This window comes from Caulobacter segnis, from assembly GCF_003243465.1.
GTDB classification, from domain to species: domain Bacteria; phylum Pseudomonadota; class Alphaproteobacteria; order Caulobacterales; family Caulobacteraceae; genus Caulobacter; species Caulobacter segnis_A.
In genome coordinates, this window is record NZ_QFQZ01000006.1 from 1 (window position 1) to 51,360 (window position 51,360).

Annotated in this window: 74 protein-coding genes, 1 tRNA gene and 2 pseudogenes (1 of these 77 only partly in view); 44 read left to right on the forward strand and 33 right to left on the reverse strand. The window is 66.7% G+C overall.

The window, feature by feature from the left end:
• Positions 1-47: 47 nt before the first annotated feature.
• From DI526_RS03180 to DI526_RS03290, 23 genes are all read right to left on the reverse strand, one after another.
• The gene (locus tag DI526_RS03180; protein ID WP_304273952.1) at positions 48-272 is read right to left on the reverse strand and encodes a hypothetical protein; all 225 of its coding nucleotides are present in this window, start codon (positions 270-272) and stop codon (positions 48-50) included.
• Positions 265-684: an ead/Ea22-like family protein gene (locus DI526_RS03185; protein ID WP_304273954.1), complete on the reverse strand. Its 420-nt coding sequence runs from the start codon at positions 682-684 to the stop codon at positions 265-267. The genes DI526_RS03180 and DI526_RS03185 overlap by 8 nt, the downstream gene beginning before the upstream one ends.
• Positions 681-824 carry a hypothetical protein gene (locus DI526_RS03190; RefSeq protein ID WP_304273956.1) on the reverse strand — a complete coding sequence of 48 codons (144 nt, stop codon included), beginning with the start codon at positions 822-824 and terminating at the stop codon, positions 681-683. The genes DI526_RS03185 and DI526_RS03190 overlap by 4 nt, the downstream gene beginning before the upstream one ends.
• On the reverse strand, positions 821-3,220 hold the full coding sequence (locus tag DI526_RS03195; protein WP_304273958.1) for a DNA cytosine methyltransferase: 2,400 nt from the start codon (positions 3,218-3,220) through the stop codon (positions 821-823). Before DI526_RS03195 ends, DI526_RS03190 begins: the two co-directional genes overlap by 4 nt.
• The gene (locus DI526_RS03200) at positions 3,217-3,486 is read right to left on the reverse strand and encodes a hypothetical protein (protein ID WP_304273959.1); all 270 of its coding nucleotides are present in this window, start codon (positions 3,484-3,486) and stop codon (positions 3,217-3,219) included. The genes DI526_RS03195 and DI526_RS03200 overlap by 4 nt, the downstream gene beginning before the upstream one ends.
• Complete coding sequence (locus DI526_RS03205) at positions 3,486-4,061, reverse strand: hypothetical protein (RefSeq protein ID WP_304273961.1); 576 nt, start codon at positions 4,059-4,061, stop codon at positions 3,486-3,488. Before DI526_RS03205 ends, DI526_RS03200 begins: the two co-directional genes overlap by 1 nt.
• Positions 4,061-4,492 (reverse strand): HNH endonuclease signature motif containing protein, encoded by a 432-nt coding sequence (locus DI526_RS03210; protein WP_304273963.1) that lies wholly within the window; start codon positions 4,490-4,492, stop codon positions 4,061-4,063. The genes DI526_RS03205 and DI526_RS03210 overlap by 1 nt, the downstream gene beginning before the upstream one ends.
• The gene (locus tag DI526_RS03215; protein WP_304273964.1) at positions 4,482-5,087 is read right to left on the reverse strand and encodes a hypothetical protein; all 606 of its coding nucleotides are present in this window, start codon (positions 5,085-5,087) and stop codon (positions 4,482-4,484) included. The genes DI526_RS03210 and DI526_RS03215 overlap by 11 nt, the downstream gene beginning before the upstream one ends.
• On the reverse strand, positions 5,084-5,593 hold the full coding sequence (locus DI526_RS03220) for a hypothetical protein (protein ID WP_304273965.1): 510 nt from the start codon (positions 5,591-5,593) through the stop codon (positions 5,084-5,086). The genes DI526_RS03215 and DI526_RS03220 overlap by 4 nt, the downstream gene beginning before the upstream one ends.
• On the reverse strand, positions 5,590-5,865 hold the full coding sequence (locus tag DI526_RS03225) for a hypothetical protein (RefSeq protein ID WP_304273967.1): 276 nt from the start codon (positions 5,863-5,865) through the stop codon (positions 5,590-5,592). Before DI526_RS03225 ends, DI526_RS03220 begins: the two co-directional genes overlap by 4 nt.
• Positions 5,865-6,512 (reverse strand): lambda exonuclease family protein, encoded by a 648-nt coding sequence (locus DI526_RS03230; protein ID WP_304273969.1) that lies wholly within the window; start codon positions 6,510-6,512, stop codon positions 5,865-5,867. The genes DI526_RS03225 and DI526_RS03230 overlap by 1 nt, the downstream gene beginning before the upstream one ends.
• A gap of 2 nt (positions 6,513-6,514) precedes the next feature.
• Positions 6,515-7,336, reverse strand: a complete 822-nt coding sequence (locus DI526_RS03235) for an ERF family protein (RefSeq protein ID WP_304273970.1) — start codon at positions 7,334-7,336, stop codon at positions 6,515-6,517.
• A complete protein-coding gene (locus DI526_RS03240) occupies positions 7,326-8,234 on the reverse strand; it encodes a hypothetical protein (RefSeq protein ID WP_304273972.1) in 909 nt (302 codons plus the stop codon). Before DI526_RS03240 ends, DI526_RS03235 begins: the two co-directional genes overlap by 11 nt.
• Before the next feature lie 2 nt (positions 8,235-8,236).
• Positions 8,237-8,497, reverse strand: a complete 261-nt coding sequence (locus tag DI526_RS03245; RefSeq protein WP_304273974.1) for a phosphopantetheine-binding protein — start codon at positions 8,495-8,497, stop codon at positions 8,237-8,239.
• Positions 8,494-8,730 (reverse strand): hypothetical protein, encoded by a 237-nt coding sequence (locus tag DI526_RS03250; RefSeq protein ID WP_304273976.1) that lies wholly within the window; start codon positions 8,728-8,730, stop codon positions 8,494-8,496. Before DI526_RS03250 ends, DI526_RS03245 begins: the two co-directional genes overlap by 4 nt.
• Before the next feature lie 18 nt (positions 8,731-8,748).
• Positions 8,749-9,042 (reverse strand): hypothetical protein, encoded by a 294-nt coding sequence (locus DI526_RS03255; RefSeq protein ID WP_304273977.1) that lies wholly within the window; start codon positions 9,040-9,042, stop codon positions 8,749-8,751.
• Entirely contained in the window at positions 9,042-9,284 is a 243-nt protein-coding gene (locus tag DI526_RS03260) for a hypothetical protein (protein ID WP_304273979.1), read from the reverse strand. Before DI526_RS03260 ends, DI526_RS03255 begins: the two co-directional genes overlap by 1 nt.
• A gap of 2 nt (positions 9,285-9,286) precedes the next feature.
• Entirely contained in the window at positions 9,287-9,490 is a 204-nt protein-coding gene (locus tag DI526_RS03265) for a hypothetical protein (protein WP_304273981.1), read from the reverse strand.
• Positions 9,487-9,720, reverse strand: a complete 234-nt coding sequence (locus DI526_RS03270; RefSeq protein WP_304273983.1) for a hypothetical protein — start codon at positions 9,718-9,720, stop codon at positions 9,487-9,489. The genes DI526_RS03265 and DI526_RS03270 overlap by 4 nt, the downstream gene beginning before the upstream one ends.
• 3 nt (positions 9,721-9,723) lie before the next feature.
• Positions 9,724-9,924 carry a hypothetical protein gene (locus tag DI526_RS03275; RefSeq protein WP_304273985.1) on the reverse strand — a complete coding sequence of 67 codons (201 nt, stop codon included), beginning with the start codon at positions 9,922-9,924 and terminating at the stop codon, positions 9,724-9,726.
• A gap of 5 nt (positions 9,925-9,929) precedes the next feature.
• Positions 9,930-10,208 (reverse strand): hypothetical protein, encoded by a 279-nt coding sequence (locus tag DI526_RS03280; RefSeq protein ID WP_304273994.1) that lies wholly within the window; start codon positions 10,206-10,208, stop codon positions 9,930-9,932.
• Positions 10,209-10,344: 136 nt separating this feature from the next.
• Positions 10,345-10,668, reverse strand: coding sequence for a hypothetical protein (locus DI526_RS03285; RefSeq protein WP_304273996.1), 324 nt, complete (start codon positions 10,666-10,668; stop codon positions 10,345-10,347).
• Between the two features lie 30 nt (positions 10,669-10,698).
• Positions 10,699-11,388: a LexA family transcriptional regulator gene (locus tag DI526_RS03290; RefSeq protein WP_304273999.1), complete on the reverse strand. Its 690-nt coding sequence runs from the start codon at positions 11,386-11,388 to the stop codon at positions 10,699-10,701.
• Between the two features lie 111 nt (positions 11,389-11,499).
• Between DI526_RS03290 and DI526_RS03295 the strand changes: the two genes are divergently transcribed.
• The 29 genes and pseudogenes from DI526_RS03295 (at position 11,500) to DI526_RS03435 (ending at position 30,597) form a co-directional block, all read left to right on the forward strand.
• Entirely contained in the window at positions 11,500-11,724 is a 225-nt protein-coding gene (locus DI526_RS03295; protein WP_304274001.1) for a carph-isopro domain-containing protein, read from the forward strand.
• A complete protein-coding gene (locus DI526_RS03300; RefSeq protein ID WP_304274003.1) occupies positions 11,724-11,939 on the forward strand; it encodes a hypothetical protein in 216 nt (71 codons plus the stop codon). The genes DI526_RS03295 and DI526_RS03300 overlap by 1 nt, the downstream gene beginning before the upstream one ends.
• The gene (locus tag DI526_RS03305; protein WP_304274004.1) at positions 11,932-12,258 is read left to right on the forward strand and encodes a hypothetical protein; all 327 of its coding nucleotides are present in this window, start codon (positions 11,932-11,934) and stop codon (positions 12,256-12,258) included. Before DI526_RS03300 ends, DI526_RS03305 begins: the two co-directional genes overlap by 8 nt.
• A gap of 445 nt (positions 12,259-12,703) precedes the next feature.
• Positions 12,704-13,138 carry a hypothetical protein gene (locus tag DI526_RS03310; RefSeq protein WP_304274006.1) on the forward strand — a complete coding sequence of 145 codons (435 nt, stop codon included), beginning with the start codon at positions 12,704-12,706 and terminating at the stop codon, positions 13,136-13,138.
• Between the two features lie 157 nt (positions 13,139-13,295).
• Positions 13,296-13,562, forward strand: a pseudogene (locus DI526_RS03315) (DUF2312 domain-containing protein); the annotation flags it as partial.
• 147 nt (positions 13,563-13,709) lie between these two features.
• Positions 13,710-13,898, forward strand: a pseudogene (locus DI526_RS03320) (DNA translocase FtsK); the annotation flags it as partial.
• A 2-nt stretch (positions 13,899-13,900) separates the two neighbouring features.
• Positions 13,901-14,377 carry a hypothetical protein gene (locus tag DI526_RS03325; RefSeq protein ID WP_304274008.1) on the forward strand — a complete coding sequence of 159 codons (477 nt, stop codon included), beginning with the start codon at positions 13,901-13,903 and terminating at the stop codon, positions 14,375-14,377.
• A gap of 580 nt (positions 14,378-14,957) precedes the next feature.
• Complete coding sequence (locus tag DI526_RS03330; RefSeq protein ID WP_304274010.1) at positions 14,958-15,338, forward strand: hypothetical protein; 381 nt, start codon at positions 14,958-14,960, stop codon at positions 15,336-15,338.
• The gene (locus DI526_RS03335; RefSeq protein WP_304274012.1) at positions 15,335-15,766 is read left to right on the forward strand and encodes a hypothetical protein; all 432 of its coding nucleotides are present in this window, start codon (positions 15,335-15,337) and stop codon (positions 15,764-15,766) included. Before DI526_RS03330 ends, DI526_RS03335 begins: the two co-directional genes overlap by 4 nt.
• On the forward strand, positions 15,763-17,172 hold the full coding sequence (locus DI526_RS03340) for a DEAD/DEAH box helicase (RefSeq protein ID WP_304274013.1): 1,410 nt from the start codon (positions 15,763-15,765) through the stop codon (positions 17,170-17,172). The genes DI526_RS03335 and DI526_RS03340 overlap by 4 nt, the downstream gene beginning before the upstream one ends.
• On the forward strand, positions 17,172-18,110 hold the full coding sequence (locus DI526_RS03345) for a site-specific DNA-methyltransferase (RefSeq protein ID WP_304274014.1): 939 nt from the start codon (positions 17,172-17,174) through the stop codon (positions 18,108-18,110). Before DI526_RS03340 ends, DI526_RS03345 begins: the two co-directional genes overlap by 1 nt.
• Complete coding sequence (locus DI526_RS03350) at positions 18,107-18,823, forward strand: DUF1376 domain-containing protein (protein ID WP_304274016.1); 717 nt, start codon at positions 18,107-18,109, stop codon at positions 18,821-18,823. The genes DI526_RS03345 and DI526_RS03350 overlap by 4 nt, the downstream gene beginning before the upstream one ends.
• Positions 18,820-19,122, forward strand: coding sequence for a hypothetical protein (locus tag DI526_RS03355; RefSeq protein WP_304274018.1), 303 nt, complete (start codon positions 18,820-18,822; stop codon positions 19,120-19,122). Before DI526_RS03350 ends, DI526_RS03355 begins: the two co-directional genes overlap by 4 nt.
• Entirely contained in the window at positions 19,119-19,691 is a 573-nt protein-coding gene (locus tag DI526_RS03360; protein ID WP_304274019.1) for a transcription termination/antitermination protein NusG, read from the forward strand. Before DI526_RS03355 ends, DI526_RS03360 begins: the two co-directional genes overlap by 4 nt.
• Complete coding sequence (locus DI526_RS03365) at positions 19,688-19,975, forward strand: hypothetical protein (protein ID WP_304274021.1); 288 nt, start codon at positions 19,688-19,690, stop codon at positions 19,973-19,975. Before DI526_RS03360 ends, DI526_RS03365 begins: the two co-directional genes overlap by 4 nt.
• 453 nt (positions 19,976-20,428) lie before the next feature.
• Positions 20,429-20,851 carry a hypothetical protein gene (locus DI526_RS03370; protein WP_304274023.1) on the forward strand — a complete coding sequence of 141 codons (423 nt, stop codon included), beginning with the start codon at positions 20,429-20,431 and terminating at the stop codon, positions 20,849-20,851.
• The gene (locus tag DI526_RS03375) at positions 20,851-22,107 is read left to right on the forward strand and encodes a phage terminase large subunit (protein ID WP_304274025.1); all 1,257 of its coding nucleotides are present in this window, start codon (positions 20,851-20,853) and stop codon (positions 22,105-22,107) included. Before DI526_RS03370 ends, DI526_RS03375 begins: the two co-directional genes overlap by 1 nt.
• Positions 22,108-22,116: 9 nt before the next feature.
• A complete protein-coding gene (locus tag DI526_RS03380; protein ID WP_304274027.1) occupies positions 22,117-23,520 on the forward strand; it encodes an anti-CBASS protein Acb1 family protein in 1,404 nt (467 codons plus the stop codon).
• A 14-nt stretch (positions 23,521-23,534) separates the two neighbouring features.
• Positions 23,535-24,671: a hypothetical protein gene (locus DI526_RS03385; RefSeq protein ID WP_304274029.1), complete on the forward strand. Its 1,137-nt coding sequence runs from the start codon at positions 23,535-23,537 to the stop codon at positions 24,669-24,671.
• A gap of 3 nt (positions 24,672-24,674) precedes the next feature.
• Positions 24,675-25,124 (forward strand): hypothetical protein, encoded by a 450-nt coding sequence (locus DI526_RS03390; protein ID WP_304274031.1) that lies wholly within the window; start codon positions 24,675-24,677, stop codon positions 25,122-25,124.
• A 12-nt stretch (positions 25,125-25,136) separates the two neighbouring features.
• On the forward strand, positions 25,137-26,201 hold the full coding sequence (locus DI526_RS03395) for a major capsid protein (RefSeq protein ID WP_304274033.1): 1,065 nt from the start codon (positions 25,137-25,139) through the stop codon (positions 26,199-26,201).
• Positions 26,202-26,252: 51 nt separating this feature from the next.
• Positions 26,253-26,585: a hypothetical protein gene (locus DI526_RS03400; RefSeq protein ID WP_304274035.1), complete on the forward strand. Its 333-nt coding sequence runs from the start codon at positions 26,253-26,255 to the stop codon at positions 26,583-26,585.
• Between the two features lie 4 nt (positions 26,586-26,589).
• Positions 26,590-27,081, forward strand: coding sequence for a DnaT-like ssDNA-binding protein (locus tag DI526_RS03405; RefSeq protein ID WP_304274037.1), 492 nt, complete (start codon positions 26,590-26,592; stop codon positions 27,079-27,081).
• Entirely contained in the window at positions 27,078-27,494 is a 417-nt protein-coding gene (locus DI526_RS03410) for a hypothetical protein (RefSeq protein WP_304274039.1), read from the forward strand. Before DI526_RS03405 ends, DI526_RS03410 begins: the two co-directional genes overlap by 4 nt.
• A gap of 74 nt (positions 27,495-27,568) precedes the next feature.
• Complete coding sequence (locus DI526_RS03415) at positions 27,569-27,955, forward strand: hypothetical protein (protein WP_304274041.1); 387 nt, start codon at positions 27,569-27,571, stop codon at positions 27,953-27,955.
• Positions 27,955-28,362 (forward strand): phage tail terminator-like protein, encoded by a 408-nt coding sequence (locus tag DI526_RS03420; RefSeq protein WP_304274043.1) that lies wholly within the window; start codon positions 27,955-27,957, stop codon positions 28,360-28,362. Before DI526_RS03415 ends, DI526_RS03420 begins: the two co-directional genes overlap by 1 nt.
• Before the next feature lie 79 nt (positions 28,363-28,441).
• Positions 28,442-29,650: a phage tail tube protein gene (locus DI526_RS03425; protein ID WP_304274045.1), complete on the forward strand. Its 1,209-nt coding sequence runs from the start codon at positions 28,442-28,444 to the stop codon at positions 29,648-29,650.
• 120 nt (positions 29,651-29,770) lie between these two features.
• On the forward strand, positions 29,771-30,196 hold the full coding sequence (locus DI526_RS03430; protein WP_304274048.1) for a hypothetical protein: 426 nt from the start codon (positions 29,771-29,773) through the stop codon (positions 30,194-30,196).
• A 26-nt stretch (positions 30,197-30,222) separates the two neighbouring features.
• Positions 30,223-30,597, forward strand: coding sequence for a hypothetical protein (locus tag DI526_RS03435; protein WP_304274050.1), 375 nt, complete (start codon positions 30,223-30,225; stop codon positions 30,595-30,597).
• Here DI526_RS03435 and DI526_RS03440 read toward each other — a convergent pair.
• The gene (locus tag DI526_RS03440) at positions 30,594-30,803 is read right to left on the reverse strand and encodes a hypothetical protein (protein ID WP_304274052.1); all 210 of its coding nucleotides are present in this window, start codon (positions 30,801-30,803) and stop codon (positions 30,594-30,596) included. The two genes, DI526_RS03435 and DI526_RS03440, sit on opposite strands and share 4 nt — an antisense overlap.
• A gap of 45 nt (positions 30,804-30,848) precedes the next feature.
• On the opposite strand from DI526_RS03440, the gene DI526_RS03445 reads away from it, so the two are divergent.
• Positions 30,849-31,232 (forward strand): hypothetical protein, encoded by a 384-nt coding sequence (locus DI526_RS03445; RefSeq protein ID WP_304274054.1) that lies wholly within the window; start codon positions 30,849-30,851, stop codon positions 31,230-31,232.
• Here DI526_RS03445 and DI526_RS03450 read toward each other — a convergent pair.
• Positions 31,229-31,456, reverse strand: coding sequence for a hypothetical protein (locus tag DI526_RS03450; RefSeq protein ID WP_304274056.1), 228 nt, complete (start codon positions 31,454-31,456; stop codon positions 31,229-31,231). The two genes, DI526_RS03445 and DI526_RS03450, sit on opposite strands and share 4 nt — an antisense overlap.
• Before the next feature lie 80 nt (positions 31,457-31,536).
• Between DI526_RS03450 and DI526_RS03455 the strand changes: the two genes are divergently transcribed.
• The 14 genes from DI526_RS03455 to DI526_RS03520 all read left to right on the forward strand — a co-directional run bounded on the left by DI526_RS03455 (position 31,537) and on the right by DI526_RS03520 (position 44,412).
• The gene (locus tag DI526_RS03455; protein WP_304274057.1) at positions 31,537-32,220 is read left to right on the forward strand and encodes a hypothetical protein; all 684 of its coding nucleotides are present in this window, start codon (positions 31,537-31,539) and stop codon (positions 32,218-32,220) included.
• Positions 32,221-32,496: 276 nt separating this feature from the next.
• Positions 32,497-33,339: a hypothetical protein gene (locus tag DI526_RS03460; protein WP_304274058.1), complete on the forward strand. Its 843-nt coding sequence runs from the start codon at positions 32,497-32,499 to the stop codon at positions 33,337-33,339.
• A 310-nt stretch (positions 33,340-33,649) separates the two neighbouring features.
• Entirely contained in the window at positions 33,650-36,733 is a 3,084-nt protein-coding gene (locus DI526_RS03465) for a phage tail length tape measure family protein (RefSeq protein WP_304274059.1), read from the forward strand.
• Between the two features lie 2 nt (positions 36,734-36,735).
• The gene (locus DI526_RS03470; RefSeq protein ID WP_304274061.1) at positions 36,736-37,899 is read left to right on the forward strand and encodes a hypothetical protein; all 1,164 of its coding nucleotides are present in this window, start codon (positions 36,736-36,738) and stop codon (positions 37,897-37,899) included.
• A gap of 3 nt (positions 37,900-37,902) precedes the next feature.
• Positions 37,903-38,835, forward strand: a complete 933-nt coding sequence (locus DI526_RS03475) for a hypothetical protein (RefSeq protein ID WP_304274062.1) — start codon at positions 37,903-37,905, stop codon at positions 38,833-38,835.
• A 9-nt stretch (positions 38,836-38,844) separates the two neighbouring features.
• Positions 38,845-39,156 (forward strand): hypothetical protein, encoded by a 312-nt coding sequence (locus DI526_RS03480; protein ID WP_304274064.1) that lies wholly within the window; start codon positions 38,845-38,847, stop codon positions 39,154-39,156.
• Positions 39,157-39,205: 49 nt separating this feature from the next.
• A complete protein-coding gene (locus DI526_RS03485) occupies positions 39,206-39,631 on the forward strand; it encodes a hypothetical protein (RefSeq protein WP_304274065.1) in 426 nt (141 codons plus the stop codon).
• 15 nt (positions 39,632-39,646) lie between these two features.
• The gene (locus DI526_RS03490) at positions 39,647-41,893 is read left to right on the forward strand and encodes an SGNH/GDSL hydrolase family protein (protein ID WP_304274067.1); all 2,247 of its coding nucleotides are present in this window, start codon (positions 39,647-39,649) and stop codon (positions 41,891-41,893) included.
• 75 nt (positions 41,894-41,968) lie between these two features.
• The gene (locus DI526_RS03495) at positions 41,969-42,337 is read left to right on the forward strand and encodes a hypothetical protein (RefSeq protein ID WP_304274069.1); all 369 of its coding nucleotides are present in this window, start codon (positions 41,969-41,971) and stop codon (positions 42,335-42,337) included.
• The gene (locus tag DI526_RS03500; protein ID WP_304274070.1) at positions 42,334-42,645 is read left to right on the forward strand and encodes a hypothetical protein; all 312 of its coding nucleotides are present in this window, start codon (positions 42,334-42,336) and stop codon (positions 42,643-42,645) included. The genes DI526_RS03495 and DI526_RS03500 overlap by 4 nt, the downstream gene beginning before the upstream one ends.
• Before the next feature lie 49 nt (positions 42,646-42,694).
• Positions 42,695-43,123, forward strand: coding sequence for an N-acetylmuramoyl-L-alanine amidase (locus DI526_RS03505; RefSeq protein ID WP_304274072.1), 429 nt, complete (start codon positions 42,695-42,697; stop codon positions 43,121-43,123).
• Between the two features lie 170 nt (positions 43,124-43,293).
• Positions 43,294-43,818, forward strand: coding sequence for a hypothetical protein (locus tag DI526_RS03510; RefSeq protein ID WP_304274073.1), 525 nt, complete (start codon positions 43,294-43,296; stop codon positions 43,816-43,818).
• A 127-nt stretch (positions 43,819-43,945) separates the two neighbouring features.
• The gene (locus tag DI526_RS03515; protein ID WP_304274076.1) at positions 43,946-44,182 is read left to right on the forward strand and encodes a hypothetical protein; all 237 of its coding nucleotides are present in this window, start codon (positions 43,946-43,948) and stop codon (positions 44,180-44,182) included.
• Between the two features lie 8 nt (positions 44,183-44,190).
• Positions 44,191-44,412 carry a hypothetical protein gene (locus DI526_RS03520; protein ID WP_304274078.1) on the forward strand — a complete coding sequence of 74 codons (222 nt, stop codon included), beginning with the start codon at positions 44,191-44,193 and terminating at the stop codon, positions 44,410-44,412.
• On the opposite strand, the gene DI526_RS03525 is transcribed toward DI526_RS03520, so the two are convergent.
• The 8 genes from DI526_RS03525 to DI526_RS03560 all read right to left on the reverse strand — a co-directional run.
• Positions 44,409-45,176 (reverse strand): SOS response-associated peptidase family protein, encoded by a 768-nt coding sequence (locus tag DI526_RS03525; protein ID WP_304274080.1) that lies wholly within the window; start codon positions 45,174-45,176, stop codon positions 44,409-44,411. The genes DI526_RS03520 and DI526_RS03525 overlap by 4 nt on opposite strands.
• Positions 45,177-45,180: 4 nt before the next feature.
• A complete protein-coding gene (locus DI526_RS03530; RefSeq protein WP_304274081.1) occupies positions 45,181-45,576 on the reverse strand; it encodes a hypothetical protein in 396 nt (131 codons plus the stop codon).
• Positions 45,577-45,620: 44 nt separating this feature from the next.
• Complete coding sequence (locus DI526_RS03535) at positions 45,621-45,923, reverse strand: hypothetical protein (protein WP_304274083.1); 303 nt, start codon at positions 45,921-45,923, stop codon at positions 45,621-45,623.
• Positions 45,924-46,118: 195 nt separating this feature from the next.
• Positions 46,119-46,193: transfer RNA gene (locus tag DI526_RS03540), tRNA-Gly, on the reverse strand.
• 81 nt (positions 46,194-46,274) lie between these two features.
• Entirely contained in the window at positions 46,275-48,146 is a 1,872-nt protein-coding gene (locus DI526_RS03545; RefSeq protein WP_304274085.1) for an ATP-binding protein, read from the reverse strand.
• A 133-nt stretch (positions 48,147-48,279) separates the two neighbouring features.
• Positions 48,280-50,163 carry a glycoside hydrolase family 9 protein gene (locus tag DI526_RS03550; protein ID WP_304274087.1) on the reverse strand — a complete coding sequence of 628 codons (1,884 nt, stop codon included), beginning with the start codon at positions 50,161-50,163 and terminating at the stop codon, positions 48,280-48,282.
• A 202-nt stretch (positions 50,164-50,365) separates the two neighbouring features.
• Entirely contained in the window at positions 50,366-50,701 is a 336-nt protein-coding gene (locus tag DI526_RS03555) for an EF-hand domain-containing protein (RefSeq protein ID WP_304274088.1), read from the reverse strand.
• A 102-nt stretch (positions 50,702-50,803) separates the two neighbouring features.
• Positions 50,804-51,360 carry the 3' portion of a prephenate/arogenate dehydrogenase family protein gene (locus DI526_RS03560; protein ID WP_304274090.1) on the reverse strand. Its footprint extends 382 nt past the window's final position, so only the last 557 of its 939 coding nucleotides appear in the window; its start codon lies off the right edge, out of view — the gene reads right to left on this strand; the stop codon is at positions 50,804-50,806.

The following is a 51,360-nucleotide window of genomic DNA, read 5'->3' on the forward strand; positions in this document are numbered from 1 at the left end:
TCGGCTCTGGGCTATATCAGCCCCGCCGAGATGGAACGCAGAGCGGCTTAACCCCGTCCACTTTTTCGGGGGAAGATCACCATGATCGCGCGGCGCTTGGCGGTGTGGTGGCGCGGCAAGCTGCACTCAAGGGCGCGAAGGTGGTTCAGCTCATTGTGGGTGTAGAGAAGCGCATGAACCAGCCCAGAGCGGGCGCCGATCATTCGAATGGCTTCCTCGTCTGGGAGCTGGCGCACGGTGGGCGTGCCGCAGATGTTCGCCAGCTTAGGCATCGGACGCCTCCCCGCTCTTAGTGGTGAGGGCGGCGCGGAGGTCTGCGAGTGTGTCGGCCACTGCCTTGAAGCGGTCGTCATCCGGACGAAGGTTCTGGACTGGCGTGTCCTCCAACGCGTCCCGAGCGAAAAGATGGGCGCGGATCGCCTCGTCCTTTGCCTTGTTCTTCCCCTCTGCTTCTTCAAGAGCAGCAAGGAGGGAGAGGACCGTGGCGGGGTTGGCGGCGGCGTAGTATCGGGCGTCGGCTTCATTCCAGACGCGGCAGGTCTCTCTGCTCAACGACACTGCCACAACGCCATAGTCGCAGCAGTCGGTGGGTGTGTCGGGGCAGGAAAGCGCGACGTGCTCTCCGGGCGTCGCTTTCTCAGCCAGCGCCTTAAGCTCTCTCCGTCCTTCAGGTGTAGTGGTCATGGCTGGGCCTCTCCATCGGCGGCGGCGATGAGCCGCTCGGGAAGCGAGGCGACGCCCGCGGCGAAGGCCCCAAGCACGGCGAGCATGGTCGCCAGGACCACGGCGGCGCAGGCGGGGCCTGTACGGGTCTCTCGGGTCATGCCGCCAACCGCTCCTCGGCGGGGTAGTAGTTGACGGAGAGAAGGGCGGCCGCCGGCGGCGGACTGACGCTGTTCCCGGCCATGCGGGTCTGGGCCGTCTTGGTGAGCGGCTTCCCTTCGAAGGTGATCTCGATCTTGTAGTCGGCCGGGAAGCCCTGGGCGCCGTACAGCTCGCGCGGGACAAGCATGCGCATACCGATATCGACGATGCGCCAGACCGTGCCGTCCATGACGACGAGGCCGAACTTGAGGCGACCGGCGGGCGTGGCGAGCGGATTGGCGCGCTCATCGGCCGTGGGCTCGCCGAAGTGCTTCCAGAGGAAGGCGAGGACCGCCTGGCGTCGCTCCGACGGTTCGGCGTCGAAGCCCTCAAGCTCGCAGTCGACGAGGCGTTGGGTGCAGCCTTTGCCCACGATAGTCGAGACCGGCTCGCGAGCGTCATGGCCGACCATGCCGGTATTGGCCTGCTCCAGGTAGGTCGCGTTCAGGCCGAAGCGCGGCTTGGTGGTCGCCGTGTCGAGCGGTTCATCGGCCTCCGACGGAACGCCGGTAGCGTAATACTTGTCGATGGTGATGTCGGCCAAGGTGTCCTTGCCCTTGGTGGTCGCGGTTAGGGACGGATCGGCCGGGTCCGAGCCGACACTACCCTTCGCCATGCGCCCAAGGTACGCGGTGATGACCTGGGTCTTCCCGCCGCCGCCGTCGGCCATGACTGTCGGCATGGGCTGTTCCGGATCCTGTGCGACGCCGGTTCCGAATTGGCGATTGAGGCAGGCCGCGACCTGATAATGCCGAGGGGCGCCGGCCATAGCCGTGTGCAGCGGGTCGCCGATGTCGCAGCCCTGTCCATTCTCCGCCATCTTCTGGAGGAAGGTGGCGGCGACGCCGAACCCGCCGCTGGACACCGCCGTCCGCAACGGGTCTTCCGGATCGAAAGCGCGGCTCGCCCGAGTGCTGAAATTGTCCGTTCCGACCACGACCGGCGCCATGGTGGCCGACGCAACGCACTTGTCGGCCTTGGCCGTTGCGGTGCCGAGCGGATCGTCGAGGCCGCGGGGCGGCGACTGGCCCGCGCGCCCGCCGCAGCCGACGATCGCGCCACCAAGGACGGCCTCAACAAGCCGCCCGCCGTTGCCGCCAGGGACGACCGTGGGATAGGGCGAGCTATCAACGTCGCGAGCCCGCGGTTCTTGGCCGTCGCGCTCGCCGTACTGAGCGGTGAGATAGGGGCTGACCAAGCTGAACTCGCCGCGCTTCGGGCCGGCGGTCACCGTCTTGAGCGGGTCCGCGCTGTCGTAGACCCGCTCACCGCCGGTCGAGTGCGTCACCGGCACGATGAACGGACGACCAGCCTCGATCACGTACCGCTTGATGCCCTTGGCGATGCGGGCGTGCGTCTTGGGCTCCAGGGGCTTCTTGCGGCCGAAGATCGACGGAACCGGGATGGACCAGTCGATGATCGAGGCGGCCGGGAGCCAGGGCTGAAGCCCGAGGAGACCGGCCTTGTCGCGCGGCGCGTGGGTGCGTTCAGGCCAGACGATCGGTCGGGCATCGCAGCGAGCAATCAGGAAGAGGCGTTTGCGGGTCGTCGGCGCGCCGTAGTCGGCAGCGACTAGCTCGCGCCACTCGACGGCATAGCCGAAGCTCTCCAGCTGGCTGACCCAGCGGCGGAAGATGATGCCCTTGTGGCGCGGATCGGGCTGGCCTGCCTTGTAAAGGCGGCCCTTGCCCTTGGAGTGTTGGAGGTCGGCGTGAAGCTCGGCGGCGCGGTCCAGCGCGGGCTTGATCGCCGCCTGGATCTCGTCTTCGGTCGGGTCGAGCAGGTTCCAGAGCGAGAATTGCTCGTCCGGGATGGCCGCGTCGAGCTGCTGCGCCAGGCTCTCGATCTCGTCGTCGCGGATGAACGTGTCGGCCTCGAGGAGCGGACCCCAGTCCTGGAATTCTTCGACGTTCTCCAGAGCGATTACGCGCGGGCGGACCTGGGCGGCCCAGCGGACTACGATCCACGCCAGCGACCGGATCTTCTTCTCGCGTGGCTTGCCGCCACGGGCTTTGGAGTGGTGCTTGCAGTCGGGCGAGGCCCAGAGAAGGCCGACCGGGCGCGCGCGGCCGTCCGGGCCTGGGAACTCGGCGACGGCCTTGCGCGGGTCGACCTCGTTGATGTCGGCGCAATGGTGGCGCGTCGTGGGATGGTTCGCGGCGTGAAGGGCGATCGCCTCGGCGTCGTGGTTGATGGCGATGTCAGGGTGACGGCCGGTCGCGGCGAGGATCGCCGTCGAGGCTCCGCCGCCGCCGGCGAAGCAGTCGACGATAAGCTCGCCGGCGTCGTTCGCCGGGCGGGCGGTGCGGGCGGTGGCGGCATGGATGGCCATGGCGGAGACGTTGCTTCGCGTCATGCGGTGCGGTCCTGAGACTTGAGGTTGGGGTTCTTGGGGTGGACGGCCCAGGCGCGGGCGTGGTCCGGGCAGAGGTCACGGTCGTGGCCGACGTTGGTCGCGCAGGTCCGGCAGATCGCGGCGTCGCAGGTGCCCTCGCCGACCTTCCAGTCGCAGAGGAGATCAGCGGGGCGGCGAGAGCCGCAGGCGCAGGGCTTGGCGCGCTTGAGGCCAGGGCCGCAGGCGAAGCCGATCGAGTTTCCGATCTTTATGGGGACGCACGGCATCAGGCGGCGTCACTCAGCGCTGGCACTAGGCCCGGCTCCGCGATCCCGTCGGACGCGCGAACGCGGAGGCCATGAAGCGGGCAGGTGATGAAGCCGTCGGCGTCTGGCTCCAGGGAGCCCATGGGCCAATTCTGGTGGGGGCAGACCCAGCCGGAGCGAGCGCGCTTGCACTGGTGACCCGCGTAGTGCTGGCGGAGGAAGCCGACGTTTGGCTGGTCGCCGTGCTGGTAGGCGGTGGCCAGGCGCGAGCACTTCACCCGCTTCCACGCGATGGGCGGCAGCGGCTTATCCTTGCGGTCCCAGCGGCTGTTTGAAAGTGGCGCGCGTTGGAGGCGATCCAAAGCGTAGCCCGCACCGCGACCTCCACCGGCAAAGCGCCACTGGCGCGCGCCGAGAAATCTCGGATCAATGTGGTAGTGGTCGTGTTCGAACTGGAAGAACCGGGCGTCTTCGTGCTTCGGCAGGAAGACCGGCCATGCCGACGTGAGCCCGTACCATTCTAGCTCGACCGTCGGCACAAGGTAGAATCGGCCGACGATCGGCGGAGCGGAGAGGTTCGTGATGCGCTCGATCATCAGCACTGCTCCTTGGCCGCTCGCGCCGCCTTCTTGGTCGGCCCAACAGAGCCGTCGAATTTCCGGGTGCGGTTGGAGAAGCCCGCCGACTTGATCGGCTTCGATCGGCGGTTCTGGCCGGTCTCGCCGTTGAGGCGCTTGGCCTTGGCGATGGCCGGGAGGTCCGCCTCGCGGGTCTTCTTGTCAGAACAGGGCTTGCGCCATAGCTCGCGGTTGTCGAGCGCGTCGGACCCGCCCAAGGCGCGGGGGATGCGGTGCTCGTCGATGACCTTCTCGCGGATAGCGTCAAGCTTGACGCCGCAACCGCAGGCGCAGCGGCCGTTCTGGTCGAGACAGAGCTGGAGGTATTCGGCGCGGGTGAGGGGGCGGCGGGGCGCGGTGTTCGCCGCGACCGGCTCGCGCTCGGGAATAATCGTAACTTCAGGCCGCACGACGTCTCTCCAAGCATTTCCAGGCCACGCGCCGATGAATCCGGCCGACCATCGTTTGAGTGATGCCGAAGTCAGCGGCGATCGCGCTTTGACTGCGCGTCCCCTTCTGAGCGAGGATCGCGCGCGCATCGGCTTCTGTGAGTTTGTTGGCGTGCCGCTCGCCCTCGGAGAGCGTGCCGTGCCGCAACATGTCGGCGGAATTGCCCTTCGGCGTCTTCCACGAGAGATGCCAAGGCGCCACACAGGCCTCATGGCCCTTTCCGCAGGAGTGCGCGGCTACGAACTCGGGTCCTGGCGGGGGACCGTGAAACTTTTCGCAGATCACTCTGGAGGCGAGGCGCTTGCCAAGGTCCGGATTATTGATCTGGGCATAGCCAGCGCCGTTCGTGGCGAACGGCCAGCGCACGCAGCCGACTCCCGTCGCGGGAATAGAGTCGAGGAACGCCTTCGGTCGACCTGGTTGGGTGAACCGGTTCTTGGTGATCGTTGGGTCGCCGTGAGCGCGCCACCGGTTGTAGTGTTTCCGGCACATCTCGCGTGCCCAGACGGGCTGGTCGCACGGGGTGACGTAGCAGATGCGGTCTAGGCGGCTCATGCGGCCACCGCCTGCCGCTGCAGGGTCGTCACATCGACGCCGATGAGATCGGAGACGTAGGCCAACAGAGCGGCCTTCGATGCCCTGAATTCTTCCCGGTCCATGGCGCCTTGCGCCTGGCTCTTGGGCGTCCGGACGATGACCCAGGTTCCGCGACGGCTGACCAGAGCAAAGCCGTCCGCCTGGGCGGCGTGCGCGGCCGTCTTGATCGCGTCCACCTCGGTCTCATGAGCGATCCGCGCCTCGTTGTAGAAGCCGGTCTTGACCAGGGCCTTCTTGCGGAGAGCCTCCGGGGCGGGGAACTCCTCGGCCAAATGGTGGGGCAGGTTCTCCCAAGCCATCCGGATCAGGGCGAACATGTGCTTGTGGTCTTCGGGCGTCCGATCCGGCGCCAGGAGGTAGCCATAGCCGTTGGTGAACATGGCGGCGGCGCGGCGCGCATAGTCGGGCTGAACCCGCATCGCGCGGGCCTTCTCGTCCCAGATGAAGCCTATGGCGTTGGTCATTCGGGCCAAGCTCCGAAGATCGCGTCGCTCGCCGCCCTGGCGGTTTCAGCGTCGCGGAATTTGATGAGGAGGGCGGGGGAGCCGTCGGCCGCCGTCGTCTCTTCCCAGCGTCCGGCCTGACCAAAAGCGCGAAGGTCCCGGACGTTTTCTCCGAACCGGCGAAGGTTCTCGGCTTCGCTGGTCCGGCGCTGGGCCGCGCTGGCTGCCTGCGCGCGCTGTTCAGCGACGAGCTTGGCCTTGGCGGCAGGAGAGAGGGCGGCGGCCGACGACATCAGGCGGCCAGGGCCGGGGCCGGGCGGCCGAAGGCCATCACCTGATCAACGAGACGGTCGAGGTCGGCGTTGAACTCGCGGACCTCCCGCGCCAACTCGGCGATGAAGAACTCGTCGCGGTAGACCCGAACGATCGGCATAGGCATACCGGGGCAGTAGAAGGCCAGATCGACCCACGGCCGGCCCGTTACCCAGAGTTGACCTTGGCATTGCGCCTTGTGCTCCGACGGGCACGACGCATCCCAGTTGGCGATCAACTCGACCATCAGGTGCGGAGCCTTGGTCTTGATCTCCAGGAGGCCCTCGCCGCCGACATCGCGGTCGGGGCTCGCGCCGGCGCGAAGGTCGTCATCGCGAGCGAAGCCGATCTTGGAAACCGTCACGCGCTGGAGGAACGCATAGTGCGCCGCCGCTTCCTCCTCCTGGGCATGGCCTCGGGCCATATCGTCGTTGGAGTAGGTCTCCATCGGGCGGCCCTGGATGACCTCGCCCGCGATCTTCCGAAGGTAGGTGTCGCGCGTCTTGCGCTCGGTGCCGTTCTTGGCCTTGGCGAGCAGGTCCTTGAAGGACGACGCCGTCGGGATGCCGAGGCGCGCGGCGTGCCATTCCGGCGAGTTCTGGTCACAGTCGATGAAGCGAACAGCCATGATCAGGCGGCCTTTCGGGCTTGGAGCAGCCGCTTGGCGTGCTCGAATTGATGGGAGGGGAGAGCGGCGAGGTTCGTGACCTTCAGGAGCCGCGCGAATTCGGCTTCGTCGGTCGCGGTGCTGTCGAGCAGGAAGACCAACTCGGCATATTGGCCGCCGGTGATCGCCTCCGGCGGCGGGGCGACGATGTTGCCGTCGCTGTCCTTCGCCACGGCGATGTTGAAGGCCAGGCACAGAAGGTAGCGCTGGGCGTAGGTGAAGGCCGACGCCGTGGCGTGAATGAGGGTCTGCGCCGGGGCGCCGTCATCGCCCAGGCCGTCGGCCGGGAAGTCGGCGCGGTGCGTCTCGCCATGGCCGTCAACGTGGTTGAGGACGATCACGACCCGCTGGTGACGCTGCAGGTCGCTCGGCTCGGTCGTGAACCCGACCGTGAAGCCATGCGCGGTGTAGATGGGGCGCATGGCGCGATCGAGCGCGGCATAGGTCGCGTACTGGCTGTCGAAGTCGCTGTTGACGGCGTTGGCCGCGATCGGAGCCATGGCCGCCTGGGCGGCGTTCATGGCGACGGTGTAGGCGCTGCGGGCGGCCGAGGTGCGGGCCTCCAGGTAGAGGCGGCGCATGAACTCCATCTTCTCGACCGGGACGGCCGGATCGAGGGCGGCGGCGGTGATCGCCGCCAGGATCGCCGGAGCATCCGACTTCACGACGGCCAGCCTCGGCCTGACGGAACCGGCGCGGACGCGGGCGGCTGGTGCCGGGGCGCGCGCGGGTCCGGACGCGAACTGCTCCAAGGCGTTCGGATCGAGGGCGGCGCTAGCCGACATGGGCGTTCTCCCGGGTGATCGTGAGGTTGGCGACCTGGCCCCGCGCGATCGCGAGGACGACGCGCTTGGCCGTGTCCTCGTCGAGCCCGCAGACGTCCATGAGGCCGGTCTTGGCGCGGCCAAGGATGATGGCCGTCTCGCTGGGCGAGGCGGTTGGCGGAGGCGGAGCAGGCGGCGCGACGTGGTTTTCCGTCGCGGCGGCCGGCGCCGCGGCCTCGGCCTGCACCGTTGGCGCAGCGGCGGCGGCTTGGGCGGCTTGGGCGGCCTGGGCGGCGCGGAACGCCGCAAGGTCGGCCGCGTCCTTCTCCGCTTGCTTGACGCGCTCAATCGCCGTCGTCAGGGCGTCGATCGCGATCCGCTGGAGCCGTTCGGCTGCTTCTTTATGCTCGGCTTCGAAGTCGTCGCCGAAGGTGGCGGCCTGGACCTGGGCCAGGCGCGCCGCAAGGCGTTCGCTTGTGTCGCCGGGCTGGGCCAGCGGAGCCGACTGCAGGAAGTCGAAGGCGGCTTGGATCCGCGCCTTGCGCGCCTTCTCGGCCGCTTCCCAATCGGTGAGGGGCTGGCGAGCGGCGGCGGCGAGGGCGGCGTACCGGGCCTCTTCCTCCTTGCCGACCTTGTTGATGCGGTCGACCTCCTTGCGGAGGTCTGACGTCAGGTCCAGGCGAGCCTTGTCGATCGCGGTCTTGGAACGCGTGACCTTGTAGGCGATTGAGCCGATGGCCTCCCGGCCCTTGGCCGTGGTCAGGTCAGGGACGTGCGCCTCGACCTCCGTCTTTACGGCGGCGAAGAACGCGTCGGCCTTGGACTTGTCCGTCAGGACGATCTTCGGATCGGCTTCGAACAGGGCGACGATGTCGGCGGCAGGTTGCTCGGCCGCCTCGATGGGGGTGATGGCGTTCATGGCTAGGCCGCCATCGCTTGGACGCCGGCCAGCTTTTCAGCGTACTTGATGAAGTCGCCGACGGTTTGGCATTGCTCCCAGGCGTCATCCGAGCCTTCGGCGTCGACGATCTCCTCGATATCGAGGCTGATCTCGATGCTTTCCAGGTCGCCGAGGCCAAGCTCATGCAGGGTGTCGGCGGCGCTGAGAATGGCCGCGTCGCGGTTGCTGTAACCGGCAATGATGCGCCGGACCCTTCCGGCGATGGTGGTGTCGGTGGTCATGCGGCGACCTTCTGGGAAAGAGCGCAGGCGTCGGCGGCGGCCGACTGGGCGCGGAGGCTGGCGAGCTTGCGGACGAGACGGCGCGCCTCGTTGCGGAGGCGGCGTGCGTCGGCCTCGGCCTTGGTCAGGGCCGTGGTGGTGCTGAAGCCGGTGCAGGCCGACCGAATGGCGGTAGCCGTCGCCGACAGCGAAACCGCCGAGGCCGAGACATGGGAAGGGATGGGAACGGACACGGTTACTCCCTCTCTGGGTTAGGCCGCGCTGGGCGGCGTGAAGTCGGGGCGGGGCGTCGGGCGCGTGAGCGGGACGACGTTCGAAGCGTCCGGGGCGGTCGCGGCGACCGCGGCCCCAAGCCGCCCATGGGTCACGGTAGACGTGCAGAGCACGACGGCTAGGGCCTCGGCGGTCGTCACGTCCGGGAAGGACAGGATGAGCCGATCGCCGCCCAAGGGGCCGATCAGCAGGTGAAAGCCGCCGCCCTGGCGTGGCATCACGCGCATGTCGTCGGCGTTGGTGATCTCGATCGAGGCGGAGACGCTGGGCATCAGGCGACCTTTCGAAGGGGGAAGACACGGGTGACGCGGACGCATCCGGTGGAGCCAGCGACGGCGTGCACGACGCCTCGCTCGGCGAGCCGGTTGGCGGTTGCGATCCGAAGGGGCTCGGTTTCGAGCGTCACGCCGTCGATCATGTCGAGGTCGAGCAAGAGCTCGTCCTCGAGGTGAGCCCATGCCTTCGCCTGGGCAATCGGCGACATGCAGCGGATTAGCGCCTCGGAGAGCTGCATGGTCAGAGCCCTCGCAAGTCGAGGGCGGTGACGATCACCGCGGCTAGCCAAGCCAGCGCCATGGCCAGGATTTCCCCTTCACCGAAGCCGAGCCGGATGTCTCCGACTGGCATCTGACCGACGAGGAAGAAGGCCAGGAACACCGCCCCGGCTAGGGCGTAGAGGCGGCACGCCGCCCGGAGGATCCGCCAGGTATGGGCCATCATGCGGCCCTCGCCATGACCGGCGCCTTCGCCCCGACACACAGGGCGCGAAGGGCGACCGAAAGGTCATTGGCGCGAGCCTGAAACTCGTCAGACTTGGCGCGGTAGCAGGTCGCGATCCATTCAAGGCCCTTGGCGGAGGCTTCGTCGGCGGCGTCCGCCCAGTAGCGAGCGCTCTTGGCGCAAGTGGCGCGTTCGGCCTTGGCTTGGTCGATGGGGTTGAGACGAGCCATTGGTCAGGCCCTCGCCAACTGAGCGGCGACTTCGCGCTGGCAGGAAGGGCAAGCCATGCCACAGGGCAGCATGTCAGGCGCCCAGCGCGCGCCGTGGTCCTGGCGGCCGATCCGATTGGCCTCGGCGACCTTGGCCTTGCAGAGAGCCAGCGTCGCGGGCGTGTAGGCTTTCCAGCCTTGGCGCTCGAGCGAGGGAATGCTCATCGCGCTCACTCCGCCGCCATCTTGAGAGCTTCGGCGCCTTGGCGGGCGCTGGCGAGCTGATCGTTCAGGAAGGCGACTTCGGCGGCGGCGCTGACGAAGCAGCCCAGCTTGGCGCTGTAGCCGGGAGCGGTCTTGATGGCCTCGGCTTGTTGGCGACCGATCTCGGCGATCTCAGCCTTGTAGGCCTGATGAGCGGCGTAAGCCTTCGGGGCCGTGATCTCGCGCTTGAAGGCGCGGTCGATCGCGGCGAACATCTCTCCAGTGGTCTTCGGGGTGGTCGACATTGGGTCGCCTCATCGAGTGGATGAGGTGACTATGTGCGACTATCGCACCTTCGTCAAACGAAAATCGCACATCTCGTCGCACATTTGTGCGGGCAAGTGCGATCGGTGGGAATCGCGACCATATCGACTTGGCGGGCTAAGCCCCGCACCAAATTTTGTAAGAGCTCTCGAACGCGGTCTTCAAGACCGGCTGACCGTTGAACGTCGGCCCGCCGTCGCCAGGGTCGATTTCCGCGGTATCTTTGTCGCCATGGAAGCGGACGAAGCCGCTGTAGGCGCCGAAGCCATTCTTGCCGTTGATCTCTCCGCAGACGTGAGAGCCCGTCACCCGCACGTTTCGGAACTGCGCTGACGAGGGGTCTCGCAACAAGTCCGCCGCATGGGCCTTTGCGGCTTCTTCGGGTGACTTACTGCAGCTGGCGAGCGCCAGGCAAACCAACGCGACTTGAAGTCGTCTCATTTTGCACCCCCCCCAAGTTGCACGACCGTCCTAAGCGGGAGGTCTATCGCGGCGCCGGTAGTCCGCCACGACTACGCCAATGATCTTTACGCCGTCCTGGTCCGCCTCATCGCGGGTGCGCAGATAGAACGGCTCTTGATAATCAGGGTGGTCGCTTCGCGGCCACAGTGCAACTCTGCCGTCCGCCTCTTCGACATATTCCTTGAGCGTGATTTCGGTGAGTGAGTCCTTCCGGCGCTCGACCACGACATGATCGCCGTTTCGTATGCCAGCTTCCGCCGGATCCGCGAGAACTACAAAACGTCCGGGCGGATATAGCTTGTTCATCGAAGGCCCGACAACGCGCATAGCGCGGAGTGTTGCACTCTCGTATCCCGCGACATCGATCGGCAGATATTCCTCGACCTCATAGGTCTCGCGCACGACCGCTTCCAACCAAACCCCCGCCTGTACGTCCCCGACAACGGGAATGCGCCGGGCGATATTCTTGATGGGCGGTACGACAGAAACGGGTGGGGATGGTGCCGGGCGCACCTCAGGCGCGCCGCCACGATACTCAGCGATAAGCGCCTCGAGGCCAGCGACCTCGTTAAACTTCACGCTCCGCTTGCCGGAAAGCATCTTCGTCGCGGCCGTTCGGTCGCGACCGATCACCTTGGCGATCGCATCGTGCGGCACCTGAAGCCGCTTCAGCTCTTCGACGATCTCGGAAGGTCCCATGCTCGCGACTATCCGATTTTCGCACATCGCACGCGAGTGCGATTGACGCACGGCACATGTGCGATTACGGTGCGCTAATCGCACATCGTGATCAACCTGGAGCCCTTCGCTGTGAAGAGCGTCTTCCAAAAGTTCGACGGCATCCGGCCTATGGCCGCGAAACTGGGGGATGTTCCCCCGTCGACCGTCAAGAGCTGGCACGCCAAGGGGCACATCCCGAGTTGGCGGCATGACGCCATCTTGGTCGCCGCCGCTCAGCACGGCATCGCCTTGGAGCGCGACGAGCTAATCCACATCCGGCCCGACGAAATCGACCTCTCCCAAGAGGCCGCCTGATGTCGGCGCTGGCCTTCTTCGCTCTCATGGCTGTGGCTGCCGTCGGCGAAATTCTGCGGCGGCGCGTCGAAAAGCGACTCCGAAACATCCGCGCGGTTCGCGCCGACGCAGCAGAGCTGCGATCCACCAGCCAAAGCCTGCGCGTCAGCGTCTTGTCCGATGAAGTGACAAGGAAGTCCGCAGTTGCCTTCACTCAGGAGAGGCAGCTTGGCTAAGCTCCGCTTCTGCTTCGTCGTATCCTTGCGTGAACGCCGCAACCGCGCGTTCGGTGATGCCTGGGTGCGAAGGCTCAAGGTCGGCAAGAACCGATCGGAACGGCTGGGTGATGCCTCGCAAGAGCTTTGCGTGGCCCTGGACGTTGGCGTTTTGTCCAGCCGCGACGGCGAGTTGCTCTCGCGAAAGCGCGACGATCTCGCGTGCCAGTTCCAGATCCATTTCAAGTTCTCCGTGGGTAGTGTTGCAACGCACACGGGAACGCACCCCGCCGCGCTGGTCAAGCCGGCCGGCGGGGTGATGACCTGGTTGGCGGCCTGACGCCATGTGGTGCGGGGCTCAACACAATCAGATCGACAAGACGAGCGGGCGCTTCCTCCCCCAGCGCCCCGCCGCTCGTCATGTCGCGGCGCGGGCGGAGTGTGAATGGATCCGCCCGCGCCACCCGGTTTCACTGTTTCACCCCTTCGCCAGCGAGGCCACCCCCCGGGCCTTGGCGAACGCTCGCGGCCGCGTAGTTCCCCCGGCGCGGCCGCGAGCTCCTCTCTATCGAGACTTTGACCAAGCGCATCGCCATGGCCCGGCCCGCATAGGCGCGCGCCAAGAACTCCTCGGCCTGCCGCTGGTCCTCCTGCGCTGCGAGCAAATACCCCAGCGCTCGCTCCATGTCGTTCATCGCCGCCCTCCAGCCCAAGCCCGCCGCCTGGGTGGCGGCCACATGCCCAGAACGGGTTTCGCCCGTCATCCGAATAGGGAGGCCTGAAATTTGGCCCTGTATCTCGCAATCAAGTCGATCTGCCGTCAGATCGAGGATCGGTACGGCTCTGGCAAGCTGGCCGCCGCCGCCGCTGGCGTCACGCCCGGTGTCTGGTCGACCTACTGCAATGACGACCATCCCGACTGCACCATACCCATGCATCGCGTGCCGTTCGTGGCAAACGCTAGCGAGCGGGCGGCTCTGGCGGCCCTGATCCTGGGCGATGATGGCCCCGCTCCGGCGAGCCTTCGCCTTGAAGCCTGCGAAGCAACCGAGGCGGCCGCCGACGCTCAGCGCGCAGCACGCGAAGCGGGCGACACCCCCACGCCAGCCGCGGCTAGGACGGTGCGCGATCGTGCCGCCGCTGCACTCATCGAGATCATGGACGTCGTTCGAGCCGCCGAAGCCGTCCAGCCCGGCCCGCGCCTGAGGGCCGTCTCGTGAGGCGTTTTCATCGCTTCGCCTTCGCCCGCGTCGCGGCCGTGGGCGCCGCCGGCCTGGCCTGGGCCGCCATCCACTTCATCGACAGAGCCTTGTTCTGACGATCCGGGCCACCGGCTGGGGCCCTTCATGACCAGCCGATAGGAGAGGGCTTTCTCCAATGGCCGATGACGCCACCCCCCATGCGGACGTGCTGGGCAGCAATGCCCAAGGACAACTCCGCTCTATCGTGGACCGCTTGGAACGGCTCGCCCAGGAAAAGGCCGAGATCGCCGAGCAGGAAAAGGAAGTGCTCGCGGAGGCCAAGGGAAATGGCTTCTGTACCAAGACCCTCAAGAAGGTTCTCGCCCGCCGGAAGCTCGAGCGCGCCAAGCTCCAAGAGCAAGAGGCGATGATCGAGCTCTACGAGTCCGCCCTCGGCGAATTGCCCCTTTTCGAGGCGGCAACTCCGGACACGGGTCTGGGCATTGCCAGCATCACACTGACGATGGAGGGCGGAAAGAGCGTCACCGGTACGCCTGACCAGCTTGGCGCAGCAGAGCTCATGGTTCGCGGCATGTCGGAGGACCAAGCGCTCTACGACCAGGCCGTGACGATCGTGCGGCGAGATCGCAAAGCGTCGACCTCCTACATCCAGCGCCGCCTTCAGATCGGCTACAATCGCGCCGCCCTAATCATGGAGCAGATGGAGAAGGCTGGCGTCATCGGGCCGCCTGACCACGCCGGCAAGCGCGAAATCCTGATTCAGGCGGAGGCCGCCTGACCATGAGCACGCTTCGCTATTTCCTGACCGCGTTCACCGACGAGACCTATCCGGCCGAGGCGCCGACGCTGGCGGCCTGGGCGAAATGGCTGGCCGACCCGATGCTGATCGCGCCGGGCTACGGGCGCGACGCGCCCGCCGAGGACGGCGAAGAGTTCGACGGCAGTGTCGACGCGGAGGTCTACCGCGCCGACCACATCGTTGGCCAAGACCATCCGGTCTGTCCCGTGACCTGGGTTTGGGTCGTTGTTGATGGCGATTGGGAGTCGGGCAGCGATAGCATCGCCGCGACGCTCGACTGTCTCGACGACGGCGACGAGGTCACGCTGGCCTTCTATCGCCAGATTGACCGCCGCTATCGGTTCAGCGTCGTCGACGGCGTTCCGCAGCTGGTCGACACCGACCCTGACACCGCGCCGACCGAGGCCGACTTCGACAGTGAGCCTGATCAACCCTCGCTCTTTATCGGAGGCGCGTGATCATGCCCCGCGCCGTCGCTCACCCCAAGGCGGCCGTCGGCCACGATGGCGGGGCCTTCTCTTCCTGGCTCCGAGGGATTGGCGAGGCTCTCCGCCACCCTTGGCGCTTCATGACCGTGGACCTCACCAAGCCAGCATCGGCGCCTAAGCCTGTAGAGCCTTTCGAACGGCTCCGCGCCGCAGCCGGGTCGAGCGATCCCGGCTGCGTTGAGGCGCGAAAGCTGCTCCGGGTCGCCACCCTTCGCGGCCTTGCCGCAGCGACCGGCAAGCCCATGCCGAAGCTACGGCCCTAGCCATGGCCGGGGGCGTCCAATTCCAGCGCGTCAACCAGCACTGTGACCGCCGGGGCGGGGTGTTTCCCTTCCTGGTGATCCGGTGCTCGACGTGTCCAGCGACGGCGAAGACTGCCGAGGACCCCGAGAGGCCGATCGGTCTCACCCGCGCGTCCCGCGCCTTCGTCGGCATGGGCTGGCGCGTCGCCGCAAAGCGCGCCGCGGATCAATGCCCCCACTGTGTGGCGGGCCTCTCGAAATCACCGAAGCGACCGGCCGCGCCCGTCGCCAAGCCGAAAGAGCCAGCAATGGTCCAGACAACCGTTCCGCCAAAGGCGCCGGCCGCCGTGCCGCCGCGCCAGCCCTCGCTCGCCGACATCCGCAAGATCCGCCAAGCCCTCGACGAGGCCTATGACGATGAGGCGGGCTGCTATCGCGGCAACGCCTCCGATCGGTCCCTATCCGAGCGCCTGGACGTTCCGCGGGCCTGGGTGAGCAACGAGCGTGAGCACGCCTACGGCCCGGAGCGCTGCGAACAGGACCGCGAAGACCTCGCCAAGGTCGAAGGGATCAAACAGCGGGCCGCCGACCTCGAAGCCCAGGCCATGGAAGTCGCCCAAGCGGCCGAGACCCTCCGCCGTGACGCTGAGGCCATGCGCGCCCGTCTTGCCGCGCGAGGTGTCCAATGATCCACGACGGCTACACCGCGCGCCGCACCGCAGCCGATAGCCGGCCGGCTCGCCCCTTCATCCGTCCGAACGACGGCCCCGGCGACCTGACCATCCGCGCCCGCCTAGCGGACGAGGCGAGGGCCCGCGTCGAGCGCAAGCGCTACTCGATCGACAAGCCGCAAACCGCGGCCGAACGGGCCCGCGAAGTCCGCGAGGAGCACAAGCGCGAGATCCTCGCCTTCGTCGCCAAGTCCGAATTCGGCGCCGACCAGCGCAACATGTCTGAACTGCTCGGCTTCCAATACTCACTCGTCCGGACCTTGGTCGACGAGCTGGAGTGCGCGGGCCTGGTCGAGACGGCGATCTCCGGCCGGGTCGGCCGTGGGCAGAGCATCACCGTCACCGCGACTGACGCCGGGCTTGATGCTGCGGAGGCGGCATCTTGACCGACCTTTCGGCCTACCACGCCCTGATCGCCCGCAAGCGCGTCAGCTTCGAGCCGCGCGGCCTTGCGCGCGTTCCGGCACTGAACACAGCGCTTAAGCCGCACCAGGCGCACGTCGTCGACTTCGCGCTCCGTATGGGCTCGGCCGCGCACTTCTTGGACACCGGCCTAGGCAAGACCTTCTCCGCCCTGGACTGGGGCCGGGTTATCGTCGAGCACACGAACCGGCCCGTGCTGATGCTCGCGCCATTGGCCGTTGGCCGTCAGCACCAGGGCGAGGCAGAGCGCTTCGGCATCGACGCCATAGCCATCAGAGAGCCGGAAGAGGTTCGCGGCGCCCGGGTCTATGTGACGAACTACGAGCGGCTCGCCAAGTTCGATCCCTCAGCCTTCGCAGGCGTGATCCTGGATGAGAGCTCGATCCTAAAGAGCTTCACCGGCGCGACGACCCGGGCCCTGACCGAGGCTTTCAGGTCGACGTCCTATCGCCTGGCCTGCACCGCAACGCCGGCGCCGAACGATCACATGGAACTGGGCCAACACTCAGCCTTCCTCGGCATCATGCCGGGCCCGGAGATGCTCTCGCGCTGGTTCATCGCCGACCAGACCAACATGGGCCGCTATCGGCTCAAGAACCCCGCCGTGCGGCCATTCTGGGATTGGGTCGCCTCGTGGGCGCGCTGCGTCTCTAAGCCCTCCGATCTGGGCTACAGCGACGAGGGCTACATCCTGCCGGAGCTGAACCTGCTCCGGCATCTGGTCCGCGCCGACACCACGACCGATGCAGGATCCGAGCGCGACGGCCAAGGCCGGCTATTCCGCATCCCTGACACCTCTGCGACCTCAATCCACAAGGAAAAGCGCCTGACAATTGGCGATCGGGCGGACCTGATCGCGGCTAAGGTGGCGGCCGAGCCTGGCGAGCCGTGGGTCATCTGGTGCGACACCGACTACGAGGCGGACGCCCTGACGGCGCGCATCAGCGACGCGCTCGAGGTCCGCGGCTCCATGTCGGCCGACGAGAAAGAGGACCGACTGCAGGCGTTCAGCACTGGCGCGGCTCGCGTGATAATCACCAAGCCTTCCGTCGCTGGCTACGGCCTTAATTGGCAGCATTGCGCCCGGGTGGGGTTTGTCGGTCTCAGCTTCTCTTACGAGAGCTTTTATCAGGCCGTCCGGCGCTGCTGGCGTTTCGGCCAATCCAGGGCCGTAGACGTCCATGTCGCCTGTGCCGACACCGAGGAGGCGATCTGGAACGTCGTGAGCCGCAAGGCCGGCGACCACGACGCGATGAAGCGGGAGATGACGGGCGCGATGCGCCGCGCCGCCCGCGTCCACAAGACCCTGGAGGACTATGACCCGGCAGTGCCGGCAATCCTCCCAACCTTCTTGAAAGAGGCCGCCTGATGGTCAACGTCTTCGACCAGCACGTCACCGAGCGCTTCGGCGCCTACCACGTCGACGCCGTCGAGTTCGTGGCGAACATGCCATCGAACAGCATCGACTTTTCCGTCTACAGCCCGCCGTTCAGTTCGCTATACATCTACTCCGAGAGCGCGCGTGACATGGGCAATGTGTCAGGCGACGAGGAGTTTCGCGAGACCTACGAGCACCTATTGCGCGAGCTCTGGCGCGTGACCAAGCCCGGCCGTCTCACCTGCATCCACGTCAAGGACCTGGTCTACTATTCCAACGCCTCCGAGGACGGCTCGCGCGGTCTTCGCGACTTCTCCGGCGACTGCATCGCCGCCCACGAGGCGGCCGGAGCAGAAGCTGCGCGCATCGCCAACGTCGTTGGCGGCTGGGCCTATCACCGCCGTGTGACGGTCGACCGCTGCCCGGTACGGGAGATGCAGAAGACCAAGGCCGACCGCCTTCTCTACAAGCACTTCCGCGAGGACGCGGCGCGGACCGGCGGCGGCTTGCCCGAATACATGATCTGGTTCCGAAAGTGGGCGCCGGGCATGGAGGACGTGGACCCCGTCGTCCACCGGCCCGAGGAGTTCCCGCTCGACACCTGGCAGGAATGGGCCCAGCCGATCTGGCGCGGCCTGACCGAAACGGACGTGCTCAACGTCAAGGTCGCGCGCGATGACGGGGCGGAGAAACACCTCTGCCCGATGCCACTGAACCTGACAGAGCGTGCCATCAGACAATACACCAACCCCGGCGATACCGTGTTCTCGCCCTTTATGGGCATCGGGTCCGAGGGGTATGTCGCCCTTCGCGCCGGTCGGCGCTTCGTTGGGACCGAGCTGAAGGACAGCTACTTCCGGACAGCGGTGAAGAACCTTCGCGAAATGGAGGTCGAGAGCAGCGCGCCGAGTCTACTGGGGGCGGCGTGACCAAGAGCGCCAAGCCCGATACCTGGATGCCACTTGTCATCGGCGACTACCGTAAGGACACCGGCCGCCTGACGACGGAACAGCACGGCGCTTACCTGCTGCTGATCATGGACTATTGGATTAGCGGACCGCCGGCCGATGATGATGAAGACCTAATGGCGATCACCGGCCTCGACGCCAAGTCGTGGAAAAAGCAGCGGCCGAAGCTACTGCGCTACTTCCGCGTTGAGGACGGCGTATGGCGGCACAAGCGTATTGACGAAGAGCTAGAGCGCTGGGCGCGGAAGAAGGAAGTCTACGCCTCGCGCGCCGCCGCCGGTGGTCGCGCCAAGGCTGCTAAAAGCACACCGCAAGCACATGGCAAGAAGCCATCTAAGCACGAAAATAGCGCGGAAAACGCCTGCTTAAGTCCTGCACCGCAACCCGCATCCACTGAGGAAGAAGACCCTTCGGGATCTTCTTCCCTCAGTGGCGGCGCTGCCGTCCGCTCGTCCGTTCCGGCCGACGTCCGCGCCGCCTTTGCCAAGGCCCTGACGCCGGAATGGGAGCTTTCCTACATCGCCCCAGGCGGATGGATTGCGGAGACCCGGACCATCGTCCCGGTCCACGAAATGGCGGCTGGGATCATCCGGCGTGATGGCCGGCGGGCTATGGCCGCGCTGGAGGAAGCGGGAACGCCCGTCCTAGTCGATGCGAAGGCGAGGGCGGCATGAGCGCCGACCGCATTCGCGTGCTGTCCTACGACGCCGCCGGGATCGCCCAGCGCATGGCCTTCAGCCTGCTCGGCGCCGTCTGCCCGACCCTACCGACCGACGTCCGACTTAGGTGCATGTCGGACGTATTCTTCCTCTGGCCGGCGCTCGCTGAGCGCATGGGGGAGCTCGAAGGGCTGGCCCCGCGAAGCGCGACCGGCGGCTACGAAAACCGAGAACGCCTTAACGAGCGCCTGGCGGCATTCCGAGCCCGCCAGCTTTCCGAAACGACCCTTCCGACCGCGGAGTCCGACCAATGACCATCACCGATCCCGCTCGCTGGTTCGCCGCCCGCTGCGCCTCTGGCCGGGAGACCAAGATCATCGAGGCCATCGAGCAGCTCGCCAAACGGGATGGCTTGAGCATTGAGCCCTACATGCCGACCGTGACCCGCTGGCGCCGAGTCCGCCATCACCGGAAAAACGTGGTCCGTGAGAAGTTCGAACGCGCCCTGTTCCCGGGGATCATCTTCCTGAAGTGCATTTCCTCGCCCAGCGCGGTCGAGGAGGTCGAGGGCGTCAAGCTCTACACCCGCCGCGACGGCAAGGGCGACAACGTCCCCGCCATCATGCCTTCGAGGGATATCGAGGCCATCCGCTGGATGCACATCAACGGCGAGTTCGACGAAACGCGGCCGAAGGAGCCGGACTACGTCCCCGCCGTCGGCGACAAGGCCTTTGTCGAGAACGGCGACGTCGTCAGCCGCGTCGGCGAAATCCTGAAGATCCAGGCCAAGCATGGGACGGCGACGCTCCTCATCGGAAAAATGAAGGTCAAGGCCGGCCTGAAGACGCTTCGCCCTGCGCCGAAGGCGGAGGAGGCGGCGTGAAGCCCGAGGAACTGGTCGCGCTCTGCGACGACGCGATAGCCCGACACGCGGCTGGAGAAATAATCAGCGATCAACCGAAAATCATGCTGACCATGCCCTATGATCGCCGTCGCCCACCACGCAGCAACCGGGTGCGCCTCGCCGGCCGCTCTAGCCCGCTTGGGTGCTTCATGTCGGTAAACACCCGCTATGATCCGCCGATCATGATCACCTGTTTTGACGCAAGGGCCGTGAAGTCCTGGGTTGAGCGAGGGCTGTCGCAAATGGCGCATGGGGCTAGCTGAGCCACATATTGCGTCCAGCCGCGAACCAGGGCACAGATACGGTGTTCTCCGGTCCCCATGTGACCGCCTTCGACACCCTCGGGAGCTACAGAGTATTCTGGTGCTCGAGGGCGCGAGATCAAACCGGCCCGAGCGCCGGTGCTACCGCTTAAGAAAATCACCCAATAGCCGCCAGTCGCGTGCTGCTGGCCCAGCCCGCCCGCTTCCTCGCGCGGCGGGCTGCTCACCTTTCCCGCCCCTCTCATTCCCTCGGCATGAGAAGCCCCCTCCAAGCAGAGCAGGGAGGGGCGGGGGAGCCAGCTTCGCGCCGCCGTCACACCCTACAGCAGGTCCTCGATAGAGGCGGGCCTGGCGCGAACCCCCTTCACCCGATCCGCCCATGTGATGCGGTACGCCAAAGGCTGGCGCGGATTGGACGATAGAGGCCCTGGCCTCAAGCCGCCGGAGGGACACATGCCCGTCCTTTCCAATTCCCGTCACGAGCGCTTCGCTCAAGAGCTCGCCAAGGGGGAAACCGCAGACTCGGCCTATGTTGCAGCCGGTTACAAGGAGAACCGCGGCAACGCGGCTCGCCTGAAAGCAAATGAAAGCGTCGTCGCTCGGGTCAACGAGATCCAGGGGAAGGCGGCCACCCGCGCCGAAATCACGGTCGCCGGCATCACCGATCGCCTGCTTGCCATCGCCGAGGTGGCTGAGAAGTCGACCGAGGCCCCCATGCTGCAGGCCGCCCGCGCGGCGCTGATGGATGCAGCGAAGCTCAACGGCCTGGTGGTCGACAAGACCAAGCATGAAGGCCTCGGCCCCGTGACTGTCACCTACGTGACCAAGGGGGGCGAGGCCGCCGCGCCGAGCGACGAGGACTACGAGACCGACTGATGCGGTATGAGCCGATCCCGGCTTTCCGGTTTCTGACCGAGAAGCCGCTGGGCTCCTACCGTTTCCGGGCCGCGTTCGGTGGCCGGGGCTCGGCGAAGTCTTGGGAGTTCGTCAACGCTGCGATCTTCTGTGCGGTGACGACGCCTGGCCTGCGCGTGGTGTTCCTCCGCCAGATCATGGCGAACCTCAAGGAGTCGTCGTTGGAGCTGGTGAGGAGCCGGCTCAAGTTCTACGGCCTGCTTGATGTTCCCGGCGCCTACTTCCGCGAGGTTGACGGCACCTTCGTTGGCCGAGACGGCCAGAAGATCATGTTCATCGGTCTCTGGAAGGGCGGGAAGCCCGAAGGGATCAAGTCGCTGGAAGGCGCAGGCCTCACCATTCTGGAGGAGGCGCAAGAGGCAACCCAGGACTCGCTCGACGTCCTCATCCCGACTGTCCTTCGGACGGACATTTCCGAACTTTGGGCCATCTGGAACCCGTCACTCGCGACGGACGCAATCGACGTCTTCTTCCGCGGTCCGGTCAAGCCCCGCAAGGCGATCGTCCGCAAGATCAACTATGACCAAAACCCGCACTTCCCCGAAGCACTCCGCGAACAGATGGAGCTCGACTTCAGGAAGAACCGGCTTCGGGCGCTGTGGATCTGGCTCGGCGCCTATCGGCCCTCGATCGAGGGGGGCATCTTCAACCGAGAGGGTTTGGACGCTGCCTGGCTGGCTGGGCGCCACGTAGAGGATGGCTGGGGGCGGGTCGTCGTCGGTGTAGACCCGTCTGGTGGTGGCGACGATGTCGGTATCGTCGTCGCCGCAGAGTACGCCGACGGAGCGATTGTCCTCGAGGACGCGACCTGTCCGGCTAAGAGCCCCCACGCCTGGGCGATCCAGGTGGCGAAAGCCGTGGACCGTTGGGGCGCTGACTGCGTGGTGGCCGAGAAGAACTTCGGCGGCGATATGGTCGAGAGCACCTTGCGCGTCGGCGGCGTCAACACCCGCGTCAAGATGGTCTCGGCCAGCCGTGGCAAGCACGTCCGGGCTGAGCCGGTCGCGGGCCTCTACGACCAAGGCCGCATCTTCCACCGTGAGCAATTCCCGCTGATGGAGGCAGAGCTGCTTGCGACCACGCCAGCGGGCTACCAGGGCGGCCAGTCGCCGAACCGAATGGATGCCCTCGTGTGGGCGGTAACTGAGCTGAACGTCCAGGAGCAAAGCCGGGTGGCGATGTTCCTGAGCCGAAAGAACCGAAACTCGGCGGGCTAGGAGGTCGACATGTCGATGCTCGACTTCATGACCAACGCGGTGACGCGGCGCCTGGCGACGATGTTCCCGGGCTACTTCGACGGGGCTAAGCACAACCACTACGCCGACTTCGGCTATCCGGATGACGTCACGTTCAAGCTCCTGTACGCGACCTATACCCGGAACAGCCTGGCGAACGCGGCGGTCGACAAGACTGTGCTGAAGACCTGGGAGACCAACCCACTCCTCCAGGAATTCGCCCGCGACGGAGCGAAGAAGGGCAAGCCCGAGACGCGCCGCGAGGCGCTGATCCGCCAGAAGTTCGACGACCTCCGCCTCTGGCAGCGCCTCGCCGAGGCCGACCGCCGCAGCCTCGTCGGCCGCTATGCCGGCGTCATCCTCCGCATCGCGGACAACAAGGCGTTCGACCAGCCAGTCGATGCCGTGTCGGGCGGACTGGACGCCCTGGTCGAGCTGATCCCGGCTTGGGAAGGCCAGCTCTCCGTCAACCAGTGGGACACCGACGACAAGTCGCCCACCTTCGGCGAGCCGATCATGTACGCCTTCGCGGAGTCCGCGGTGGAGGGCGTCAAGCAGCCTCGCAACCTGATCATTCACCCCGACCGGGTCATCATCTGGTCGGAGGATGGTACGCTAAACGGCCGGGCCCCTCTGGAGGCCTGCGTCAACGATCTGCTCGACGCCGAGAAGGTGAGGGGCGGCGGAGCCGAGGGCTTCTGGAAGAACGCCAAGTCGTCGCCATATCTCGAGGTCGATAAAGAGGCCAAGATCAGCGACATGGCGAAAGCCATGGGCGTCTCGCCGGACGAACTGGCCGACAAGATGAACGCCCAGGTCGAGGACTTCCAAAAGGGCTTCGACAAAGTCCTCATGCTCCAGGGCATGACGGCCAAGCCCATGACCGTCACCCTCCCGGCCTCGCCCGAGCAGTTCTTCCTTCTCCCGGTCCAGGGCATCGCGGCGAAGTTCAAGATGCCACTGAAGATCCTCGTCGGGTCTCAGAGCGGAGAGCGGGCCAGCACTGAAGACGCCGGCGAGTGGGCCCGGACCAACATGTCCCGCCGGGCCAACATCGTCGTCCCGGCCATCAAGACGCTGATCCGCCGCCTTGAGCGCTTCAACATCATCCCCGTGCGGGATTGGCACTTGGATTGGGCGGATCTTGGTGACGCCTCGCCCGAACAGAAAATGGACCGCGTCGTGAAGATGGCGGACGCCAACGCCAAGATGGCGACGGCCAACGGTGAGATCGTCTTCACCGGCGCTGACATGCGCGGCGCCGTCGGCATGGAGCCGCTGAGCCCCACTGAAGCCAAGGTCGAGAAGGTCACGACCACAACGACCGAGCCAGGCCAGACCGACCCGGCCAACCCCACCGATCCGGCGGCCGACCCGGCAGCCCAGGCGGCCTAGCCTAGGAGCGCCCCATGAAACACGTTCTCGTCCACGTCCGCTGCAACGCAGCGGGCGCGATCCGCCGTGAGAAGTTGAACGGCCGGGACGTCGTCATCGTCCCCAGCGCCACCATGCCTGACGACGTGGTGATGAACTCGATCCTCTATCCGGCCGCCGAGATCGCGAAGGGGTTCAAGACCCTGGAGCGCACCCCGGCCCCGCTGGGGCACCCGAACGTCAACGGCAAGTTCATCTCCGCCCTGGATCCCGAAGGCCTGAACCTAGGCTACATCGGGGCTTTCAACATGAACGTGCGCCAGGAGCAGGGCTCCGACGGCAAGAAGCGCGTCCTGCTGGACAAGGTCATCGACGTCGAGATCGCCAACCAGAGCGAGCGTGGCAAGCGCGTCCTGGCCGCGATCGACAAGGGCGAGCCGGTCCACACCTCGACCGGCATCTACTGCAACCTCGAAGCCGTCTCAGGCGACGTCGCCCACAAGTTCGTGGGGCGCGACCTTGATTTCGACCACGACGCCATCCTCCTCGATGAGCCCGGCGCGGCCACTCCCGACCAGGGCGTCGGCATGATGGTCAACGCCCAAGGCCAGCCCGAGGAAATTGAGGTCATCAACTCAGCGCTCGCCGACATGGCTGAGCGCGATCTGGATTGGGCGGTGGACTCCCTCGCCCGAGCTCTGGAGCAGCAGGCCCGCCTGCCTCTCCTCGAGCGAATTCGCTCCGCCGCCATGAAGGCCTTCGGCCTTCCCGAGCGGGCAACCACCACCAACCAACAGGAAGACGACATGACCGCTCCGACGAAAGAGCAGTTCGACGCGCTTTCCGCCGAGGTGAAGGGCCTCTCGGAAAGCGTCGGCAAGATCGGCGACACCGTCGCCACGGCGATCGCCAACGCGCTCAAGCCGCTCAACGAGCAGCTCGAAGCCAACGCCGCCCAGCAGAAGGCCAAGGACGAGGCCGAGCGCAAGGAACTGACCGACAAGGTCATCAAGGCCAACGTGCTGGACGAAGCCGCCGCCGCCCTCGTGCCGCTGCCAGCCCTTCGCACCTTGGCCGCCAACGTCAAGACCGGCTCGGCCGCCCCGCTGAACGGCGGCTTCCAGGCCAACACCGACGAAGGCGCCTTCAAGCTGCCGGAAGGGGAGAAGTAACCCATGCCCCGCTACAACAAGATCTTCGCGGGCCCGCCCGGTGAAGTCGACGTGCAGGTCGAAGAAGCGCCCTGCAACGTCTCCCTGACCCCCGGCCAACTCGTCGTCCTGTCCTCGGGCAAGTGGGTCGCTCACGCCACCGCCGGCGGCCGCGGCCGCTATCGCGTCCTCCAGGACAACTACCTGGCCTGCGAAGACGTCGATACCCAGATCGCCGCCAACGACACCGGCGTCGGCCTCATCCCGCATGGCGACCTGCTCTTCTATGTGCGCGTCGCCACCGGCCAGAACCTCGCCAAGGGTGACGCCCTGGTCTCCAACGGTTCGGGCGTGCTCGTGAAGGGCGCGACCTCGGGCCACCAGATCCTTTTCTGGGCCGAGGAGACCTACAACAACACCTCCGGCTCCACCCAACTCGTCCTGGTCCGTCCGGCCCAGGGCACCGTGCCGTAAGGAGGGCCGGACATGCGCTATTTCGACTCGCAACTGGTCGCCAACTCGCGCCAGCACGCCAACTGGTGGAAAGAGCTGAGCGCTCACCGCGCCTGGTTCCACCACACCGAAACCGCCATGGCCCAGGTCATGCGCGCCAACGGCGTCGTCGCCAACTCTGCCGGCGTCCTGCCGCGTGACGCCTGGCTGGAGATGGACACCATCACCCGCCGCGTCATGCGTTCGGACGAAGGCCAAGCCTGGATGGCCGACCTGATGCCGCTGGCGAAGGCCGTCGACATCGGCAAGCTGGTCCACCTGACCCGCGTCGCCTCGGACACCAACAACCCGGTCGTTCGCTCGATGAGCGGCAAGGTGCCGACCGCGATGGACAAGACGGTCTACACCTACCGGGGTACGCCGGTTCCGATCTTCTCGGACGGCTATGGCCGGGAATGGCGCGAATGGAACACCCTGCAGAGCGAGAACTTCGACGCTCTGTCGGACGACCAGGAGGCCACGACCGCCAAGCTCAAGCGCGACCAGGCCAAGTACGTCCTGGACGGCGACCCGAATATCTCGGTGAAGGGCTACAAGACCTACGGCATCCGGACCAATCCGCTGTCGAAGGCCATCAACGTCGGCGCCAGCGGCAACAACATCGACCTGACGGCGATCGCGACCACCTGCGACGCGATCGACAACTTCTTCACTCAGAAGCTGGGCAAGCTGCTCGACGACAACTTCATCACCGGCGCCGTCAATCTCTACATCTCGCCGGATATGGGCCGTAGCTTCGACCGCTCCTATTCGGGCTCGTCGGGCTACAAGAACGGCACGCTGCTCCAGTACCTGCTGACGAACCGCCGCATCAACAAGATCGAGGTCTCGTTCGAGCTGTCGGGCAACGAGTTCTTCTTCTTCGTCCCGAGCGCCGAATACGTCCGCCCGCTGATCGGCATGGCCATGAACACCACGGCCCAGGCCCGCCAGAACCCCACCGACGACTACAACTTCCTCGTCATGGGTGCGATGGGCCTGGAAATCCGCGCCGACTACAACGGCCGGACCGCCGTCGGCTACTCCGTCAGCTTCTAACGCGGCGGCGGCCCTGGCTCAGCGCCGGGGCCGCCTCCTGGAGATTCCAACATGGACATCAAGATCACCGGCCGTGGCGTCTATGGCGCCGACGGCGAATACGAGATCGGCACGGTCATCGCCGGCCTGGAAGCCGAGCCCACCAGCATCGAAGGCCGCTATGACGTGGTCGGCGATGAGGGCGCGCGCGTTCTCGTCACCAACCCGGCCGCCACGCCCGCCGGCGGCGCTCCCTACGACGTCCGCGAGACCTCGCCGGGGTGGTTCCAGATCTACGACGCCAGTGGCGCCGAAGTCGGCAAGAAGCTCCGCAAGGACGACGCCGAGGCCTTCGCCGCCCTGACCGACGAGGAAAAGGCCGACTTCCTGAAGGGCGAGGCCTAAGACAGTGGCCGGCTATGGCTCCGATAACGGCTTCGGCCAGTGGTTGGCCGACAATGGCTTGACCCTGCCCGGTGACGCGCCAGCGCCGGCCGCTCTCCGACAGCGCGGAAGCGCGCATGTCGATGAGCACGAATTCCCCGGATCGCCGACCAGCGGCTTCGCCCAGGAGCGCGCATGGCCGCGTACCGGCGCGACCGCGAACTGTCAGGCGATCCCCTCCGATGTGATCCCCGTGGCGATCGTCAACGCCGCCTATGCGGCGGCCTACCACGAAGCCTTGAACCCAGGCTCGTTGAGTGGCGCGACGAACCGCGACCCTCACGTCAAGCGCGAGCGCTTCCGCGTTGAAGGCGCCGTCGACAAGGAGACCGAGTATTTCTCGACCGGCGACGCCGCTGCCGACGCCAAGATCGTCATCCCCGCCGTTGAGGGGCTCTTGGCCCCCTTCGTCCTAGAAGAGCCGGCCGTCGCGCTCGGAGTGATGGCGCTCGGATGACGATCTACAGCGAGGCCCGGGCCGCGGCTATTCGCCTGCTGGCCCCGGTTGGCTCCAACCCCGATGCGGCCGGGCAGGTCGCGACGCTGACCTATCAGCCGGCGGGCGTCTATGACCCGACCACGGGCGGCGTGACGTCACCCGCCCCCGTGGTCCAGACGATCAGCGGCGTCGAAAAGGCCATCAAGGTCGACCGCGTCAACGGAACGACCATCCTGGCGGGAGACTCCGAGTTCGTGATGAGCCCGGTCACGACCTCCGGGGCGGATGTGCAGTTGCCCGACGACCTGCCGTTGCAAGCCACCCTGGAGCTCGCCGACGGAACCGTGAAGGCCGTCGTCGGCCCACTCCAGCCCAAGCGCCCCGCCGGCCTCCTGATCAGTGCAACCCTGCAGCTTCGGGGGGCTTCGTAGTGGGGGGCTTCGCAGACACGGTAGCGACGGCCTGCGACGGCTTTCTCTCCCGCGCCCGCGCCATGCCGGGAGCCGTGGTTGACGAGGCCGCCGAACGCATCATCGGCCGGTCGCCGATCGGGATGCCTGAGACGTGGAAACGGGGCAAGGCGCCGGACGGCTACGTCCCCGGCCAATTCCGATCGAACTGGAACCTTGGCGTCGACTCGATCGACCGAACCACCACGACGCAGACCAACAGCTTCTTCCTCCAGGGCCGGGAGCGGATGCCGGCCGACCCGTTCGGCCACCGCTTCTACATCTCGAACGCCAAGCCCTACGCTTGGCGCCTAGAGGTCGACGCTTGGTCGCGCCAGGCTCCGAACGGAATGGTGCGGCTTACGGCGGATGAGTTCGACACCATCCTGCAAATCGCGGCCAAGAAGGTGGGCGGTCGGCCGCCAGCGATGGAGTACGCCTGATGAGCTTCGCCAGCGTCCGCGCCGCCCTTGAGACCGCCTTGAACGGCATTGCGCCGCCGCTTTCGACCGCCTGGGAAAACACCGCCTTCACACCCGTCGTGGGAACGCCTTATCAGCGCGCCGTGATTATCCCGGCCGCGCCGGCGAATGACGAAATCGGCCGCGCCTACAATGAGCGCGGCATCTTCCAAGTCAGCCTGCATTTCCCGCCGAACACGGGGCCCGCCGCCGCCTATGTGCGGGCCGACTTGATCCGAGCGACCTTCTACCGCGGTGCCACTTTCCCCAAGGACGGCATCACCGTCCAGGTCGTCGGGACGCCGACGATCCTGCCGCCGCAAGACGACGACCAAGGCCGCTACGTCCTGCCCGTGAGCATCAACTTCCGGGCTTCCGCCCAGACCTGACCGGCAACCCGCCGCCAGAACCGACGATCTCGGACAAGCGCCGAGCGTCTCCGCACATCCAAACATCAAGGAGATATCCATGGCGCAAGCCCAAGGGATCGCGCGGAAGATCGCGCGCGTGAAGCAGTCCGGCAAGGGAGCGGCCGGCTCGTCCGGTAGCCAGCTTATCCGCCGCACCTCGGCGACCTTCAACAAGGTCAGCGACACCTTCGAGAACAACGAGATCGTCGACCACCAACAGTCGACGGGCAGCACCGAGGGTGTTTACGCCACCACCGGCCAAGTCGAGGGCCTGCTGTCGGCCGGGACCTATGCGCCGGAGTTCGCGAACCTGCTCCGCAAGGACTTCGTCGCGACCTCGACGATCACGGGCATGACGATTGCTGTGGCGGGTTCGGGCCCGACCTACACGATCACCCGATCGGCCGGCAACTTCCTGACCGACGGTGTGAAGCAGTTCGACACGGTGAGGCTGACGGCTGGCGCGTTCAATGCGGCGAACCTGAACAAGAACCTCTGGGTCCAGAGCATGACCGCTACCGTGCTGACGGTCGTTCCGGTCAATGGTGTCGCCCTGGTCGCCGAAAGCGGCATCACGGGAGCCAGCCTCGCCGTTCCGGGCAAGAAGGCCTGGGTTCCGACCACGGGGCACACCAACGACTACTACACCTATGAGGTCTGGCAACCCGACGTGCCCTCGTCGGAGCTCTACGTCGACTGCAAGACCGTCCAGGCGGACATCACCGTCCCAGCGACCGGCAATCCGACCGTCTCGTTCAGCATTCCGGGCCTGTCGCGTGTCAACGGCACGTCGCAGGTGCTGACCAGCCCGACGGCCGCGACCACGACGCCCGTCCTGGCGACTGCCCAGGGCCTGATCTTGCTCAATGGTGCCCTCACGACCGTGACGAGCGTCAATGTGTCGATCACCGGCAACGTCAACCCCGGCGAGGCCGAAGTCGGCAGCAAGTCGCGCTCGGACCACCAGATGGGCCGCGTCGCGGTCTCCGGCTCGTTCTCGGCAAAGTTCAAGGACACGACCATCCAGGCCATCCGCGACGCTCAGGTGCCGGTGTCGCTGGCGGTGCTTGTCGCTGCGGACGCCTCGGCCGGCGCCGACTTCATCACCATCGTCATCCCGGCGATCAAGATCTTCACCGACGAAGCCAACGACGGCGAGGTCGAGATCATCCGGACCTACAACTTCACGGCCCAGATCCCCGCTACCGGCGGCGCGGCGCTGTCGAACTGGCAGACGATCGTCTCGATCCAAGACGCGCAGGCCTAACGCCTGCACCGAAACCCGGCTTCCCGCCGGTTGCCTCGCCGCTGGGCTTTCAGCGGCAATCCCCTCCCTCAACTTCAGCGCCCAGGTCGCGCCTGGGCGTCCTTTTCAGGACACCACCTCATGACCAAGAATATGCTCGACCGCGACCCCTCGTTCTACGACGAGGTCGCCGCCAGCGATAAGCCGTATCAGCTCGCCATCCTGAACGCCGATGGCACCGAAGACGGCCTGGTGCTGGACATCCTCGGCAGCCAATCGGAAGTGGTCCAGATGGAGGTCAACCGCCTCGTCAACGATCGCCGGAAGCGCAAGGCGCAAGCCGCCGCCGTAGCGAAGGGCGAACCGTTGGACTTCACCCCGGTCGAGGACGATATTTCGTTCGGCCACCGCCTCACCGCTGTCCGCGTGGTCGGATGGAACCTGAAGGCGCCGTTCTCGGCCGAAGCCGCCTACCGACTGGTCAGCCGAAGCGCTCGCATCTCCGAGCAGGTCACGGCGGCGTCGAACGACCTCGGAAATTTTACCAGCGCCTCGTCGGAGAGCTGATCACCTTCGCACGAGAGCAATTCGCCTTGGGCGCGCGCCAGCAGGACGGCGCGCCCCTTCGCGATCACCTCGAGATGATGTCTCGCGGACATGATCAACAGGCCGCCGACGCCCGCCATCGACTGGCGAACCCACCACCGTTGCCCGAACTGGCGGCGCACATCTGGCGCTATTACGTCGAGCCGGCCACCGGGCTGGCGGCCACCAGGCCGGTCAACGGAATGGCCCTAAGCCCGATTTCACGTCTTGAGATCGCGCAATGGGAGCGGGACGAGATGGTCCGGCTGGAGGCCTGGGAGCGTCGCGCTCTGCTGCGACTTGACCACGAATATAGAACCGCGAACGCGCCCGCTGGCAGCAGCAAGGCGGGCGGCGACGGGCAACCGGTAGAAGAGGCCTAGACCTTCTTCGCAAGCGTTGCAGAAAGCATTGCGCGGCCGGTAAAGAGCCGGTCGCGCAGCTTATCCCAGGGGCCGAGGTCCGTGTTGCACTCGGCGCAGCGGCTTCTACCAGAAGGTGAGTGCATTTCGGGGTGGTACCAGTCCTGATGGCCGCATGACGGACAGGCGTACATCACGCCGTCGGCGAACTCGTCATCCTCTTCCATCGGTTCTCGCGTCACGGTAGCGTTGCCGCTTTGAGGGGAGGGGTCATGCAGTGGCTTTCGACTAGGGCGCTGGCGATCATCGCCGTTGCGGTGTGGGTGCTGCTCTTCGTAGTGCTGCATTTCCAAAAGCTTGAGCGCGAACGGCCTATGAGGGAGGCGGCTGCCGCCCAGGCAGAGGCCATCGAGCGAGCCGAGACAATCTTGAAGGCGCGGCTGAAGGACCCGTTCAGCGCCCAGTTCTCAGACGTTCGCGTTCTAGGAAACGGTGCGCAGGAACGCGTCTGCGGCCGCGTGAACGCGAAGAATAGCTTCGGCGCGTATGGTGGGCCCGAGCGCTTTCTCGTCATGTCCGGATCTGCATACTTGGGCGATCAGAAGCCAGGTAAGGCGATTTGGAGCCGTCCCGAACACCCCTGTGATGTGTTCTAAGCATTTTTCGCAGGATCGCGGACGCCCCAGCTGATCAGCCCTTCGGTAGCCAGGCGCCGCACGGCTTCAGGCCGTGACGGCTTCGGGTCGGGCTGCTGATCAATCCACGCGTCGACATCAGCAAGGATGTTGGGCTGCAGTCGAACTTGAACCGGGGTGCCCTTGCCGGTGGCCGGCGGGCCGGGCTTCTTACGTAATTGTGGTTGCACGGTCATGGCAACCATGGTACCACAAACAGGTCGGAGCGGAAGAGCGTTGGCGCGCCCAACCGCCCCTAACCAGAGAAACGCGAAAGGAACTCGCGATGTCCCAGGCTAAGAACGCCTGTACCACACGCCGCGCCATTTTTGGAGCCGGCCTTGCTGTTGCGGCGATTGCCGCGCCGGCGGTCACCATTGCGGCGCCATCCGCGGATGCCGAGCTGCATCGCTTGATCGACACGCTGACCGGCGTTCGCGCGCGCATGGAAGCCGCCGACGAGGTCTGGTGGGCTGCGGTTCAGAAGTTCGATAAGGCCAAGGGGGAGGAGCCCGCGGTGCTGAAGAAGCGCCGCATGTCCGACTGGTCGGCCGGCCTTCCCGTGGATGATGGCGAGAGCAGCTATTTCCGCGTCGACGACCTCCCGGCGTGCCGCGAGGCCCTGGCCCGCAACGACAAGCTGTTCGTGGACACCAAGGGCATCTTCAACGCCACCTCGCGGAACCGATGCGCGGAGGTGGTTACGGCGCTAGAGGAGCGCGATGCCTACCTGAACGCCCTTCAAAGCTCGCTTGGCGTAGAGGCAGCTAACGTCAAGCTGGAGGCCATCATCGCTGAAGAGGAAGCCGCCATCGCCGCCGTCCAGACCTGCCGCGCCAAGACCGTCGAGGGTTTGAAGCGAAAGGCCGAGCTGGCGGGAACGTGGGAATTCGGCGACCAGCTCAGCAGCTATGAGACCGGCTGGGCCCGTGCGCTCTTGGCGGACATCAAAGCCATCTCAGGCGCGTGAAGAATAACCAACGTCAGAACCGGACGCCTGCTTTGGTCCGAAAATTCGCGTTCGGTATGAACATCGTGTTGGTAGCAGGAAAGGCCCTGGTCGCGCGACGCGACGAGCCAACGAGATCTCCGGTTCGGCGGCCGCAAAACGTCGAGTTACCGGTGATGCCTGCGGTGCAAGACGCAGGTCGGAAGCCACGGCGCCCTGCCCTAGGAAGCTGTCGCCGTGGCCTCCTCGCTCCAGCCAGCGGTTTGCGGCCGCTGGTGACCAGCAAGGGAGGCTATGATGGCCAACCCCCGTCCCGTCAAGGCGGACGAACAGACGAGGAACTACCAGCACCGCGCCCAACCGGGCGTGACCCAAGCGCCGGCGAACGAGATCACGGTCTCGCCATTCGCCGTCACCGTCCTGAACGATGAACCCCGCGTCCGCGACCTCGACTTGGCCGAACGCCTCGGCTTCGACCGCCCGCGCAACATTCGCAATTTGATCGAACGCCACCGTGCGGAGCTTGATGGTTACGGGGTTTGCTTCGCCGTGAAGCAAACCTCCGGACCGAAGGGCGGCCGACCCACCACGGAGTACTACCTGAGCGAAGAACAGTCGCTGATGCTGGCAGCCGTCTCGAACGCTCCGGCCGCTTCGCTCGTGCGACGCGCACTGATCACCACCTTCGTTGCCCTCCGGCGCGGCCAAGCGCCAGCGGCTCTCGACCAGCCCGACCGCAAGGTGATCGGCGGTATCGTGAAGGCGATCGTTCACAAGGAGATCGCGGACGCGCTCACCGAGGCTCTGCCGCTGCTGGTGGCGCAGAAGCTCGCCGAAGACCCTCGCCGCGCCGTCATCGACAAGGTCTCGATCCGTCAACTGCTGGAAGATGAGAAGGTGCCGCCGAAGGGCCGACGCAGCCTCCAGCGCAAGGTCTTTAACCGCCTGATGGCGTACTGCGTTCAGAACAAGATCGACGCTTATCAGTGCGCTCACAGCAAGACTTGGCTGTTCGACCGGCCAAAAGCGACCTGGTTCATCCGCGAACGCTGTGCTGGTCTGATCGCCGACCACCTCGCCAAGTACAACGGCCAGGGCATCCTTCGCCTCGTGGTGCCTAAGCGGAACCAGGGCCAATGACAGTCGTTCAGATGCGTCCTGAACATGTCTCAGTCCAACCGGTCGGTGCTGATCTCTGGTGGGTCGCTTGGGTCTGTGACCAAGGCGCCGCGCTCTACGTCACCGACCCCAGCTCGTTCGACAGTGCCCTGACTGAGGCCTACGAGTGGGAACTGCCGGTCTTCATTGATCGGATGAACTAAGCCGGAAGGGCGGACGGTCTCTACAACCGCGAGCCCGTTTTTATCAGGCGCTGGAGCGCCAATTCCAACATTGCTGAAGCTTCGCCCGCCATCGCGCGGGCGCTTGGCATGCGTGAAAGGAGGCCATCATGACCGAAGCGACATTGGCCGTCCTGAACATGGAAATTCGCGCGAAAGACGCGACGACGGCAGCTCAACAGCTTGAGCGCCTGACCAAGGCGGCTAGCGACGTAGACGCGGCCTTTGGTCGCGCGGGGCAGGCCGCCAGCACCGCCGGTGCGGCGACGGGCCGGGTCGAGCAATCTCTGCGCCCGCTGATCGCGGTTTACGGTCAGGCTCGCGACGCGCTGGGCCGGTTCACCGATCAGGACGGCAGTTTCCGACATAGCCAAGACGCGACTGCGAAGATGCTGTTGCAGAACGCCAAGACGGTCGAGGCCTACGAGCGGCAGATCGAAAAAGCCACCAAGCAAGTCGAAGCGCTGACCCGCGCCTTTGATCCGGTTGGCGCGGAGATACTGAAGACCAATAGGCAGATTGAACAGGCATCGAAGCTCCAGGGCGACCAGAGCAAGATCGTCGACGGGCTAAAGGGTAAGCTGGCCACGCTTGAAAAGGCGCACGCTGGGGCCGCGAATGGAGCGAAGCTCCAGAGCTATCAGCTGCTGAACCTGGGTCGCCAATTCACGGATGTTGGCGTCTCGATCGCCTCCGGACAACCGGTGTGGATGGTAGCGATCCAGCAGGGTGCGCAGATTGGCGAGGTCTTCGCAGAGGCCAGGACCCAAGGCGTTTCTCTAAAGTCGGCGTTGGGCAGTGTCGCGGCTGTCGCCGTGGACATGGTCAAGAAGTTCGCTCCGCTCATTGGTACGGGAGCGATCCTCGGCGGCGTCGCGCTCGCCGCCTATGGCGTCTGGACCGAAATCAAGAAGACCCAGCAGGCGATGAAAGACCTGGAGGCCGCGACCAACGAGGCCAACGCCGCCATCGCCAACGCCCGAGAGACCATGAAGGAGGCCAGCCTCGGCGCGGGGACGTTCGGCCAGGAGTCGCTCGGCGCGGCCTTCGGCATCAAGAGCTTCGCCGGAGAGGTCGGCGACGCAGCGGTAAAGCTCTACGACTTCGCGGCTGCGGCGAAGACCGCCACCGTCAACGGCCTGATGGCGCAGCGCGTCGCCCTGTCCGAGAAGATCGCCAAGCTGGAGGAGCGCTCGACCGAAGGCCGCCGATCGGCACTCACTGGGCAGTGGACGCCGGCGCGCATCGCCGAGAAGCTCGGAAACCGCATCGGCGGCGACCTCCTGTCGCTCTGGACCGGTGGCGAGAGCGACCGAAACATCTCCAATGACATCGGTGCCGCCAAGAGCGCCATGAAGGAGCTCGAAGCCGCGCTTACTGATGTTCTGAACAAGGACCTCAAGGGCTGGGCGGACGAAGGCCGCGCCGCGCTCGGCGATCTCGGCAAGAAGACGAAGGAGCAAGTCAAGGAGCTCGCCGGCCTCAAGCCGTTCGACGAGTCGAAGCTGCTCAAGGCGACGGACGAGGTCTGGCCCTACATGGCCGACGTCATCCAGGCGACGGAGAAGCGAACCCGTGACCTCAATGCCGCCACCCAGGACTTGGACCGCACCCTGGAGGCGATCCGTATCCCGAGTGACCTTGAGAACCTGGCCTCCGAGCTTGAAGAGCAAGCCAAAGCGGTGCGCGACCTGCGCTACGACTTCGAAGACCTCGCCTACGCGATCAACGAGAACGACTGGGTCTCGGCCTTCGCCGGCTTGGTCAATGTGCTGGCCAAGGTCGAAACCGCCTTCAAGAACGCCAAGACCTCGCAGGACAAGTTCGCAGCGGCGGCGATGCTTGCGCAGGGGGTGGGCAGCGCGGTCGGCGGCACGGGTGGCAACGTGCTGGCCGGCGCGGGCTCTGGCGCCCTCGCCGGTCTGAGCGCTGCGAGCGCCCTCACGACCCTTGGCGTTGTCTCTGGCCCTGTTGGCTGGGCCGCTCTAGGGATCGGCGCGGTAGTTGGTGGCCTTGGCGGACTGTTTGGCTCGTCTTCCAAGAAGAAGAAGGCCCGCCAGCAAGCCGCCGCCCAGGCTGCGGCCGAAGAAGCCCAGCGCCAGCAGACGATCGCCGACACCGCGTTCTCGCTCGACGTCGCCCTCCTGCGAGCCCAGGGCAAGGAGCTCGAGGCCGTCGCCAAGGAGCGCGACAAGGAACTGGCGCGGCTCACGGCCCTTTCGCCGTCCCTGGCGGAGACGCAAAAGCAGCTCTACGCCCTGGAGGACGCTGCCTCGGCCGCTGCGAAGGCGGCGGAACAGGCGGCGGCGGTAGAAGCCAAGCGCCAGTCCATTCAGGACGAGATCGACAAGCTGACGCTGTCTTCGGCGGACCTGCTGTTGAAAGCGCGCGCCAAGGAACGCGCCGAAGCTGTCGCGCTCGATCCCGCCCTCGGCGACCTGATCGACAAGCTCTATGGGCTGCAGGACGCTGCGACCGCGTCGGCGGAGGCGGCTAAGGCCGACCAGGACGCCATGGCGCAAGCCTCCGCCGCTTGGGCTGAACAGCAGCGCCTGTCGACCTATTTGACGGACCAAGCGACCAAGGCGCTGGAGGCGCAAGCCTCCGCCGCTCAGGCCGTGAGCGACGTGTTCGGCGTGGCGATTAAGGCCTCGGAGGATCTTGAGAAGAGCCTGCGGTCCTTCGCCGATAGCTTGGGGCTGGCCGACGAGGCGACGGCGGCGGCGTCCTACGCCCAGGCCAAGGCCGCCTTTGTGTCGTCGCGGGGCGCGGACCAGCAGATCAGCGAGCGGTTCCTGTCGGCCTCGGCCGCGCTGAACGGCGACAGTCTGGCCTATCAGTTGGACCGCGCTTTGGTGAGGTCGGCGACCCTGGGCGTGGCCAACCAGCAGGCCGGCGCGCGGGACGGCATCGCCAGCCTGTTCCGGGGTCTTGAGGCGCAGGGCCTTCTGCCGGGGGCGTCGTCGTTCTCGATCGCCCCGACGCCTACGATCTCCGCGTCGGATATGGCGGCTCCCATAGTCGCTCAGCCCACGGCCGGCAACGACAATGGCACTGCTGGCTTGGTCTCGGAACTCCGAGCGCTTCGTCAGGAAGTCGCCCAACTTCGCGCGGAGGCCGCGCGCGGCGCCGACGCCAGCGAGGCCTCTCGCGACCAATTGCGCCACGGCACTCTAGCGGTCGAGCAGGTCTGATAATGGCGACATGCACCATCCCTATCCCGATCACCGAGGCGGTGCTGACCGCCGCGTCGGTGGCCGAGCCCAGCCCTGGCGAACAGGTCTGGAACAGCCTCACCGGCTACGCCACGGGTGAAAAGGTCATCCTGGGCGCGCCGACCACGACGGTGACGATCAGCAACGGCGCGCCTGCCGTGGTGACATGGACCGCCAACGGTCTGCCGAACGGGACGCCAGTGATCCTGTCGACGGCTGGCGCCTTGCCGACCGGCCTGACGGCGGGGCGGATCTATTACGTGGTCAACCGCTCGGCCGACGCTTTTCAGTTGGCTGAGGTGGTCGGCGGCGCGCCGATCGCAACGTCCAGCGCCGGTTCGGGCGCGCACACGGCCAAGGCCTCGATCCATCGCACCTATCAGAGCGTCAAGCTGACGACCAACACCGGCAATCCGCCCGCGATCGACGATGGAACCAACTGGTACGACGTCGGCCCGACCAACCTGTGGAGCATGATCGACCTTTATCGGCCCAGCGTGACCTGGGGTGTCTCGCCCATGACCTTCCAGCTGACGCCGGGCCAGCGCATCCGCTCGATCTTCCTGGGCGAAATGGACGCCGAAACCGCGCGGGTGGTGGTTAAGGTCGGCGGTGTGACGGTCTATGACGTGACCTCGCAGCTGTGGACGCGCAAGACGTTCACGCCGACCGATTTCTGTTTCAAGCCATGGACCCGGCGCAAGGACGCCCAGCGCATCGACCTGCCGCTGTACTCCAACCCCGTGATCGAGGTGACCCTGACCAAGTCGACGGGCCAAGTCGGCATCGGCGAGGTGGTGATCGGCAATCCGGAATACATGGGGAAGACCCAGTACGGCGCCAAGCGGCCGTTCAAGAACTTCACGAAGTTCGATCGTCGAACCGACGGCACGCCAAACGCTCCCAAGCGCCAGCGCAATGTTCCGACCGCATCCATGTCGATCATGTTCGACAAGGAAAATACGCCGAACTTGCTGGATCTGGCGGACCGCTCCAACGGCTTGATCTGCGTTTGGTCCGGGATCGACGACGACGCCCATTCCTACTTCCCCGCCGCCCTGATCCTGGGCCTGGCCACGACCTTTGAGCCGGATCTCTCACAGCCTGACCACGGCCTCCTTACGCTTGTGGCCGAGGAGTATTGACCCATGCCGACCCCCGCGATCACGACCGCGCCGACCGCGCCGTCGTTCAGCCGCCCCGCCCTGTGGGACCCGGAAATGATGACGTTCCTGGAGTGGATGCAGGCGCTTCCGCCCCAGCTGAACGCGCTCATTCCCTACCTAGCCGCCGCCGCCGGTCCCAACGGCGTCGCGGGCGTGGTTCGGTTCAGCACCACGACCACGGCGGCCGATCCGGGCGCGGGACTGCTGCGCCTGAACAACGCGACCCAGGCCTCGGCGACGGCGGCGTATATCGACCTGACCGACGCGAACGGCATCGACGTGACCAACCTTGTGGCGCGGCTAGGCCTGGGGACCAGCGCCATCAAGGGCGAGTTCCGCCTGGCGCTGTCGGGCGACCCGACCAAGTTCCTGTCCTTCGAGCTGACCTCGGCGACTTCGCCGACCGGCTACCGCGCGCTCGTCCTGCAGAACGGCGTGACCTCGGTCGCCAATCCGTTTGCGGACGGCGACGTGCTGATCTGGTCTTACAGCCGGACGGGCGACAAGGGCGACGCGGGGATCAACGTGCCGTGGTCCTCGCCCCTGGCCGCCCAGACCATTTCTGGATCGCCGACGACGATCACGTTCGGCCCGCTGCCGAACAACCTGGCCAACGTCAATTTCGATTTGAACGCCGTGACGATCGCGACCACGGGGCAACTCTACGCCGCGTTCAGCACCGACAACGGCGCGACGTTCGGCACGCCCGGCCAGATCACGTCGGCCGGCGGTCTAAGCGCCTGGACGATGCTGTTCGAGGTGATCGACTACTTGGCCGCGTCGGGGTGGATCAAGGCCAACGGCACCGGCGGTGCTGTCGTGTGGCGCCGATCGGGCGGGGCGGTCACGCACGTCCGGTTCTCCGCCGGCGGTACGGCCTTTTCCGGCGGCGTGATCACGCCGCGCCTGATCTAGGAGCTGACCATGCTGGACCTTTCCACCGGCGCCGACGGCGAACCGATCCTGCGCGAGCTGACTGCGGAAGAGGCGGAGGCGATCCTGGTTCCGCCGCCGCGTCGCCTGCTGCCGAAGTCAACCGTCACCGGACGGCTGATCGCGATGGGCAAGGCCGCCCAGGTCAAGGCCGGGCTGGACGCCGACCCGGTGGCTTGGGCCCGCTGGTTCACGCCCGATTGGCCCAACGTCTACGCCGACGACGATGGTTTGATCGCTTTCCTTGGTGAACAAGGCCTGGGACTGACCCCGGCCGAAATCGACACCGTCACCGCGCCGTAAGGCCGCCACGCTAGGCCGATCGGCCAAGCCATCAGACATGGAGCAACCCATGAAGAACCTGCTTAAGCGGGCGGCGCTGGTCGCCTGCGCGCTGCTCTGCGCGACTTTCTATGCCATTTCGGCCCCGGCGGTTGCTGGTGTCGTCCCGTTCGCGAATGGGACGCCCTACACGACCGGCATCCTATCCGCGACTAGCGGCGCGGGGAGCGAAAGCAACTACGCAATCCCGGTCCGGGGGCAGGGGTTCAACGTCACGCTTTCCGGCGTCGGCGTCGGAACGGTCGTCCTCGAGCGCTCCTTCGACAAGGGCGTGACCTGGTCGGGCATCTATGCCGCGGGGGTCCAATTCTATTCCTGGACCTACTCCGGCACGCCCATCAGTGAAATTACCGTCGAGCCGGAGAACAACGTCTACTACCGGCTCCGGGCGACAAGCCTGACGAGCGGCTCGATCAACTATCGTATCAGCCAATAAGCCGAGCATCTCATCATGAGCATCCACCGGAACAAGCCCGGCGTCTTCGCACGCCTGCTCACCCTGGCCATGGCGATCGTGATCGGCGTGGGTGGGGTCACGCCCGCGTTTGCCCAGGCCATTGATCCCATGGCGCGCGGGGCAGCGGTCTACGCCGCCCGGCCGCCGATCGTCTCGGTGACGGCGACAGCGGCCCAGCCTTTGGCGACGGCGACCGACACCCTTGTCTCGCTCAACAAGACCACGATCAACCCGGCGAACTTGACCGTCAGCAGCTCGCCGGCGTTCGTAACGATCCCGACCGACGGCGTCTATGCCGTGCGGGGCACCGTGTCGTTCGCCACGAACGGTACGGGCGCGCGTGCGGCCAAGATCGTCTCGGTCAACGCCTCAGGCGCTGTGACCAAAGTCCACAAGGCCGTCACGCTGGACGCTTCGGCGGCTAATCCGGTGACGATCTCGCTGTCGGCGACAGTCGTGCTGATCCAAGGCGAGAATGTCGGCCTGGTCGTCAATCAGACCAGCGGCGGCTCGCTGAACACCGTCGCTGGCGCGACGCTGGATATCGAGCGCCGGATCGAAGCGGCGGCCGAAAGCCTGGTGGTTCCCGGTCCCTTCGCCACCCTGGCCCGCGCGCTGCTGAGCAAGCAAGCGTCGGCGCAGCCGATCGGGCAGATGGCCAGCCCGCCGACCTACAGCATCGGCGCGGCCAACGCCGTTTCGACGCTGACCGGTGCGGCGACCACGGCGCCGAACGTGCTGGCGACCCTGAGCAGCACGGCGGTCGTCACGGGCTCTATCCCGGCGGCGGCGACGTCCACGGCGTCGACGATCAGCGGCTATGTCTTCACGCCGGGCGGAACGATCACCGGATCCTGGGCGGTCGGCCAGGTGCTGTCTGGCTCCGGCGTCACGGCCGGAACCCTGATCGCCAAGGACAATGGAAACGGCACCTATCAGGTCGACAAGTCCCAGAGCGTGGCGTCGACCGCGATCAAGGCGCTCGGCAACGTCCTGATCGTCACCAACATGTTCTCCGGCGCGAACACCCTGGTCGGTGGTGTCGGTCTTTCGGGCAACGGCACGACGACCGGAACCCATATCCTGGCGCAGATCTCCACGTCGAACGGAGACGCGCCGGGCAATCGCGGGACCTATCTCGTCAGCATCCAGCAGGATGTGGCGTCGGGCAGCATCACGGCCTCCACGCCGAACCCGATCCTCGTCGATCGAGGCGGCAAGCGCAGCGCGACCAGCGGGGCGACCGGCCAATATATCTCGCAGGCAAACCTTTCCGCCTCGCAGACGGCGAACAACGGCTGGGGCATCCGCTTCACCGTCACCGGATCCGCCTTCGACCTGGCGGTCGGCACCTTCCAGAACGGCCAGGGCACGCGCCTGAAGTGCGACGGCAAATGGGCCGACACCGGAAAGCGCGTCATCCCGGATTCGTCGAACATCTTCTATCAGAAGTGGGATTTCGGCACGTCGGCGACCCGTGTCTGTGAGATCTGGTTCGACAAGGACGTCTATTTCCGCGGGCTGAACGTCAACGCCGGCGGCTCCATCACGTCGGGCGCCTTCCCGGCCGGCTCGATCACCGCTTATTTCATCGGCGAGAGCTACGCCGCCGGCGCGCTGGGGGGCGGGGCCAGCAGCAACCTGGGCTCTGAAACCAGCGGCACCGTCATCATGGGCGGCGCCTGGCCCTTCAAGATGGGCGAATACTGGGGCTGGGAAAACGTCGTCACGGCCGCCAACGGCGGCACGGGCTTCCTGGTCAACGGGACGACCCGCAAGTACATCGAGCGGCGCAACGATCCCAAGCGGATTGGGACGCCCGACGTCATCGTCATCGCCACGCCGATCAACGACTGGCTTAACCGGACGGCGGGCGGCGACGGCGGCACGGCGACCTCGGCCGCCCTGCTGCAGGCGGCCGTGACGGCCGAAATCGCGGCGATGCGGGCCGACTATCCGAACGCCCTGATCCTGGTGTTCGGTCCCTGGCGCGGCAAGGGCGATCCGACCGGATCGACCTATTACGACGCCACACAGGCGGCGACCCTGGCGGCCGGGCAGAACGATCCGGGCGTGATCTATATCGACAACCAAGGCTGGCAGAACGCCGGTAACGACGCCCTCTATATGGACGTCGACAACACCCACCCGACCACGGCCGGGCAAACCTATCTCGGCTACGAGAAGGCCGGTCCTGCCCTGGTCTCGCCGCTCAAGGCGCTGTCGAAGACGTCGAACTAGACGAGCAGGGCCCGGCCGGCGTCTCGCCGCGCCGGGCCCCAACACATTTCATCATCCTCAAGGAGACGGTCCGCCATGGACGACAAGCACCGGCTGCACGCAGCGGCCGTGGGCCTCATCGTGTCCGCCCTCTGGGCCGGTTTCGCGATGGTGGCCTTTATCTTCGGCGAGCCGCCGCCCGGACGACGCAAGGTCATTCAGGTGGCGTGCGAGAAGATCCTCACCGTCCTGGCGGTCACCTTCGCCGCGCCGATCGCCGCGCCCTGGGCGGCCGATCTGGTCAATTGGGCGCTTGGCCTGGTTCCGATCAAGATCGGCTTCAAGGTCGACCAGCTTACCGCCGTGGCGCTGCTGGCCAGCCTGACGGTGCTGCTGATCGCCAATCCGGACGCGCGGGCTCGCGTCTTTGCCTGGCTGAAGGGCAAAGTGGGAGTGACGCCATGAGCGGCTTTCTCCACGTCCTGAGCGTCGGACTGGCGATGGTCGCAGTCGGGACGTTCCTCATGTCGGCGTTCCTGCTTGGTGTCGACGCCAAGGGCTGGCGCAACGCGCCCGTCTGGCTTCGCCAGGTCCTGCACCTGCTGGCGGTGTTCTGGCTGGCGGCCGGCTTTGTGGCCATGCGCTACCCGGCCGCCGTCATCACGCCCGTCACCATCTGCGCGGTTGTGATCTTCGCACTTGGCGGCTTCGCCCTGCTGGCCTGGCTGATCAAGCACCGGCCGGCGCGCCACGGCGCCGACCTTCGCCGCTGAGCGGCGCGGCGCGCGAAACTGGTTCGCCGCCCCAATCAAGGACATCGCCATGAATGCACCGCTGGGACCGATCCGGTTCCTGACTATTCACTGCGCCGCCACGCCGGAAGGCCGCGACGTCTCGCCCGACGATATCGCCCGCTGGGACATCGACCGCTTCGGCCAAGAAAGCTATCACCTGATCGTCACGCTGGACGGCGAGATCCATCGCCGTCTGCCCGACACGGTCAAGGGCGCGCACGTCGCCAAGGCCAACAGCGGCAATATCGGCGTCTGCTACGTCGGCGGCCTGGCCAAGGACGGCAAGACGCCCAAGGACACCCGCACCGACCTGCAGCGCGCCGCCCTGGCGCAGATCGTCCACGACTACCGCGAGCGCGTGCCGAACCTGATCGTGCGCGGTCACCGGGATTGGCCGGGCGTGGCCAAGGCCTGCCCGAGCTTCGACGTTGCGCCGTGGCTGAAGTCGCTGGGTTGACGTGAAGAGGCCCCGGCCTGTCACGAGCCGGGGCCTATTGACCGCCGTCAGTCGGGGGGCGTTTGGCGGTCGATCGGAAAACGCCCTCGTTGGGGAATGGTTCCCGCGCATCTGCGCCTTATCAACCGCGCCGGCCGGTCGCCGGCAAATCTCCCGTGCTGGAGGCTCCCATGAAATCCCTAATGTCGTGCCTCGCCCTGTTGGGCGTGGCGGCGATCCTGACCGCGTGCGTGGCGCTGCCGTCGAAAGACGACATCGCCCAGGCCGTGACCGCGCCCGGCGTCGACGCCGCGGCGGCCAATTTCGAAACGGCGGTCGCCGTGCTGGCCAGCTCGATCGCCATCGCGGTCGACGATCCCGACGCCGGCGTCGACGAGGCAAAGCTGGCCAAGGCGGTGCGCAAGGCCGCGGACGCCCTGGACGAGGCGCGGGTGGTGTTCGACGCCCGCAGCGGCGATCCCGGCGGGCTGATCGACAAGGCGTTCGGCGCGCTGGGCGAGGCCGTCCCGATGACCGCGAGCCCGCGAATCCGGTTCGCCCTGTCGGTCGCGCGCGGCGCCGGGCAAGTCTATGCCGGCAGGCTGCATCTGGTCGGCGCGCCCGCCGCGCCGTCGGAACGGCTGAAGGCCTCGCGCGAGGACGCCGACCGGGCCATCGCGGGCTTGCTCGCCCGCCTCCCGCCGCCCGAAACCTGACGCCTCGGCCTGACGCCTGACCGCTCGCCCGCTCGCGGGCTCGAGCGCACAACGACAAAGCCCCGCCGGCTCGCGCTGGCGGGGCTTTTTGCTATGGTCCAGGCGGGAGAACCGAAGGGGCGCGGGCATGAGCGGCAAATGGCCGGACGGGGGAGAGCAGCCGCTGACGCGGCGAGAGCGGCTGATCATGGGCGCGGTCGGGGTCGTGCTGGTCGCCGCCCTGGTCGGCCTGATGCTGCTGGCCGCGCTTTCGCTGATGGGCCGGCGTCCGACTCCTGTGGCGTTCGCCGCGGTCGCCGCGATCAGCGTGTCGATAAGCCTGCTGTGGGTTCGGCCGTGGGACGGCCCGCCGTCGACGCGATAGCATCCGCCATGGACGAGTTGGAAAAGCGCCTCGCGGCCCTGGAGTTGGTCGTCATCGAGCTTGGGGCCTGGCTGGACCCGGCCGCCATCGACGACGCCATGCGCTCTATCGCCGCCGGTATCGAGACCGGATGCGACGAGGAGCGGGAGATCCGCCGCCAGGCGCTGCACCTGCTCCAGGACGCCCGCCGCCGGTTCGAGCCGCCGGCGGCCGGCGTCGTCATCACCTAGAGCGGCGTCTCTTCGGGTTCCTTCGGCGGGTCTTGCTTCACGCCGACGCCGCGATTGACGATCACCAGGGCGTCGTCGGCAAGCGGTCGCTGCAGAGCCTTGGCCTCGTCCCAGGGCGCCCGCATCCAGACGTCGCGCTCTTCGGCCGTCGTCAGGATCACCGGCATGGCCTTGTCGTGGACGGCGCCGACGACACTGTTCGCCGAGGTGGTCAGGAAGGCATAGAGATCGCAGGTGACTTCGCCCTCGCTGGCCTTGCGAACGCAGGTCCAGGCCGGTTGATGAACCCCGGCGAAGAAGGCGAGCGGGCGTTCCTCGTTCAGCGCGAACCAGACGTTTTCACCCGGAACCCCGCCGACCTGGTTCGGCTCGGCGAAGGCGGTCAACGGCACAAGACAGCGATGTTCCGGCGTCAGCCAGCGCCGCCAGTGCGGGCTGTCGGTCTTGCGGACGTTGGTCACGCCGCGATCGGGTTCGGCCTTGATCAGCTCGCCCAGGCGCGCGTCGTCGATGACGTGGCCTTTCTTGCGAAGCGCCTCGGCCCGCTTCTCGGCCGCCTGGCGCTGGACGAAGAACGGCGAAGGCATCCCCCAGCGCGCCATGGCGAGCTCTAGCCCCGACCCGTCGGCCGCCTGGCGCACGATCGGCGCGGCCATGTCCGGAAAGATGCCGGGCAGGGGCGGCATGTTGCCGACCCGGTCCATGGCGCGCGTCGCCGCCAGAATCTCGGCTTGCCCGCGGCGCTGGCTGTAGAGGTTGCACACCGCCTCAGCCTTTCAACCAAAGCTCGACAGTCCAGCAGTCCCCGGCCGGATCGTCGCCGACCAGCTGGCGCGCTTCGACGTGTTCGACCGACGGGTGCGCCGCCCAGAAATCGCGGTCGGTCTTCCATTCGCCGGAGAGGGTCATGTCGGGCGCGCGGGCCGGACGCTGCGTCGCCGCCGCGTCCGGCGCGTCCAGAGTCGCCAGCCATAGACGCACGGTCGCGGTGTCGCCGTTGGGTTCCGCCGTCTCTATTGCTTGCGAGACGAGGGGATGACGCGTCCAAAAGCCGTGCGGCGCCCGCGTCCCGGTGGCGACAAGCGCCGCGCCATCCTCGTAGAACCGGCGAACCTCGCCCGTCGCCTCGTCAACGGTGCGCCAGGTGAAGGGCTCTGCAGTCATCTGGGTCTCCATGGGCGGAACCTATCGGCGCTGCTGGCCGGCGCCTAGGCCGCCTTGTGGGTTGGTCGGGCTTCCCAGCGCGCCACGGTCTTGAGGATGCCGACATCCATCGCCGACACCTCTACGCTCGCGGCGGGAATGCCGTTGCATCCGTACTGAACCTTTGAGCACTTGAACACGCCGCGCGCGAACAGGCGCTCGATCGAGACGTCACCCATCGCGCTCTTCGCCAGCCCGCTCAGCGCCAGCATCGTCGAGACCCCGCACTTCGGACAGCTGACCGTGACCCGCCAGTCGAGGTCATGACAGGTTCGCAGCGTGATTCGATGGGCCGTGACGGGCCACATCAGGCGCAGGTTCTCACGCGCAAACAGGCGCGTTGGGCCAACATGGCGATTTCTCCGATGTTCCGGAAGTGTTCTCATCCAGCATGGGGAGGCGAGTCAAGGCGACTCACGTACGAAGTGGGAACGCGCCGCCCAACTCGCTCCCAACTCCGTCTTGGAGAGCGCCGAATGGTATAGCTAAGTCATTGAATTTGCTGGAGCGGGCGGGGGGAATCGAACCCCCGACATTCAGCTTGGGAAGCTGACGTTCTACCTCTGAACTACGCCCGCTCAGGGGACGAACCGTTTAGCCCGGCTCGGGGCGGTACTCAAGCGCTGGCGCGACTTGATTTCACGATAGCGCGCGCGCTCTCAGGCTTTGCCCGCCGCCGAGGCGGGACCGCCGGCGCCGACGCAGCGGGCGAGCATCTGCGCCAGGGCCGAGGCCTCGATCGGCTTGGGCAGCACGTCGTCCATGCCGGCCGCGTGGTAGCCGGCGGTCTCCTGTTCGAGCAGGCTGGCCGTCACGGCCACGATGGGCACCCGCCTCCGGCCCAGGCGGTCTTCCTCCTGGCGGATGGCGCGGGTGGCCTCCACGCCGTCCATGACCGGCATGTGCACGTCCATGAAGATCGCGTCCCAGGGCTGGCGCCGCCAGGCCTCGAGCGCCTCGCGCCCATCGGCGGCGAAGCCGCACGCAATGCCGAAGGGCTCGACGAGCGCGGCGATGATCTTGCGGTTGATGGCGTTGTCGTCGACGACCAGCAGGGTCGGGGGCTCCTCGCCATCGTCGTCGCTGCGCAGGACGGCGGTGCGGGACGCCGCTTCGGCGGTGGTGACCGGACAGGGGATCCGCAGGGCGAAGGTCGACCCCCGGCCAGGCTCGGACGTTGCGGACATCTGCCCGCCCATCTTGGCGACCAGCCCTTGGCAGAGGGCCAGGCCAAGGCCGATGCCGCCGGCCGCGCGCTTGGTGGAGTCGTCGAGCTGGCTGAACCGCTCGAAGATCACCGCCATCTTCTCCGGCGCGACCCCGTCGCCGGTGTCGATGACCTCTATCCGCAGTTCGTCGCCCGCGCCAACGATCCGGCAATCGACGCCGCCCGCCTGGGTGAACTTCAGGGCGTTGTCGATCAAGACGCTGACGAGTTGCCGGAGGCGGTCCAGGTCGCCCAGCCGGGTCTCGCCCGCGGCGGCCTCCAGCTGCATGGTCAGGCGAAGCCCGCGGGCGTCGGCCGTCGGCCGGTGCAGGTCGTCGAGCGACTGGGCCAGGGCGGCCAGCGCGAAGGCGCGCGGTTTCAGGCGCAGGGCGCCGTCGTCCAGCCGGCAGAGGTCCAGGACGTCGTCGACCATCATGCGCAGTCGCCGCGCCGCGCCCTTCATCTCCCGCACCTGTTCCCGTTGGGTCTTGTCGAGCGACGAGCGGCCCAGGATCTGTCCGACGCCGAGAATGGCGTTCAGCGGCGTGCGCATCTCATGGCTGACCGTCGCGAGGAAGCGCGACTTGGCCTCGTTGGCGCTCTGGGCGCGTTCGCTCGCCGCCTGCAGCTGCTGTGTGCGCAGGGCGACGCGGGCTTCGAGCTCCTGGTTCAGGGTGTTGAGATCCCGGCCGCGGCGCGCCAGCGCCTCGACCAGGTCGCGGTTCTGGTCGCGGAGCTGGATCGAGTCGACGAGCAGGGCGTGGTTGTTGCGGTGACCGGCCAGCATGACCAGCCAGAAGGCGGCCCCCAGCAGGCCAAGCGCCCGGTCTTGCCCGAGCAGCAGGGCCGTGGAGGCTGGAAGCAGGATCAGGGAGATATAGATCCTTCCGGTCAGCTTCATCGGCGACAGCACGCCGGTCGCGCCCCCAGCCAGGGCCGACAGCACCACGATGATCACGAAGCGCGTGCGCTGGCTGTCGATCGGAAACCGAAGCCAGGCCAGGATCGCCCACAGGGCGGCGCTGACCAGCAGGCCGGCCGAGAAGGTCGCCACAAGGCCATCCAGGTGCTTGGCCAGGGCGCCGCCGCGCAGCGCCGAGGCGAGCAGGCGGTCCACGACGACCCGCACCAGCAGGACGGCGAGGGTAGTCGCTAGCCACATCCAGTAGAACGGTCGCTCTGACGGCAAGGTCGCCAGGGTCACGCCGACAGCCGCCGCCGCCTGGACGCCCATGGTCGCCACGCTGTTGCGCGAGGCTTGCCGAATGAGGTCCAGGGTCAGGGACTTGCGTTGAATGCTCGAACGTCCTCGCGCCGGAGTCACGGTTGTTTTCGATTATGACTGAGCTCGCCGAAGCTTATGCATGGCGTTGGCCGCCGAGTCATCGCGCGTCCTCGCGACAAAGCGCCGCGCAAAATGGTCAACAGCCCGTCAACCCTGTCGGCTCCCTGCCGGCTCATCTTGGCGATACTTGTCGGGCGGTGTCGTCGATAAACAGCGACACCCAAGCCAGCGGGGCGTTCCAGTTGATGGCGACTTCGTTCTGGGTGAAGGCGCGATAGTCGTCGGTCCAGCAGGTCTGGGGGCGGCATCGGCCGCGCATCGGACTGGCGACCGGATCGTCCATGCTGGTCGAGTTGGGTCCTCCCGACAGCACGCCGGACGGCGGCGCCGGATAGGCCGGGTTCGCCTGATGGGCCCAGAAGCGATGGTGCGGATTGCGCATGGCCCGCGCGCCGAAGCCGCTGACGAAGGACTGATCCAGCGGATTGCGGCCCAGGACATAGTCCAGCGCGTCGACGGCGCCGGCCCGATACCTCGGCTTGACGCTGAAATCGTAGGCCAGGCCCAGAATCACCGCCCTGTTGAGGATCGCCGCATTGGAGCCCCAGGGATAGCCGTTCGCCGCGTAGGGTGGGGCGTAGCCCTGGCTCGCGCCCTCGGCGAGATAGCGGTCCGCGCTGGCGATCAGGCCATTCCGCGCCTGCGCGATCTCGGCCGTCTTCAGCCCATTGGGCGCGAGGGCCAGGGTTGCGGTCCCCAGCGCGCCGACCGAGCCCCAGCTAATGTCCCCGGTAGGGCGCGGCCCCGTGACCGGGGACGCCAGGAACAGCGGCGAGGCGCGCAGGGCTGTCTCATAGGAGGCCTCGCCGGTGGTGGCGTAGAGCTCGGCGGCGGCCCAATAGAATTCGTCGGTCAGGTTCGGATCGCCATAGCCCCCGCTGCCGGCGAAAGCCCCGATGGCGTAGATGTCGGGATTGCGAGCGGCCGCGGCATAGGCCCGCCGGGCCGCAGACAGGCAGCGGGCCGAGAAGGTCGGGTCGAGGGTCTTCCAGACCCGCGCCGCCTGCGCCGCGACAGCCGCCAGGTTCAGGGTCGCCGCGGTGGTCGGATAATAGAGGTAGCGCGTCTGGTGGTCGTCGGCCGGCGCCGTCGGCACCGGCGTCCACTGATCGTCGGCGATCTTCTGGTGGGCCATGCCCGAGGCGTTGATCGGCGTCAGGACGAGCTTGCCGTCGACGGGCTGCTGATGACCGACCGGGACCGGAAGCGTCTGTCCCTCGGGGACCTGCATGGCCAGGAGAAAGGCCAGCTCGTAGCGGGCCTCGTCGAGGATGTCCGGAACGCGATTGTTCCGCTCCGGCAAGGCCAGCGCCCCGTCGCCAATGGCCTTCAGCGCGGCTGAGCGCTTGCGCAGCGCGGCGCGTTCGTAGGCGTTGACCAGGGTCCAGACCGAGACGCCGCCGTTGACCGCGTACTTGCCCTGGTCCCCGGCGTCGTACCAGCCGCCGCTGGCGTCCAGGGTGTAGGCGCAGCCCGGCCAGACTTGGCCGCGTTCGTCCGCCTTGTCGAAGCAGGTCGCCTTGTCCGGCGCATGACCGGCGGGCCGCGCGAGATCGGGGCGCTCGACGAAGCGGGCTTCGATCGGCACGCTGGCGCGCTGCTGGTAGAAGAAGGAAAGGGCCGCGCGGCTCAGTTTCCCGTCAGGCTTGGCGCGGACGGCGAACGGCCGGCTCTCGGCGTCGCCGACCTTCAAGCGATAGCCGTTTCCCGGCTTGGCGAAGGCCGTGAAGTCGATCTGATGGACGTGCTCGCCGGACGCGGCGTCGTCGCCGAACACACGGGTCTTGCCCGTCAGGGCCACCGCGCCCTTGGCGTCGAGCAGGGCCCAGCCGAGCGGCTGGAGAGAAGGGCTGGCCAGCATGGCGCGCTTCGGCCCCCGGGCCTCGACGCCGGTCTGGTTGAGGCGGATCGGGCGAGGCGCCTCTTCCGCCCGCACCGTTGTCGCCAGAGGCAGGAGCGCGGCGAAGGAGAGCGCGACCAGACGGGAGAAGGACATCCTGAAGCGTGCTCCGAGTCTCGGCGTGGCTAACGAGCGCCAACTATAGGTGGAGCGGTCAAGTCGGCCTAACGCGAACGACTCGTAGGAGGAAGCAGCCCGAGTGGGGGCCGGGCGACCATGCGTGTCCGGGTCCCCAAACACGAACGCCGCCCGGCGGACCGGGCGGCGCGTTTGAGTTCTTCGACCTTCGGGTCTCGGATCAGTTCTGGGGCGGCGGGCCTTCCGGCGGCGGGCCGGGAGGCGGGCCGCCTTCCTGCATCCGACGCTGGCGCATCTTCTCGAACGCCGCCTTCAGCTCGTCGAGGGTGATCTTGCCGTCCTTGTTGGCGTCGATCATGGCGAAGCGGTCTTCAGGCCGACCGGCGGCCTTCCATTCGGCGAGGTCGACCGCGCCGTCGCTGTTGGCGTCCCAGCGCTTGAAAATGGCTTCGGGCGAAGGCATCTGCATGCCGGGCGGCGGCCCGTCTTGAGCAAGAGCGGCGCCGGCGGCGAGCGTGGCGCAGGTTGCGAGCGCGGCGAGAAGCGTGCGGCGCATATGGGTCGTTTCCTTCCGGGTGATTGTCCCTGGACGCCTTGCATGAGCCCGGTTTGTTGCGGCTGTGTTTCGCGATTACGGCGAGATCGCGAGCCGGCGTCCTCAGTGCTTGCCGCGATCGCGGCCGAAGTTCGGCTCCGCGCTCTCCTGGCCCGCCGCCACGATGCCGCGGCGGATCGCGCGGGTGCGGGTGAAGTGGGCGTGCAGGGTGTCGGCGTCGCCCCAGCGGATCGCGCGGCTCATGGCCTGCAGGTCCTCGGTGAACCGCCCCAGCATCTCCAGCACCGCGTCCTTGTTGGCCACGAAGATGTCGCGCCACATGGTCGGGTCGCTGGCGGCGATGCGGGTGAAGTCGCGGAAGCCCGAGGCCGAGTACTTGATGACCTCGTTCTCGGTGACGTTCTCCAGGTCGGCCGCGCTGCCGACGATCGTGTAGGCGATCAGGTGGGGCAGGTGGGAGACGACGGCCAGGACGAGGTCGTGGTGCTTCTCGTCCATCAGCTCGACCTGGGCCCCGAAGGCGCGCCAGAAGGTCGACAGCCGGGCCACGGCGGTGGCGTAGGCCTCGTCCTCGCTCTCGAGCGGCGTCAGGATCGTCCAGCGGTTCTCGAACAACTCGGCGAAGCCGGCGTCGGGTCCCGACTGCTCGGTGCCGGCGA

What these genes read in the sequence shown, in the direction of transcription:
- DI526_RS03180 (WP_304273952.1), bottom strand. Translation starts at nt 272, where the DNA reads ATGCCTAAGCTGGCGAACATCTGCGGCACGCCCACCGTGCGCCAGCTC.
- DI526_RS03185 (WP_304273954.1), bottom strand. Translation starts at nt 684, where the DNA reads ATGACCACTACACCTGAAGGACGGAGAGAGCTTAAGGCGCTGGCTGAG.
- DI526_RS03190 (WP_304273956.1), bottom strand. Translation starts at nt 824, where the DNA reads ATGACCCGAGAGACCCGTACAGGCCCCGCCTGCGCCGCCGTGGTCCTG.
- DI526_RS03195 (WP_304273958.1), bottom strand. Translation starts at nt 3,220, where the DNA reads ATGACGCGAAGCAACGTCTCCGCCATGGCCATCCATGCCGCCACCGCC.
- DI526_RS03200 (WP_304273959.1), bottom strand. Translation starts at nt 3,486, where the DNA reads ATGCCGTGCGTCCCCATAAAGATCGGAAACTCGATCGGCTTCGCCTGC.
- DI526_RS03205 (WP_304273961.1), bottom strand. Translation starts at nt 4,061, where the DNA reads ATGATCGAGCGCATCACGAACCTCTCCGCTCCGCCGATCGTCGGCCGA.
- DI526_RS03215 (WP_304273964.1), bottom strand. Translation starts at nt 5,087, where the DNA reads ATGAGCCGCCTAGACCGCATCTGCTACGTCACCCCGTGCGACCAGCCC.
- DI526_RS03220 (WP_304273965.1), bottom strand. Translation starts at nt 5,593, where the DNA reads ATGACCAACGCCATAGGCTTCATCTGGGACGAGAAGGCCCGCGCGATG.
- DI526_RS03225 (WP_304273967.1), bottom strand. Translation starts at nt 5,865, where the DNA reads ATGTCGTCGGCCGCCGCCCTCTCTCCTGCCGCCAAGGCCAAGCTCGTC.
- DI526_RS03230 (WP_304273969.1), bottom strand. Translation starts at nt 6,512, where the DNA reads ATGGCTGTTCGCTTCATCGACTGTGACCAGAACTCGCCGGAATGGCAC.
- DI526_RS03235 (WP_304273970.1), bottom strand. Translation starts at nt 7,336, where the DNA reads ATGTCGGCTAGCGCCGCCCTCGATCCGAACGCCTTGGAGCAGTTCGCG.
- DI526_RS03240 (WP_304273972.1), bottom strand. Translation starts at nt 8,234, where the DNA reads ATGAACGCCATCACCCCCATCGAGGCGGCCGAGCAACCTGCCGCCGAC.
- DI526_RS03245 (WP_304273974.1), bottom strand. Translation starts at nt 8,497, where the DNA reads ATGACCACCGACACCACCATCGCCGGAAGGGTCCGGCGCATCATTGCC.
- DI526_RS03255 (WP_304273977.1), bottom strand. Translation starts at nt 9,042, where the DNA reads ATGCCCAGCGTCTCCGCCTCGATCGAGATCACCAACGCCGACGACATG.
- DI526_RS03260 (WP_304273979.1), bottom strand. Translation starts at nt 9,284, where the DNA reads ATGCAGCTCTCCGAGGCGCTAATCCGCTGCATGTCGCCGATTGCCCAG.
- DI526_RS03265 (WP_304273981.1), bottom strand. Translation starts at nt 9,490, where the DNA reads ATGATGGCCCATACCTGGCGGATCCTCCGGGCGGCGTGCCGCCTCTAC.
- DI526_RS03270 (WP_304273983.1), bottom strand. Translation starts at nt 9,720, where the DNA reads ATGGCTCGTCTCAACCCCATCGACCAAGCCAAGGCCGAACGCGCCACT.
- DI526_RS03275 (WP_304273985.1), bottom strand. Translation starts at nt 9,924, where the DNA reads ATGAGCATTCCCTCGCTCGAGCGCCAAGGCTGGAAAGCCTACACGCCC.
- DI526_RS03280 (WP_304273994.1), bottom strand. Translation starts at nt 10,208, where the DNA reads ATGTCGACCACCCCGAAGACCACTGGAGAGATGTTCGCCGCGATCGAC.
- DI526_RS03285 (WP_304273996.1), bottom strand. Translation starts at nt 10,668, where the DNA reads ATGAGACGACTTCAAGTCGCGTTGGTTTGCCTGGCGCTCGCCAGCTGC.
- DI526_RS03290 (WP_304273999.1), bottom strand. Translation starts at nt 11,388, where the DNA reads ATGGGACCTTCCGAGATCGTCGAAGAGCTGAAGCGGCTTCAGGTGCCG.
- DI526_RS03300 (WP_304274003.1), top strand. Translation starts at nt 11,724, where the DNA reads ATGTCGGCGCTGGCCTTCTTCGCTCTCATGGCTGTGGCTGCCGTCGGC.
- DI526_RS03325 (WP_304274008.1), top strand. Translation starts at nt 13,901, where the DNA reads ATGAGCACGCTTCGCTATTTCCTGACCGCGTTCACCGACGAGACCTAT.
- DI526_RS03330 (WP_304274010.1), top strand. Translation starts at nt 14,958, where the DNA reads ATGGTCCAGACAACCGTTCCGCCAAAGGCGCCGGCCGCCGTGCCGCCG.
- DI526_RS03335 (WP_304274012.1), top strand. Translation starts at nt 15,335, where the DNA reads ATGATCCACGACGGCTACACCGCGCGCCGCACCGCAGCCGATAGCCGG.
- DI526_RS03345 (WP_304274014.1), top strand. Translation starts at nt 17,172, where the DNA reads ATGGTCAACGTCTTCGACCAGCACGTCACCGAGCGCTTCGGCGCCTAC.
- DI526_RS03355 (WP_304274018.1), top strand. Translation starts at nt 18,820, where the DNA reads ATGAGCGCCGACCGCATTCGCGTGCTGTCCTACGACGCCGCCGGGATC.
- DI526_RS03360 (WP_304274019.1), top strand. Translation starts at nt 19,119, where the DNA reads ATGACCATCACCGATCCCGCTCGCTGGTTCGCCGCCCGCTGCGCCTCT.
- DI526_RS03370 (WP_304274023.1), top strand. Translation starts at nt 20,429, where the DNA reads ATGCCCGTCCTTTCCAATTCCCGTCACGAGCGCTTCGCTCAAGAGCTC.
- DI526_RS03375 (WP_304274025.1), top strand. Translation starts at nt 20,851, where the DNA reads ATGCGGTATGAGCCGATCCCGGCTTTCCGGTTTCTGACCGAGAAGCCG.
- DI526_RS03380 (WP_304274027.1), top strand. Translation starts at nt 22,117, where the DNA reads ATGTCGATGCTCGACTTCATGACCAACGCGGTGACGCGGCGCCTGGCG.
- DI526_RS03385 (WP_304274029.1), top strand. Translation starts at nt 23,535, where the DNA reads ATGAAACACGTTCTCGTCCACGTCCGCTGCAACGCAGCGGGCGCGATC.
- DI526_RS03390 (WP_304274031.1), top strand. Translation starts at nt 24,675, where the DNA reads ATGCCCCGCTACAACAAGATCTTCGCGGGCCCGCCCGGTGAAGTCGAC.
- DI526_RS03395 (WP_304274033.1), top strand. Translation starts at nt 25,137, where the DNA reads ATGCGCTATTTCGACTCGCAACTGGTCGCCAACTCGCGCCAGCACGCC.
- DI526_RS03400 (WP_304274035.1), top strand. Translation starts at nt 26,253, where the DNA reads ATGGACATCAAGATCACCGGCCGTGGCGTCTATGGCGCCGACGGCGAA.
- DI526_RS03410 (WP_304274039.1), top strand. Translation starts at nt 27,078, where the DNA reads ATGACGATCTACAGCGAGGCCCGGGCCGCGGCTATTCGCCTGCTGGCC.
- DI526_RS03420 (WP_304274043.1), top strand. Translation starts at nt 27,955, where the DNA reads ATGAGCTTCGCCAGCGTCCGCGCCGCCCTTGAGACCGCCTTGAACGGC.
- DI526_RS03425 (WP_304274045.1), top strand. Translation starts at nt 28,442, where the DNA reads ATGGCGCAAGCCCAAGGGATCGCGCGGAAGATCGCGCGCGTGAAGCAG.
- DI526_RS03430 (WP_304274048.1), top strand. Translation starts at nt 29,771, where the DNA reads ATGACCAAGAATATGCTCGACCGCGACCCCTCGTTCTACGACGAGGTC.
- DI526_RS03440 (WP_304274052.1), bottom strand. Translation starts at nt 30,803, where the DNA reads ATGGAAGAGGATGACGAGTTCGCCGACGGCGTGATGTACGCCTGTCCG.
- DI526_RS03445 (WP_304274054.1), top strand. Translation starts at nt 30,849, where the DNA reads ATGCAGTGGCTTTCGACTAGGGCGCTGGCGATCATCGCCGTTGCGGTG.
- DI526_RS03450 (WP_304274056.1), bottom strand. Translation starts at nt 31,456, where the DNA reads ATGGTTGCCATGACCGTGCAACCACAATTACGTAAGAAGCCCGGCCCG.
- DI526_RS03455 (WP_304274057.1), top strand. Translation starts at nt 31,537, where the DNA reads ATGTCCCAGGCTAAGAACGCCTGTACCACACGCCGCGCCATTTTTGGA.
- DI526_RS03460 (WP_304274058.1), top strand. Translation starts at nt 32,497, where the DNA reads ATGGCCAACCCCCGTCCCGTCAAGGCGGACGAACAGACGAGGAACTAC.
- DI526_RS03465 (WP_304274059.1), top strand. Translation starts at nt 33,650, where the DNA reads ATGACCGAAGCGACATTGGCCGTCCTGAACATGGAAATTCGCGCGAAA.
- DI526_RS03470 (WP_304274061.1), top strand. Translation starts at nt 36,736, where the DNA reads ATGGCGACATGCACCATCCCTATCCCGATCACCGAGGCGGTGCTGACC.
- DI526_RS03475 (WP_304274062.1), top strand. Translation starts at nt 37,903, where the DNA reads ATGCCGACCCCCGCGATCACGACCGCGCCGACCGCGCCGTCGTTCAGC.
- DI526_RS03480 (WP_304274064.1), top strand. Translation starts at nt 38,845, where the DNA reads ATGCTGGACCTTTCCACCGGCGCCGACGGCGAACCGATCCTGCGCGAG.
- DI526_RS03485 (WP_304274065.1), top strand. Translation starts at nt 39,206, where the DNA reads ATGAAGAACCTGCTTAAGCGGGCGGCGCTGGTCGCCTGCGCGCTGCTC.
- DI526_RS03490 (WP_304274067.1), top strand. Translation starts at nt 39,647, where the DNA reads ATGAGCATCCACCGGAACAAGCCCGGCGTCTTCGCACGCCTGCTCACC.
- DI526_RS03495 (WP_304274069.1), top strand. Translation starts at nt 41,969, where the DNA reads ATGGACGACAAGCACCGGCTGCACGCAGCGGCCGTGGGCCTCATCGTG.
- DI526_RS03500 (WP_304274070.1), top strand. Translation starts at nt 42,334, where the DNA reads ATGAGCGGCTTTCTCCACGTCCTGAGCGTCGGACTGGCGATGGTCGCA.
- DI526_RS03505 (WP_304274072.1), top strand. Translation starts at nt 42,695, where the DNA reads ATGAATGCACCGCTGGGACCGATCCGGTTCCTGACTATTCACTGCGCC.
- DI526_RS03510 (WP_304274073.1), top strand. Translation starts at nt 43,294, where the DNA reads ATGAAATCCCTAATGTCGTGCCTCGCCCTGTTGGGCGTGGCGGCGATC.
- DI526_RS03515 (WP_304274076.1), top strand. Translation starts at nt 43,946, where the DNA reads ATGAGCGGCAAATGGCCGGACGGGGGAGAGCAGCCGCTGACGCGGCGA.
- DI526_RS03520 (WP_304274078.1), top strand. Translation starts at nt 44,191, where the DNA reads ATGGACGAGTTGGAAAAGCGCCTCGCGGCCCTGGAGTTGGTCGTCATC.
- DI526_RS03530 (WP_304274081.1), bottom strand. Translation starts at nt 45,576, where the DNA reads ATGACTGCAGAGCCCTTCACCTGGCGCACCGTTGACGAGGCGACGGGC.
- DI526_RS03535 (WP_304274083.1), bottom strand. Translation starts at nt 45,923, where the DNA reads ATGTGGCCCGTCACGGCCCATCGAATCACGCTGCGAACCTGTCATGAC.
- DI526_RS03550 (WP_304274087.1), bottom strand. Translation starts at nt 50,163, where the DNA reads ATGTCCTTCTCCCGTCTGGTCGCGCTCTCCTTCGCCGCGCTCCTGCCT.
- DI526_RS03555 (WP_304274088.1), bottom strand. Translation starts at nt 50,701, where the DNA reads ATGCGCCGCACGCTTCTCGCCGCGCTCGCAACCTGCGCCACGCTCGCC.